The organism is Pseudomonas palmensis, from assembly GCF_017848315.1.
Classification (GTDB): domain Bacteria; phylum Pseudomonadota; class Gammaproteobacteria; order Pseudomonadales; family Pseudomonadaceae; genus Aquipseudomonas; species Aquipseudomonas palmensis.
The window spans coordinates 55,930-113,600 of the sequence record NZ_JAFKEC010000006.1 but is presented as its reverse complement, the minus strand read 5'-3'; the positions used below and the strand labels follow the sequence as shown (position 1 = coordinate 113,600).

Annotated in this window: 47 protein-coding genes (2 of these 47 only partly in view); 20 read left to right on the top strand and 27 right to left on the bottom strand. The window is 65.5% G+C overall.

Annotated features, from left to right (window positions below; genetic code table 11):
• The 3 genes from der to JZZ72_RS05930 all read left to right on the top strand — a co-directional run.
• On the top strand, window positions 1-800 hold the 3' portion of the coding sequence (gene der, locus JZZ72_RS05940) for a ribosome biogenesis GTPase Der (protein ID WP_043862517.1). The gene continues 664 nt to the left of window position 1, outside the view; only the last 800 of its 1,464 coding nucleotides appear in the window; the start codon falls outside the window, past its left edge; the stop codon is at window positions 798-800.
• 145 nt (window positions 801-945) lie between these two features.
• On the top strand, window positions 946-2,094 hold the full coding sequence (locus JZZ72_RS05935) for a pyridoxal phosphate-dependent aminotransferase (RefSeq protein ID WP_116052914.1): 1,149 nt from the start codon (window positions 946-948) through the stop codon (window positions 2,092-2,094).
• Entirely contained in the window at window positions 2,082-2,873 is a 792-nt protein-coding gene (locus JZZ72_RS05930) for an amidohydrolase (protein ID WP_043862515.1), read from the top strand. The genes JZZ72_RS05935 and JZZ72_RS05930 overlap by 13 nt, the downstream gene beginning before the upstream one ends.
• Window positions 2,874-2,907: 34 nt before the next feature.
• Here the strand turns inward: JZZ72_RS05930 and JZZ72_RS05925 are convergent, their stop codons facing one another.
• Both JZZ72_RS05925 and JZZ72_RS05920 read right to left on the bottom strand, forming a co-directional pair.
• Window positions 2,908-5,457 (bottom strand): PepSY domain-containing protein, encoded by a 2,550-nt coding sequence (locus JZZ72_RS05925; RefSeq protein WP_210014174.1) that lies wholly within the window; start codon window positions 5,455-5,457, stop codon window positions 2,908-2,910.
• A 106-nt stretch (window positions 5,458-5,563) separates the two neighbouring features.
• Window positions 5,564-7,855 (bottom strand): TonB-dependent receptor, encoded by a 2,292-nt coding sequence (locus tag JZZ72_RS05920; RefSeq protein ID WP_058541413.1) that lies wholly within the window; start codon window positions 7,853-7,855, stop codon window positions 5,564-5,566.
• A 217-nt stretch (window positions 7,856-8,072) separates the two neighbouring features.
• Between JZZ72_RS05920 and JZZ72_RS05915 the strand changes: the two genes are divergently transcribed.
• The 3 genes from JZZ72_RS05915 (at window position 8,073) to JZZ72_RS05905 (ending at window position 10,130) form a co-directional block, all read left to right on the top strand.
• Complete coding sequence (locus JZZ72_RS05915; protein ID WP_210014173.1) at window positions 8,073-8,753, top strand: Fe2+-dependent dioxygenase; 681 nt, start codon at window positions 8,073-8,075, stop codon at window positions 8,751-8,753.
• Between the two features lie 3 nt (window positions 8,754-8,756).
• Window positions 8,757-9,539 carry a tetratricopeptide repeat protein gene (locus JZZ72_RS05910; RefSeq protein WP_210014172.1) on the top strand — a complete coding sequence of 261 codons (783 nt, stop codon included), beginning with the start codon at window positions 8,757-8,759 and terminating at the stop codon, window positions 9,537-9,539.
• Between the two features lie 111 nt (window positions 9,540-9,650).
• Entirely contained in the window at window positions 9,651-10,130 is a 480-nt protein-coding gene (locus JZZ72_RS05905) for a hypothetical protein (RefSeq protein ID WP_043862510.1), read from the top strand.
• Window positions 10,131-10,196: 66 nt separating this feature from the next.
• On the opposite strand, the gene JZZ72_RS05900 is transcribed toward JZZ72_RS05905, so the two are convergent.
• Entirely contained in the window at window positions 10,197-11,360 is a 1,164-nt protein-coding gene (locus JZZ72_RS05900) for a type III PLP-dependent enzyme (protein WP_043862509.1), read from the bottom strand.
• 620 nt (window positions 11,361-11,980) lie between these two features.
• Between JZZ72_RS05900 and JZZ72_RS05895 the strand changes: the two genes are divergently transcribed.
• From JZZ72_RS05895 to JZZ72_RS05885, 3 genes are all read left to right on the top strand, one after another.
• The gene (locus JZZ72_RS05895) at window positions 11,981-12,469 is read left to right on the top strand and encodes an RNA polymerase sigma factor (RefSeq protein WP_210014171.1); all 489 of its coding nucleotides are present in this window, start codon (window positions 11,981-11,983) and stop codon (window positions 12,467-12,469) included.
• Window positions 12,470-12,486: 17 nt separating this feature from the next.
• Window positions 12,487-13,461, top strand: coding sequence for a FecR family protein (locus tag JZZ72_RS05890; RefSeq protein WP_043862507.1), 975 nt, complete (start codon window positions 12,487-12,489; stop codon window positions 13,459-13,461).
• Window positions 13,462-13,568: 107 nt separating this feature from the next.
• Entirely contained in the window at window positions 13,569-15,995 is a 2,427-nt protein-coding gene (locus JZZ72_RS05885; RefSeq protein ID WP_210014170.1) for a TonB-dependent siderophore receptor, read from the top strand.
• Window positions 15,996-16,088: 93 nt separating this feature from the next.
• Here the strand turns inward: JZZ72_RS05885 and JZZ72_RS05880 are convergent, their stop codons facing one another.
• Genes JZZ72_RS05880 through JZZ72_RS05865 form a run of 4 tightly spaced genes read right to left on the bottom strand, consistent with a single transcriptional unit; the run spans window position 16,089 to window position 19,526 of the window.
• Window positions 16,089-17,243, bottom strand: a complete 1,155-nt coding sequence (locus JZZ72_RS05880) for an osmoprotectant ABC transporter ATP-binding protein OsmV (RefSeq protein WP_043862505.1) — start codon at window positions 17,241-17,243, stop codon at window positions 16,089-16,091.
• Window positions 17,240-17,893 (bottom strand): ABC transporter permease, encoded by a 654-nt coding sequence (locus JZZ72_RS05875; protein ID WP_043862504.1) that lies wholly within the window; start codon window positions 17,891-17,893, stop codon window positions 17,240-17,242. Before JZZ72_RS05875 ends, JZZ72_RS05880 begins: the two co-directional genes overlap by 4 nt.
• Window positions 17,890-18,798, bottom strand: coding sequence for a glycine betaine ABC transporter substrate-binding protein (locus JZZ72_RS05870; protein ID WP_210014169.1), 909 nt, complete (start codon window positions 18,796-18,798; stop codon window positions 17,890-17,892). The genes JZZ72_RS05875 and JZZ72_RS05870 overlap by 4 nt, the downstream gene beginning before the upstream one ends.
• Before the next feature lie 14 nt (window positions 18,799-18,812).
• Window positions 18,813-19,526, bottom strand: a complete 714-nt coding sequence (locus JZZ72_RS05865; RefSeq protein WP_054916398.1) for an ABC transporter permease — start codon at window positions 19,524-19,526, stop codon at window positions 18,813-18,815.
• Between the two features lie 343 nt (window positions 19,527-19,869).
• Between JZZ72_RS05865 and JZZ72_RS05860 the strand changes: the two genes are divergently transcribed.
• Window positions 19,870-21,453: a peptide chain release factor 3 gene (locus JZZ72_RS05860; protein ID WP_043862501.1), complete on the top strand. Its 1,584-nt coding sequence runs from the start codon at window positions 19,870-19,872 to the stop codon at window positions 21,451-21,453.
• 54 nt (window positions 21,454-21,507) lie between these two features.
• Here JZZ72_RS05860 and JZZ72_RS05855 read toward each other — a convergent pair whose 3' ends face one another.
• From JZZ72_RS05855 to JZZ72_RS05790, 14 genes are all read right to left on the bottom strand, one after another.
• Window positions 21,508-26,271 (bottom strand): dermonecrotic toxin domain-containing protein, encoded by a 4,764-nt coding sequence (locus tag JZZ72_RS05855; RefSeq protein ID WP_210014168.1) that lies wholly within the window; start codon window positions 26,269-26,271, stop codon window positions 21,508-21,510.
• A gap of 117 nt (window positions 26,272-26,388) precedes the next feature.
• A complete protein-coding gene (locus JZZ72_RS05850) occupies window positions 26,389-27,468 on the bottom strand; it encodes a polyamine ABC transporter substrate-binding protein (RefSeq protein ID WP_054916396.1) in 1,080 nt (359 codons plus the stop codon).
• Window positions 27,469-27,522: 54 nt separating this feature from the next.
• The gene (locus JZZ72_RS05845) at window positions 27,523-27,864 is read right to left on the bottom strand and encodes a cupin domain-containing protein (protein ID WP_043862498.1); all 342 of its coding nucleotides are present in this window, start codon (window positions 27,862-27,864) and stop codon (window positions 27,523-27,525) included.
• Between the two features lie 25 nt (window positions 27,865-27,889).
• Window positions 27,890-29,296, bottom strand: a complete 1,407-nt coding sequence (locus tag JZZ72_RS05840) for an NAD(P)/FAD-dependent oxidoreductase (protein ID WP_210014167.1) — start codon at window positions 29,294-29,296, stop codon at window positions 27,890-27,892.
• 38 nt (window positions 29,297-29,334) lie between these two features.
• On the bottom strand, window positions 29,335-30,168 hold the full coding sequence (locus JZZ72_RS05835) for an AraC family transcriptional regulator (RefSeq protein ID WP_043862496.1): 834 nt from the start codon (window positions 30,166-30,168) through the stop codon (window positions 29,335-29,337).
• A gap of 130 nt (window positions 30,169-30,298) precedes the next feature.
• Entirely contained in the window at window positions 30,299-31,267 is a 969-nt protein-coding gene (locus tag JZZ72_RS05830; protein WP_210014166.1) for a peptide ABC transporter ATP-binding protein, read from the bottom strand.
• Window positions 31,267-32,235: an ABC transporter ATP-binding protein gene (locus JZZ72_RS05825; protein ID WP_043862494.1), complete on the bottom strand. Its 969-nt coding sequence runs from the start codon at window positions 32,233-32,235 to the stop codon at window positions 31,267-31,269. The genes JZZ72_RS05830 and JZZ72_RS05825 overlap by 1 nt, the downstream gene beginning before the upstream one ends.
• A gap of 10 nt (window positions 32,236-32,245) precedes the next feature.
• The gene (locus JZZ72_RS05820) at window positions 32,246-33,175 is read right to left on the bottom strand and encodes an ABC transporter permease subunit (RefSeq protein WP_054916392.1); all 930 of its coding nucleotides are present in this window, start codon (window positions 33,173-33,175) and stop codon (window positions 32,246-32,248) included.
• Window positions 33,176-33,186: 11 nt separating this feature from the next.
• Window positions 33,187-34,197: an ABC transporter permease subunit gene (locus JZZ72_RS05815; RefSeq protein WP_043862492.1), complete on the bottom strand. Its 1,011-nt coding sequence runs from the start codon at window positions 34,195-34,197 to the stop codon at window positions 33,187-33,189.
• Between the two features lie 72 nt (window positions 34,198-34,269).
• Window positions 34,270-35,865, bottom strand: a complete 1,596-nt coding sequence (locus JZZ72_RS05810; protein ID WP_210014165.1) for an ABC transporter substrate-binding protein — start codon at window positions 35,863-35,865, stop codon at window positions 34,270-34,272.
• 74 nt (window positions 35,866-35,939) lie between these two features.
• Window positions 35,940-37,337: an OprD family porin gene (locus JZZ72_RS05805; RefSeq protein ID WP_100633026.1), complete on the bottom strand. Its 1,398-nt coding sequence runs from the start codon at window positions 37,335-37,337 to the stop codon at window positions 35,940-35,942.
• Window positions 37,338-37,409: 72 nt separating this feature from the next.
• Window positions 37,410-39,005 (bottom strand): ABC transporter substrate-binding protein, encoded by a 1,596-nt coding sequence (locus JZZ72_RS05800; RefSeq protein WP_210014164.1) that lies wholly within the window; start codon window positions 39,003-39,005, stop codon window positions 37,410-37,412.
• 237 nt (window positions 39,006-39,242) lie between these two features.
• Complete coding sequence (locus JZZ72_RS05795) at window positions 39,243-40,868, bottom strand: ABC transporter substrate-binding protein (RefSeq protein WP_210014163.1); 1,626 nt, start codon at window positions 40,866-40,868, stop codon at window positions 39,243-39,245.
• 133 nt (window positions 40,869-41,001) lie between these two features.
• Window positions 41,002-41,715 (bottom strand): SIMPL domain-containing protein, encoded by a 714-nt coding sequence (locus JZZ72_RS05790; protein WP_043862487.1) that lies wholly within the window; start codon window positions 41,713-41,715, stop codon window positions 41,002-41,004.
• A gap of 199 nt (window positions 41,716-41,914) precedes the next feature.
• Here JZZ72_RS05790 and JZZ72_RS05785 point away from each other — a divergent pair, with 199 nt between their 5' ends.
• The 4 genes from JZZ72_RS05785 (at window position 41,915) to JZZ72_RS05770 (ending at window position 46,243) form a co-directional block, all read left to right on the top strand.
• Window positions 41,915-43,171, top strand: coding sequence for an ATP-binding protein (locus JZZ72_RS05785; RefSeq protein WP_054916388.1), 1,257 nt, complete (start codon window positions 41,915-41,917; stop codon window positions 43,169-43,171).
• The gene (locus JZZ72_RS05780; protein ID WP_043862485.1) at window positions 43,171-43,731 is read left to right on the top strand and encodes a response regulator transcription factor; all 561 of its coding nucleotides are present in this window, start codon (window positions 43,171-43,173) and stop codon (window positions 43,729-43,731) included. The genes JZZ72_RS05785 and JZZ72_RS05780 overlap by 1 nt, the downstream gene beginning before the upstream one ends.
• A gap of 146 nt (window positions 43,732-43,877) precedes the next feature.
• Window positions 43,878-44,819 carry an AEC family transporter gene (locus JZZ72_RS05775; RefSeq protein ID WP_210014162.1) on the top strand — a complete coding sequence of 314 codons (942 nt, stop codon included), beginning with the start codon at window positions 43,878-43,880 and terminating at the stop codon, window positions 44,817-44,819.
• Between the two features lie 50 nt (window positions 44,820-44,869).
• Window positions 44,870-46,243 (top strand): amino acid permease, encoded by a 1,374-nt coding sequence (locus JZZ72_RS05770; RefSeq protein ID WP_043862483.1) that lies wholly within the window; start codon window positions 44,870-44,872, stop codon window positions 46,241-46,243.
• Window positions 46,244-46,263: 20 nt separating this feature from the next.
• On the opposite strand, the gene JZZ72_RS05765 is transcribed toward JZZ72_RS05770, so the two are convergent.
• From JZZ72_RS05765 to gatC, 6 genes are all read right to left on the bottom strand, one after another.
• Window positions 46,264-46,641, bottom strand: a complete 378-nt coding sequence (locus JZZ72_RS05765) for a carboxymuconolactone decarboxylase family protein (RefSeq protein ID WP_043862482.1) — start codon at window positions 46,639-46,641, stop codon at window positions 46,264-46,266.
• Window positions 46,642-46,651: 10 nt separating this feature from the next.
• Complete coding sequence (locus JZZ72_RS05760; RefSeq protein WP_043862481.1) at window positions 46,652-47,695, bottom strand: calcium/sodium antiporter; 1,044 nt, start codon at window positions 47,693-47,695, stop codon at window positions 46,652-46,654.
• A 62-nt stretch (window positions 47,696-47,757) separates the two neighbouring features.
• Window positions 47,758-48,132 carry a septal ring lytic transglycosylase RlpA family protein gene (locus JZZ72_RS05755; RefSeq protein ID WP_043862480.1) on the bottom strand — a complete coding sequence of 125 codons (375 nt, stop codon included), beginning with the start codon at window positions 48,130-48,132 and terminating at the stop codon, window positions 47,758-47,760.
• A gap of 107 nt (window positions 48,133-48,239) precedes the next feature.
• On the bottom strand, window positions 48,240-49,685 hold the full coding sequence (gatB, locus tag JZZ72_RS05750) for an Asp-tRNA(Asn)/Glu-tRNA(Gln) amidotransferase subunit GatB (RefSeq protein ID WP_054916385.1): 1,446 nt from the start codon (window positions 49,683-49,685) through the stop codon (window positions 48,240-48,242).
• 11 nt (window positions 49,686-49,696) lie between these two features.
• Window positions 49,697-51,148, bottom strand: a complete 1,452-nt coding sequence (gatA, locus tag JZZ72_RS05745) for an Asp-tRNA(Asn)/Glu-tRNA(Gln) amidotransferase subunit GatA (RefSeq protein WP_043862478.1) — start codon at window positions 51,146-51,148, stop codon at window positions 49,697-49,699.
• 16 nt (window positions 51,149-51,164) lie between these two features.
• Window positions 51,165-51,452, bottom strand: coding sequence for an Asp-tRNA(Asn)/Glu-tRNA(Gln) amidotransferase subunit GatC (gene gatC / locus JZZ72_RS05740; protein WP_043862477.1), 288 nt, complete (start codon window positions 51,450-51,452; stop codon window positions 51,165-51,167).
• Window positions 51,453-51,657: 205 nt separating this feature from the next.
• Between gatC and mreB the strand changes: the two genes are divergently transcribed.
• The 6 genes from mreB to JZZ72_RS05710 form a co-directional block, all read left to right on the top strand.
• Window positions 51,658-52,695 carry a rod shape-determining protein MreB gene (gene mreB / locus JZZ72_RS05735; protein ID WP_008371426.1) on the top strand — a complete coding sequence of 346 codons (1,038 nt, stop codon included), beginning with the start codon at window positions 51,658-51,660 and terminating at the stop codon, window positions 52,693-52,695.
• A 205-nt stretch (window positions 52,696-52,900) separates the two neighbouring features.
• The gene (mreC, locus tag JZZ72_RS05730; RefSeq protein ID WP_373870457.1) at window positions 52,901-53,890 is read left to right on the top strand and encodes a rod shape-determining protein MreC; all 990 of its coding nucleotides are present in this window, start codon (window positions 52,901-52,903) and stop codon (window positions 53,888-53,890) included.
• Window positions 53,890-54,378, top strand: coding sequence for a rod shape-determining protein MreD (gene mreD / locus JZZ72_RS05725; RefSeq protein WP_043862475.1), 489 nt, complete (start codon window positions 53,890-53,892; stop codon window positions 54,376-54,378). Before mreC ends, mreD begins: the two co-directional genes overlap by 1 nt.
• Before the next feature lie 37 nt (window positions 54,379-54,415).
• A complete protein-coding gene (locus JZZ72_RS05720; RefSeq protein WP_043862474.1) occupies window positions 54,416-55,021 on the top strand; it encodes a Maf family protein in 606 nt (201 codons plus the stop codon).
• Window positions 55,022-55,109: 88 nt separating this feature from the next.
• On the top strand, window positions 55,110-56,567 hold the full coding sequence (gene rng, locus JZZ72_RS05715) for a ribonuclease G (protein ID WP_043862473.1): 1,458 nt from the start codon (window positions 55,110-55,112) through the stop codon (window positions 56,565-56,567).
• A 79-nt stretch (window positions 56,568-56,646) separates the two neighbouring features.
• On the top strand, window positions 56,647-57,671 hold the 5' end (the start) of the coding sequence (locus JZZ72_RS05710; protein ID WP_210014161.1) for a YhdP family protein. It continues 2,791 nt past the right edge of the window; 1,025 of the gene's 3,816 nt are visible here — the first part of the coding sequence; its start codon is at window positions 56,647-56,649; the stop codon falls past the right edge of the window.

Genomic DNA, 57,671 nt, shown 5'->3' with positions numbered 1-57,671 from the left:
ACCAGCCCGGCACCACCCGCGACAGCATCTACATTCCCTTCGAGCGCAATGACGAGAAGTACACGCTGATCGACACCGCCGGTGTGCGCAAGCGCGGCAAGATCCACGAGGAAGTCGAAAAGTTCTCGGTGGTCAAGACCCTGCAGGCGATCAAGGACGCCAACGTGGTGATCTTCGTCATGGATGCCCGCGAAGGCGTGGTGGACCACGACCTGAACCTGCTGGGCTTCGCCCTGGAAGCCGGTCGCGCCATCGTGATCGCGCTCAACAAGTGGGACGGCATGCAGCCGGGCGAGCGTGACTACGTGAAGACCGAGCTGGAACGCCGGCTGTTTTTCGTCGACTTCGCCGACATTCACTTCATTTCGGCACTGCACGGCACTGGCGTGGGCAACCTGTACCAGTCGGTGCAGAACTCGTTCAAGTCGGCGGTCACCCGCTGGCCGACCAGCCGCCTGACCCAGATCCTCGAAGACGCGGTCAGCGAGCACCAGCCGCCGATGGTCAACAGCCGTCGCATCAAGCTGCGCTATGCCCACCTGGGGGGTGCCAACCCGCCGATCATCGTGATCCACGGCAACCAGGTGGAGAAGGTGCCCAAGTCCTACTCGCGCTACCTGGAAAACACCTACCGCCGTGTGCTCAAGCTGGTCGGTACGCCGATTCGCATCGAGTACAAGGGTGGCGAGAACCCGTACGAAGGCAACAAGAACACCCTGACCGACCGCCAGGTCAACAAGAAGCGCCGCCTGATGTCGCACCACAAGAAGTCGGCCAAGAAGCGCAAGGACAAGCGCTGATGGTGCGGGAGCCGGCCTTGCCGGCGAAATGGGCAGCGCGGATCAACTGAACCGCGCTTACCCTTTCGCCAGCAACGCTGGCTCCTACAACCTGGCGGTCCAATCCGCTATGCTCGGAGCCTGACCGCGCAGGAAAGAGGGCTCCATGATCAGCAGCAAGTTGCCGAACGTCGGCACCACCATCTTTACCACCATGTCCCAGCTCGCCGTGCAAACCGGCGCCCTGAACCTGTCCCAGGGCTTTCCCGATTTCAACGGCCCGCAAGCGCTGCTGGACGCGGTAGGGCGGCACATCAGTGCCGGCCACAACCAGTATTCCCCCATGACCGGCCTGCCGGCCCTGCGTCAGCAGGTAGCGGCCAAGGTCGCTCGCCAGTATGGCGTGACGGTAGACGCCGACCACGAGGTGACCATCACCCCCGGCGCCACGGCCGCGATCTTCTGCGCCATCCACGCGGTGATCCGCCCCGGCGACGAAGTCATCGTCTTCGACCCCTGCTACGACAGCTACGAACCCGCCGTGGAACTGGCCGGTGGCCGTTGCGTGCACGTGCAACTGGGCGCCGACAGCTTTGCCATCGACTGGCAGAAACTCAGCGATGCGCTGAGCCCGCGTACCCGCATGATCGTCATCAACTCGCCGCACAACCCCAGCGGCGCGCTGATTACCCGTGCCGAGCTGGACCAGCTGGCGGCGCTGATCGCCGACCGTGACATCTATGTGCTCAGCGACGAGGTGTACGAGCACCTGGTGTACGACGGCGCGCGCCACGCCAGCGTGCTGGCCCACGAGGCCCTGTACGCGCGGGCCTTCGTGGTCAGTTCGTTCGGCAAGACCTACCACGTGACCGGCTGGAAGACCGGCTATGTGATCGCGCCGCCAGCCCTGAGTGCCGAGTTGCGCAAGGTGCATCAGTACGTCAACTTCTGCGGCGTGACGCCGCTGCAGTGGGCGCTGGCCGATTTCATGGCCGAGCACCCGGAACATGTCGAAGAGCTGCCGGCGTTCTACCAGGCCAAGCGCGACCTGTTCTGTGGCCTGCTGCAAGGCTCTCGCTTCCAGTTCAAGCCGGTGGCCGGTACGTATTTCCAGCTGGTGGACTATTCGGCGATTCGCCCGGACCTCGACGACGTGCAGATGTCGGTATGGCTGACCCGCGAACACGGCGTGGCGACCATTCCGGTGTCGGTGTTCTACCAGCAACCCATTCCCGAGCAGCGCCTGGTGCGCCTGTGTTTCGCCAAACGCGAGGAGACGCTGCGTCAGGCAGCGGAAAAACTATGCGCGATCTGAGTACATTGCCCAACCTGACCGTGGCGCTGGTGCAGACCAGCCTGGCCTGGCAGGACCGCATGGCCAACTACGAGCATTTCGAGGTGCTGCTGGAGCAGGCCCGCGGCGCGGACCTGATCATCCTGCCGGAGATGTTCACCACCGGTTTTTCGATGGACTCCGAAAGCCTGGCCGAGCCGGAAAACGGCCCCACCTACAAATGGCTCAAGAGCCAGGCCAGGAAGCTCGATGCCGTGGTGACCGGCAGCGTGATCATCCAGGCCGAGGACGGCAGCCACCGCAACCGCCTGCTGTGGGCGCGCCCGGACGGCGAGATCCTGTTCTACGACAAGCGCCACCTGTTCCGCATGGCCGGCGAGCACAAGCACTACACCCCCGGCGAGCGCCAGGTGCAGTTCGAGCTCAAGGGGTGGCGGGTGCGCCCGCTGATCTGCTACGACCTGCGCTTCCCGGTGTGGAGCCGCGATGCACAGGACACCGACCTGCTGCTGTACACCGCCAACTGGCCGGCGGCGCGGCGCCTGCACTGGAACCGCCTGCTGCCGGCACGGGGCATCGAGAACCTGTGCTACGTGGCGGCGGTGAACCGCGTGGGCACCGATGGCAAGGGCTTTGGTTACAGCGGCGACAGCCAGGTGCTGGACTTCCAGGGCGAGAGCCTGCTCAGTGCCGGCGAGGCCGACGGCGTGTTCACCGTGGTGCTGAGTGCGGCGGACCTTGCCGCATACCGCACGCGGTTCCCGGCCAACCTGGATGCCGATACCTTCGACCTGCACTGACCCCTTCGCCGGCCTTGCCAGCGAAGAGTGACGCTCAATACACATCCCGCCGGTACCGCCCCAGCTCGATCAACTGCTCAAGCTCTTCAGCCCCCAGCACCTCGGCCAGCACCGCATCCACACCCGCCGCCATGCCTTCAAGGCTGCCACAGATATAGATCGACGCTCCCTCCGCCAGCCATCGGCGCAGCTCATCAGCCTGTTCGCGCAGCCGATCCTGCACATACACCTTCTGCGCCTGGTCCCGCGAGAACGCCAGGTCCAGCCGCGCCAGTTCACCACTTGCCAGCCAGCCCTGCAGTTCCTCCTCGCACAGGAAGTCATGCGCCCGGTTACGCTCGCCAAACAGCAGCCAGTTGCGTTGCTCGCCGTCCACGATTCGCGCCCTCAGCAGGCTGCGCAACCCGGCCAGCCCGGTACCGTTGCCGATCAGGATCATCGGTGCCGGAGCCGTCGGCAGATGGAAACCGCTGTTGCGGCGCAACCGCACGCTCACGCTCGCGCCCAGCGCCAGGTGTTCGGTCAGCCAGCCCGAGCCCAGGCCCAGCGTGCCGTCCGGATGACGCTCCTGGCGCACGATCAGCTCCAGCACACCGTCACTGGCAATCGAGGCGATGGAGTATTCGCGCGCTGCCACCGGGATCAACGCATCCACCAGCGCCTGCGCGTGCAGGCCGATCAGGTGGCCGCGGCTGGCCGGCAACAACCGCCCGCCCAGTGCATGGTCCAGGCGCTCCTCCAGGCCGTCCACACGCACAGGCGTGTGAGGCTCAAGGCCAAGCCCGTCGAGCAACGCCTTGACCGTCGAACCGGCATTGCGCGGCAGTACATCGACCAGGTCCCCGGCATCCCAGCGCTCTGGCTGCGACGGTTGCAGGCCGAGCAAGTACACCGGTGCGCCCTGGCTGCCAGGGTTGAGCAGCTCGCGCCGGGTCAAGGTCCAGGCGCTGAACTGCGGCGGCTGCCAGGCAGACAGCGGCGCTGCGCCGGTCAATGCCGCCAACTGCTGCTGCCATTGCTGCAAGGCAGCAGGATCTGCACTGTCGACTTCCACGGCAGAGAAACTGGCGGTGGCACCGCGAGCCTCCAGCCAGTGCTGCAAGCTGCGCGCAAAACCGCAGAAATGCGGGTACTGGCGGTCTCCCAGTGCGAGCAGGGCGTAGTTCAGGTTACCCAGCGTCCACGGCTGGCCAAGCACCTTGCGCTCGAAGCCTCGGGCGCTGTCCGGCGCCTCGCCGTCGCCAAAGGTGCTGACCACGAACAGCGCGCGTTGCGCCTGCTGCAGATCGGTTTCGGTCAGCGTCGCCAGGGGCTGCACGCGCACCGCCAGGCCCGCCGCCTGCAGTTGCCCGGCGCTCTGCCAGGCCAGTTGTTCGGCGAAGCCGCTCTGGCTGGCAAACCCCACCAGCCATCCGTTGCCTGTGTCGCCGGCCGGGTTCAGGCCCTTGCGCGCCTCGCGTACCTGGCGCTTCTTGCGCCTGCGGTCCAGGTACAGCAGCCAGCCGGTGATGAAGAACAGCGGCATGCTCAGGCTGGCGAGGGTCACCAGGATGCGCCCGGTGAGCCCGAAGTAGCTGCCCACATGCAGGGCATACACGCTGGCCAGCAGCTGCGCCTTGAACGACTTGTCGGTGTAGCGATCGTGCTGGCGTACCACGCCGGTGGCCGGGTCCAGGCTCAGGGTGTTGAGCGCGCGCTCGTGCTCGGCGTTGTCGAGCAGGTAGAACAGGGTGGCGGGCTGGCCGCCGGCCGGTGGCAGGCGCAGGTTGTAGGTGCGCAGGCCCGGGCCGGCCGCTGCCTGCAGGCTGGTCCAGATGGCGTCGTAGTCCACCACCAGCGGCGCCGCATCCTTGCCGGGTGCGGGCGGGCGGCCACGGCCTTCGCCGCGCTTGCGCTGTTCGCCAGCGGCCGGTGCATCGCCCAGCAACCGGTTCAGCCCCTCGCGGTACCACTCGTAGGACCAGAACAACCCGGTCAGGGCAAACAGCAGGTAGAACAGCAGGCACCAGGTACCGGCCACCGCGTGCAGGTCCCAGTTGAAGGCACGACCTTTCTTCGCCCAGTCCAGGGTCAGCCAGGTTCGCCAGTTCAGCGCCTGACGCGGCCAGCGCAGGTACAGCCCCGACAGGCAGAAGAAGATCAGCATCAGGGTACAGGCGCCGGTGATCTGCCGGCCGGTGTCGCCCATGGCGAGGAAGCGGTGCAACTGCAGCATCAGGTCGAAGAACCCCTGGCCACTGACCGGGGGCTGCAGCTTGCCGGTGTAGGGGTCGGCATAGCGCAGGGTGCCGCGGCGCTCGCCCGTCGGTGGGGTGAAGAAGATGCGCGCAGCTTCGTCGCTGCGCACGTTCACCCACAGCATCGACACCTTGTCGCCCTGTTCGGCCTCGACGCGGCGCACCAGTTCGGCCGGCGGCAGCACGCCTTCGTCGCGCACCTGCACCTTGAGCACCTGTGGGTTGAACAGGCGCAGCAATTCGTCCTGGAACGACCAGGTTGCCCCGGTCACTCCCATCAGCGCCAGCACCAGCCCGGCGGTGATGCCGAAGAACCAGTGCAGTTGAAACAGGCTTTTCTTCACCACATCGACCACCTTGTGTTGCGGGTTGCGTGAATGCGCCGCGCATTATGCCTTGATACACAAAGGCCCCGATCACCGAAGTGAACGGGGCCGGGCCTGCCAGCTGCCGTCAGAAGTGGAAGCTGGTGGTCAGCAGCGCCGTGCGACCGGCCGCCTGGTTGGCGTAGTGCGCCGCGTAGGCCTTGTCGTAGTAGACCTCGTTGGTGAGGTTCTGCACGTTCAGCTGCAGGTCGACGTTCTTGGTCAGCTTGTAGCTGGCCATGGCGTCGTAGCGCCAGTACGAATCGACCATCACGCTGTTGGTCACGTTGCCGAACACGTCGTCGACGTAGAAGGCACCACCGCCGAGGGTGAGTTTTGGCGTGACGTTGTAGGTGGTCCACAGGGTCAGGCTGTTGTTCGGCGTGTTGGGCATCTGGTTGCCGTCGTTGTAGCCGTCCACCAGCACACCGCCGACCGACTGCGCGCCACCGTCGACCAGCTTGGCGTCCATGTAGGTGTAGCCGGCAAACACCTGCCAGTCATTGGTCAGCTTGCCGGTGGCGGTCAGCTCCAGGCCATCGACGCGGCTCTTGCCGGCGTTCTGGTAGGTGTTGGCATCGACCAGTACGCGGGCGTTTTCCTTCTCGGTGCGGAAGATCGCGGCGGTCAGGTTCAGACGCTGATCGAGCAGGTCCCACTTGGTGCCGATTTCGTAGTTGGTGGTCTCTTCGGCCTTCAGGTCGCTGGTGGTGGTCGGCGTCAGCAGCGGGTTGCCGTCGCTGCCTTCACCCAGCGAAGCGCCGGCCGGGGTGGCCGAGGTCGCATACGAGATGTACACGCTGCCGTTGTCGGTCGGCTTCCAGGTCAGGCCCAACTGGCCGGTCACGAACTCGCTGGTGTCTTCGGTCTTGAAGCTGGTCGCACCACCCGCCACCTTGGTCTTGGCCTTGGTGTCGAAGTGGTCGTAGCGCAGGCCCATGGTCAGCAGCCAGGCCGGGTTCAGCTCCAGGGTATCGGTCAGGTAGATGGCGCGGGTGCTGCTGGTGGTGTCGGCGCCGGCATCGGTACGGGTCACGTCGCCGCCCCAGGCCTCGTTCGGGTTGGGATTGGGGAACGAGGTGCACACACCCGGGATCTGGCCGGTGGCCGAAGAGCAGTTGCCGGAACGGAAGCCGGTGATGTCGTAGCCTTCCTTGGTGGAGGCCTCGCGGCTCAGCTCGATACCGGTGGAGAAGGTGTTCTTGAACCCGCCGATGTACACCTCGCCGAACAGGTCGGTCTGGTTGGTGGTGGTGCGGGTGTTGGCCACGCGGTTGTTCGGGCGGCGCCAGACTTCACCGTTGAGGATGTTGCCCTTGCTGTCGTCGGGCTGGCTGTAGATGAAGTCTTGCAGGGTGTTGCCGTGGCGCAGGGTGTTCTTGAGGGTCAGCGCATCGTTCAGGTCGTGCTCGACGGCGATGGTCGCGATATCGGCACGGGTCTTGTAGAAGTCGCGATCGACCAGGCCGTAGTAGTTGCTGCTGCGGCCGCCATCGTCAGGCTTGTCCGGGTTGGCCGAGGTGCGCCCGGCGGTGCTGCCCGAGCGCAGGCCGTAGGGGATGCCCGAATCCGGCAGGTCGTCGCTCTCCACGTGGTAGTAGTCCAGGCTCACGCGGGTCGGGGTACCCAGGCCGAATACCAGGGACGGGGCCACGCCCCAGCGGTCGTAGTTGACCTCGTCGCGACCGGCCACGTTGCTTTCGTGGCTCATCAGGTTCAGGCGAAACGCTGCGGTGTCGAGGAACTGGTAGTTGCCATCGAAGGTGTAGCGCTTGGTCTGGTCCGAGCCCCAGGTGAAGGCACCGTCGGTGCTGTTGCCCAGGTGGGCCTTCTTGGTCACCAGGTTGATGGTGCCACCGGCTGCACCGCGCCCGCCGATGGTCGAGTTGGGGCCCTTGGCCACTTCAACCGATTCGATGGCGAAGATCTCGCGGGTCTGCGAGCCCACGTCACGCACGCCGTCCAGGTACATCGAGCCTTGCGAGTCGAAGCCGCGAATGAACGGGCGATCGCCCGACGGGTTGCCGCCTTCGCCGGCGCCCATGGTGATGCCAGGCACGGTACGCAGGGCATCCTGCAGGGTCAGGGCGTTGGTGTCCTTGATGACCTGTTGCGGCACCACGGTCACGCTGCGCGGGATGTCCACCAGCGGCGCCGTGTACTTCTGCGATGAGGACTTCTCGACCTTGTAGTCGGTGCTGGCGGTATCGGCCTGGCCATTGATGCTGGTGGCATCCAGCGCGATCGAGCCGCTTGTGGCCGGGGCTGCGTCGGCCGCATAGGCCAGGTGGCCGGCGGACGTGGCGCTCAACGCGACCCCGATGGCAGAAGCAAGCAGGCGTGGTGAACTGACAGCGGTAGGCACGTAATGGCGCGACATCGGAAGGTCCCCAAGGTGTGAAGGCGCCGAAATATAATGTAAACAAATATGAGTAACAATTGAGATCAATTGCTATTCGTACTGAATTTACATTCTTTACACCTTTGTGTGGCGGTTTATGCCTGCTGAAACGTCCCGCCCCTCGCAAGGGGCTTGTACTGGTTCAATAAGAATCAATACCATTGACGCCCTTTAGCCGACCCCTGGTGCCTGCGCCATGCTTTTACACATTCCCGGCCTGTTCACCCGCGAAGAAGTGCAGCGTATTCGCCAGGCGCTGGAGCAGGCCGATTGGGCCGACGGCAAGATCACCGCGGGCTACCAGTCGGCCAAGGCCAAGCACAACCTGCAGCTGCCCGAGGCGCACCCGCGGGCCAAGGAAATCGGCAGCGCGATGATCGAGCGCCTGTGGAGCAACCCGCGCTTCATGTCGGCGGCGCTGCCGTTCAAGGTGTTCCCACCGTTGGTCAACTGCTACCGCGAAGGGGGCAGCTTCGGCTTTCACATCGACAACGCCATCCGCCAGCCGCGTGGCAGCCATGAGCGGGTTCGTACCGACCTGTCGTCGACACTGTTCTTCAGCGACCCCGACGAATACGACGGTGGCGAGCTGGAGATCCAGGACACCTATGGCCTGCAGCAGGTCAAGCTGGCGGCAGGCGACATGGTGCTGTACCCCGGCACCAGCCTGCACAAGGTCAACCCGGTAACCCGCGGGGCGCGCTATGCGGCGTTTTTCTGGACCCAGAGCATGGTGCGCGAGGACAGCCAGCGGGCCTTGCTGTTCGAGATGGACAACGCCATCCAGCAGCTCACGGTGGATGTGCCCGACCACCCGTCGCTGATTCAGCTCACCGGCACCTACCACAACCTGCTGCGCCGCTGGGCAGAGGTCTGAGCCGTGACCTTCAGCCTGCGTCGCGAAGAACAGGTCGATATCGACCAGTTGCATCAACTCATCGAACACAGTCCGGGCAAGGCGGCCCAGGCCCTGCTGGCGGCTGCCGCGCAGAACGTTGTCGAGGCCCAGCTGCTGCTGGGGCAGATCCTGCTCGACGGGCGTGGCATCGAGCAGGACCCGGCACTGGCGCGGACCTGGTTCGGCATTGCCGCCCGCCAGGGCAGTTCGATGGGGCACAACATGCTCGGGCGCTGCCTGGAGCATGGGTGGGGAGGGCAGGCCGACCTGGCGGCGGCGGCCGGTCACTACCGTGCGGCCGCTGCCGCAGGGCTGGACTGGGGGCAGTACAACCTGGCCAACCTGCTGGCCACGGGGCGGGGTGTGGGCCAGGACCATGCTGCGGCTCTGCACCTGTATCAGCAGGCCGCCCACGCCGGCCACGCCAAGTCGATGAACCTGCTGGGACGTTACCTGGAGCAGGGGCTGGCCTGCGCGGCCGACCGGCACGCCGCCATGCACTGGTATCGTCTTTCTGCCGAGGCCGGCGATTTTCGCGGGCAGTTCAGCCATGCGGCGATCCTCGCCGAGCAAGGCCACATGGAGCAGTCGCTGGTGTGGCTGCAAAAGGCCCTGGAGCAGGGTAACGGCAACTTCCTGCGTGCTGCAGTGGCCAGCCTGGAGCAGGCCCAGCAGCCGCAGATCCAGGCGATGGCGGGGGCCTATCGGCAGCGTCTGGAGCAGGTGTCGCGGCAGGCCACGGAAAGCCTTCACTCTCGGGTTTAGCCTGCCGCCTTTCTATGCTCGATCACTCCCATGCTTCTCAAGGAAGATCGACCATGAACAGCAACCACCGTATTGCCAGTCACCCGGGCCTTGCCTGCGCAGGGGGTCGCCATGAGTGACACCTGGAATTTCTCATTCATCGCCAGCCTCTACTCGGTGACGCCGGGCCACAAGGGCCGTATCGGTATCAGCCTGGTCGAAGGCGGCATCGACAACGATGGCTGGTTGCAGGTGATGACCGACACCCGGCTCATCAAGCCGGTCAATTTTCGTTTCGACTACGTCTCCCACACCGACCGGCGCATTACCTACAACATCTCCAGCTCTTCGGATACCGGGTTCTATCGGGGCGCGGCGGTGGGCAAGAACTTCAATCACTATGTGGGCCTGTTCCCGGGGGGTACCAGCGAGCCCTGGCTGGTCAAGCCCTTGGGGGAGTGGGGCGACCATGACGTGCTGCGACTGAAGCTCTATGACACCTACGAGTGCAGCATCGGCAACTACCGTCACTCCGACGGCATGGATTACCTGAATGTGATCAGCGGGGAGAACCTCGAGTTCGAGGCACATGTACTGCGCGTGCTGAGCTGACCTCGCGGGCCCATGAAAAAAGGCGACGGTTGCAACCGTCGCCTTTCGTGTGCAGCTGACCCGTGGTTACAGGTAGTACGCCTTCAGCGGCGGGAAGCCGTTGAACTCCACCGCGCTGTAGCTGGTGGTGTAGGCGCCGGTCGACAGCCAGTACAGGCGGTCACCGATGGCCAGGTTCAGCGGCAGGCCGTACTTGTAGTGTTCGTACATGATGTCGGCGCTGTCGCAGGTCGGGCCGGCGATCACCACCTCTTCCATCTCGCCTTTCTTTTCGGTCCAGATCGGGAACTTGATCGACTCGTCCATGGTTTCGATCAGGCCGGAGAACTTGCCCACGTCGGTGTAAACCCAGCGCTCCACGGCGGTACGCGACTTGCGCGCCACCAGCACCACTTCGCTGACCAGGATGCCGGCGTTGGCGATCAGCGAGCGGCCAGGCTCCAGGATGATTTCCGGCAGGTCGTCGCCGAAGTCTTCCTTGAGAAAGCGAATGATCTCTTCGGCGTAGGTTTCCAGGCTGTTGGTACGGGTGATGTAGTTGGCCGGAAAGCCGCCACCCATGTTGATCAGCTTGAGCACGATGCCGTCTTCTTCCTTCAGGCGCTCGAAGATCACCTTGACCTTGGCGATGGCCGCATCCCACACGCTGATGTCGCGCTGCTGCGAACCCACGTGGAAGGAGATGCCGTAAGGCACCAGGCCCAGGTCGCGGGCCAGGATCAGCAGGTCCATGGCCATGTCGGTCTGGCAGCCGAACTTGCGCGACAGCGGCCAGTCGGCGGTGGTGGAGCCTTCGGTGAGGATGCGTACATACACTTTCGAGCCCGGTGCGGCCTTGGCGATATTGCGCAGGTCGGCTTCGGAGTCGGTGGCGTACAGGCGCACGCCCTTCTCGTAGAAGTAGCGGATGTCCTTGGATTTCTTGATGGTGTTGCCGTAGCTGATGCGCTCCGGGCCGATGCCGCGGGCCATCACCTTGTCCAGCTCGTAGATCGAGGCGATGTCGAAGTTCGAGCCCTTGTCCTTGAGCAGGTCGATGATTTCGACCGCAGGGTTGGCCTTGACCGCGTAGTACACCTTGGCGAATTCGAAACCGGCGCGCAGGTCGTCATAGGCCTTGCTGATCATGGCCGTGTCGATGAGCACGAACGGGGTTTCTTGCTTGTCGGCGAACGCCTTCATTTTGTTGAAGGTATCGCGTGCGAAGTAGTCTTCGACCTGGATCGACATGCTGGGGGACTCCATGGGCAAACTGAATGAATAAGTGGCTGCAACTGAGCGCCCTCCGTATCCCCACTTTGGTTCGCCTACTTCCCAAGGCATGTCGCCGAAAGCAAAAAGGTCAACCGGGTCGCAGAAGCTGCGCAGCGGGTGACCTTGCTGTCTCGTCGTCAGTACTTGAGCCGGATGGATCGTTTCCAGCATGGACGCTCGGCGCGAACTTTAGGACCTGAAGGATTCAAGATCAACAAAAAATCTCGCGTTTTTTCGCTACGCTGACGCACGTTGCAGACACCCCTCGTTTTAACCGACCCGGATGACAGGCAGATGTTCCCGAAGTTTTGCGAAGCGTTAAAAATACCCGCACGTTCGCAGCTTTTGCAGGCCAACTCGGCTAAAACAACGATGGCGTCAACTTCGGCGACGATGGCCCCAAAAGGTTGGGCAAGCACGCGCAAACAGCTTGAACGGGCAGGGCACGGGCACCGTTCACAGCGGGGCGTGTGTGCATATTTTTAGCCGCTCGCATGGGCGCTGTTGCAGGGCAATCGCCCGGCGGTGATTGCCGGGTTTAATAAGAAACATTACTATTCGCAACCTCCCTCCCGCCTAGCGACGACCCCCGCACCGTGTCTCGACACAAAGGCTTCCTCGACCACTACCATGAGCTGATCGGCACCTGGACACGCAAGCTGCGCAGTCGTCAGCAGGCCGAGGACCTCGCGCACGATGCCTTTGTGCGGGTGCTGGAAAACCCCGCCCTGCCAGTCGAGCAGCCGCGCGCCTATCTGCACAAGACGGCACGCAACATTGCCGTGGACGGCTACCGGCGCGAAGACCGGCGCCAGGCCCTGGAGCAGGAAGGGCTGGACCTCTCGCCCACCCCGGGCGATGACCCCGAGGCCTATGTGCATGCACTGGAGCTGGCCGACAGCGTGGAACGCGCCCTGGCCGAGCTGCCGCTCAACTGCCGCAAGGTGTTCATCTGGCAGAAGCTCGAAGGCCTGACCCAGGCCGAGATCGCCGAGCGCATGGGCTTGACCAAGAACATGGTCGAAAAGTATATGATCCGCACGCTCCGGCATCTGCGTGAGCACCTGGATGTGTCAACGAGATGAGTCAGGCAAATGTTTTCATGAATCAGGGCACATGCCCCTGCGGCGATGACGCCGTGCGCGAGCAGGCCGCCGAATGGTTCGCCCGTGGCCGCGATGCGCCCCTGACGCCCCAGCAGCAGGCGCAACTGCATGCCTGGCTGGCGCAGCACCCCCAGCATAAACATGAGTACGACCTGCTCGGGCGCCTGTGGGGCGCGGCCGACCTGCTGCCGCGCGAGCGCCTGCAGGCCTTGTGTGCGCCCGACCCGGTGCGCCAGCTGCCGCGTCGACGCCTGTTGCGCCAGGCCCTGGCAGCCAGTGTGGTGGCGGTCGCGGCAGGGCTTGGCTGGTTCGGCTGGCAGCAGCACCAGCTCAATTACCAGGGCCAGATGCAGACCGGCCTGGGCGAGCGTCGCCAGCTCGACCTGCCCGATGGCTCGCGCCTGGAGCTCAACGGCCGCACGCGGGTGCAGGTGAGTTTCAGTGCCGGGCAGCGGGACATTCGCCTGGAGCAGGGCGAGGTGATGTTCAGCGTTGCCCATGATACGGCCCGCCCCTTCGTGGTCAGCACCGGCCATGGCAAGGTCACGGTCACCGGTACGCGCTTCGATGTGCGCCGCGACAGCGAGCAGACCCGCGTGGCGGTCGAGCAGGGTTCGGTGCGCGTGCAGGGCGACGGCCAGGGGCAGGCGCTGCTGAGCGCCGGCCTCGGTTCGCACATCGATGCCCATGGCGCGGTGGCAGCGCCCTATACGGTGGACGCCGCCGCGTTGACCGCCTGGCGCGGCGGCAAACTGGTGTTCAACGATGTGCCGCTGGGCGAGGTGGTGCGCGAGGTCTCGCGCTACCGCGAACACCCGCTGCGCGTGGCTCCCGGCAAAACGGCGGCGCTGCGCCTCAGCAGCAGCTTCAGCACCGATGACACCGACGCCCTGCTGCGCGCCTTGCCCAGCATCCTGCCGGTGGCCATCAAGGCCCATGCCGATGGCTCGCAAGAAATAATCGCAAAATAGATTCAGGTTTTTTTCCCGTTGTTCGTCTTCCTGCCCAACTGCAACTGCCAAGCATTTTCATTCGCAGGCGGTGGCCGATTTTCTGACCCTCAGGACTTCTCGACGACGTGAACAACAACAAGGTTTCCAAACGCTGGCTGCCGCTGGCACTGGCATTGGCCGTCAGCGGCGGCATCGCCAACAGCTACGCCGATTCGGCACCCACCAGCATCCAGATCCAGGCCCAGCCGCTGGCCGCGGCACTGGGCCAGCTGGGCCGGCAGACATCGCTGCAACTGTTCTTCAGCCCCGACCTGGTGGCCGGCAAACAGGCCCCGGCGGTGTCCGGCAACCTGGCCCCCGAACAGGCGCTGCAGGCCCTGCTGCAGGGCAGCGGGCTGACCTACGAGATTTCCCAGGGCACCGTGGTGCTGCACGCGGCGCAGCCAGTGAGCACGGCGCCCGGCACCCTGGAGCTGGCGCCTACCGACATCAGCATGGTCGGCGACTGGCTGGGCGACGCCCAGGAAAGCGTGGTGCAGAACCACCCCGGTGCGCGCACCGTGGTACGCCGTGAAGCCATGGTCGAGCAGGGCGCGCTGAGCGTGCGCGACGTGCTGCGCGGGGTGCCGGGTGTGCAGGTGCAGGACTCCAACGGCACCGGCGGCAGCGACATCGCGCTGAACGTCGGCGTGCGCGGGCTCACCTCGCGCCTGTCGCCGCGTTCCACGGTGCTGATCGACGGCATTCCCGCCGCATTCGCCCCGTATGGCCAGCCGCAGTTGTCGATGGCGCCGATTTCCTCGGGCAACCTGGACAGCATCGACGTGGTGCGCGGCGCAGGCTCGGTGCGCTATGGGCCGCAGAACGTCGGCGGGGTGATCAACTTCGTCACCCGAGCCATCCCCGAGAAGGCCACCGGCGAGCTGGGCACCACGATCCAGACCTCGCGTCATGGCGGCTGGAAGCACATCGAGTCGGCCTTCCTTGGCGGCACCGCCGACAATGGCCTGGGTGCGGCGTTGCTGTACTCCGGGGTCAAGGGCAATGGCTACCGCAGCAGCAACAACAGCAACGACATCGACGACGTGCTGTTCAAGACCCACTGGGCGCTGACCGACCGTGACGAGCTGTCGCTGAACTTCCATTACTACGATGGCAAGGCCGACATGCCCGGCGGCCTGACCCAGGCCCAGTTCGACAAGAACCCCTACCAGTCCGACCGCGACCACGACAACTTCACCGGTCGGCGCAAGGATGTCTCGCTCAAGTACCTGCGCCAGATCGACGACGTGACCCAGTTCGAGGTGCAGACCTACTACACCGACAGCTTCCGTGGCAGCAGCATTGCCGCGCGCGACCAGCAAACGCTGTCGTCGTACCCGCGCAGCTACCACACCTTTGCCGTCGAGCCGCGCCTGTCGCGGGTGTTCGTCACCGGCCCGGCCACCCAGGAGGTCAGCGTCGGTTATCGCTACCTCAAGGAAGCCATGCACGAGCAGGCCACGCGCCTGGCGCTGATCGACAACGTGCCCATTGTGACCCCGGAATCCGACGGCCACGTGTACCAGGACCGTACCGGCGGCACCGAGGCCAGCGCCTACTACATCGACAACAAGATCGACGTGGGCAACTGGACCATCACCCCGGGCGTGCGTTTCGAGCACATCAACACCGACTGGAACGATCGCCCGGTCATGGGCCTGGGCAACAAGCCGGTGGTGGCCAAGAGCCGCAGCGTGACCAGCAACGAACCGCTGCCGGCATTGAGCGTGATGTATCACCTGTCCGATGCGTGGAAGCTGTTCGCCAACTACGAGACCTCGTTCGGCAGCCTGCAGTACTTCCAGCTGGGCCAGGGCGGGCAGGGCGACCAGACCGCCAACGGTTTGCAGGCCGAGAAGGCCAAGACCTACGAGATCGGCACGCGCTATGACAACGGCAACTGGGGCGGCGAGCTGACCGCGTTCTACATCGACTTCGATGACGAGCTGCAGTACATCAGCAACGACGTGGGCTGGACCAACCTGGGCGCGACCAAGCACCAGGGCATCGAGGCCTCGATGCACTACGACCTGGCAGGGCTGGACCCGCGTCTGCAGGGCTTGAGTGCGAACGCCGGCTTCACCTACACCCGCGCCACCTATGAAGGGGCGATCCCGGGCTTCGAAGGGCGCGACCTGCCGTTCTACTCACGCCAGATCGCCAATGCCGGGCTGCGTTACCAGGTGGACCGCTGGACCTGGAATGTGGACGCCTATGCGCAATCCAAACAGCGTGCTCCGGGTACCGGCATGACCAGCAAAGGTGCCTTCACCGGCGACTACATCACCGAACCGACGGCTGATGGGCAGTATGGCGACATTCCGGGGTATGTGACCTGGAGTGCGCGGGGCGGGTATGACTTTGGTGCCCAGCTGTCGAACCTGAAGCTGGCGGCGGGGGTGAAGAACATCTTCGACAAGCAGTTCTTCACCCGTTCCAGCGACAACAATTCGGGGATCTACCTGGGCGAGCCGCGCACGTTCTATGTGCAGGCCAGTGTAGGGTTCTGACAACGCCTTCGCTACGCCGATCACTCAGGCCATGGCCTGCCGGACCGGCGTTGTCAGCCTTGTCTGTTCGGCAGTAGATCGCGGTGGAGCTATTCAGGCCACCGTTTCGGCCGGCGACACGATGCTGGTCTTCATGCCCCGCGAACGCCCCGAACTCAGGTACGCGGCAATCGATTCCTGGGTGACCTCGCCCAGGAACACGTTCTCGGCGTCCAGTACCGGCAACCACGAACGGTTGAACTCGTACATGCGCGACAGCAGGATGCGCAGGTGCTCGTCATGCGCGGCGGTGGCGTTGAACGTGCGCAGGAAGTCCGCGCAGGTGCCCTGCTGACGGTGCAGGTCGCGCCGGCGCACATAGCCCATCGCCTTGTTCTGGCCATCGGTGACCACCACGTAGCGACGGTCATGTTCGTCCATCAGCTCCAGCGCATCGGCCACCGACGTCTCGGGGCTCACCGATGGCGCGTTGTCCGCCGCATCCTCGGCACGCACCAGCAGCAGGCGCTTGAGGGTGCTGTCCTGGCCCACGAAGTTGCTCACGAAGTCATCTGCCGGGTGCGCCAGCAAGGTGTCGGGGTGGTCGATCTGGATCAGCTTGCCGGCGCGGAAGATGGCGATCTTGTCGCCCAGCTTGATCGCTTCGTCGATGTCGTGGCTGACCATGATCACGGTCTTGTTCAGCGCACGCTGCATCTCGAAGAACTCGTTCTGGATCATCTCGCGGTTGATCGGGTCGACCGCACCGAACGGCTCGTCCATCAGCAGCAGCGGCGCATCCGCCGCCAGCGCGCGGATCACGCCGATACGCTGCTGCTGGCCACCGGACAGTTCACGCGGGTAGCGGTGCAGGTACTGCTTGGGCTCGAGCTTGATCATGCTCATCAGCTCGCGGGCCCGCTCGTGGCACTTGTGCTTGTCCCAACCGAGCAGGCGCGGCACCACGGTGATGTTCTCCTCGATGGTCATGTTGGGGAACAGGCCGATCTGCTGGATCACATAGCCGATGGTGCGACGCAGCGTCACCGCGTCCAGGTCGGTGGTGTCTTCGCCATTGATCAGCACCTTGCCCGAGGTGGGCGCGATCAGGCGGTTGATCATCTTGAGGGTGGTGCTCTTGCCGCACCCGGACGGGCCGAGGAACACGCAGATCTCGCCTTCGTTGACCGTCAGGCTTACCGAGTCGACGGCCTTTACGTCCTTGCCGTTGCTGTGGAAGGTCTTGCACAGGTTCTGAAGTTCGATCATTTGAGCAGTCCTTTTGGAGTCAGCGAGCGTTGCAGGGCTTGCAGCAGCAGGTCGGCGAAGATGGCCAGCAGGCTCACCAGCACGGCGCCGACCAGCAGCATCGACATGTCGCTGCGGCTGATGGAGGTCAGGATAAGTACGCCAAGGCCACCGGCACCGATGGTCGCGGCAATGGTCATCACGCCGATGTTCATCACCACGGCGGTGCGTACACCGGCCAGAATCACCGGTACCGCAATCGGCAGCTCGACCATGCGCAGGCGCTGGCCGAAGGTCATGCCGATGCCGCGGGCGGCTTCGCGTATGCCGGGCTCGACGTTGGTCAGCGCCAGGTAGGTGTTGCGCAGGATCGGCAGCAGTGAATACAGAAACACTGCGGTGATCGCCGGCAGCGGGCCCAGGCCCTGGCCGAACTTGGAATAGAACGGCAGCAGCAGGCCGAACAGGGCGATCGACGGCACGGTCAGCAGCACCGTGGCGCTGGCCTGCAGAGGCCCGGCAAGCACCGGAAAGCGGGTCATCAGGATGCCCAGCGGTACGCCGATCAGAATGGCCAGGGTGACCGCGATGCCGACCAGGGTGATGTGCTCCCAGGTCAGTTGCAGCACCTGGGCCCAGTCCAGGTGGGCGAAGGTATCAAGCAGACTCATGGTTGCTCCTCGGCAGGTGGATGCTGGCGCAGGTAGGTGGCGGCGACTTTGCTCGGGCTCTGGTGCTCGACGTCCACCTTGGCATTGAGCTGGCGCATGGTCTCGTCATCCAGTTGCTCGGCCAGCGGCTTGAGCAGCCCGGCCAGTTGCGGATGGGCGTCGAGTACGGCCTGGCGCACCACCGGGGCGGCGGTGTAGTCGGGGAAGTAGTGCAGGTCGTCGTCCAGCAGTTTGAGGTTGAAGGCGCTCAGGCGCCCGTCGGTGGTGTACACCAGCCCGCTGAACACCTGGCCGTTGCGCAGCGCGGTGTACACCAGCCCGGCGTCCATCTGGCGGATGTCGCGGCGGGTGAACTGCAGGTCGTAGGTCTGGGTCAGGCCCACCAGGCCGTCGGGGCGGTTGGCGAACTCGGTGTCCAGCGCCAGTACATGGCTGCGGTCGGGCTCGTCGCGCAGCACCTGATTGAGCTGGCTGATGCTGTTGACCTGGGGGTACTGCTCGGCGATGTTGCGCGGCAGCGCCAGGGCATAGGTGTTGCTGAACTTCGAGGGTGCCAGCCACACCAGGCCCTTCTTCGCGTCCAGCTGCTTGACCCGGGCGTAGGTGGCCTCGGCGCTGTCCATGCGTTCGTCGATATGGTTGTAGGACACCAGCGACACGCCGGTGTATTCCCACACCATGTCCAGTTGGCCGCTTTCCTGCGCGCTGCGCGCCAGGGTGCTGCCCAGGCCGCCGGTGATGCGCACGTCGAAGCCGTGGCTGCGCAGGTACTGCGCGGTGATTTCGGCCAGCACGGTCTGTTCGGTGAACACCCGCGCGCCGAGGCGGATCAGGGGTTTGTCGGCGGCTTGGGCGAATCCTGCGAACAGCAGGGCCGCGCCCAGCAACAAGGCGATTCTTTTCATGGGGGGTCCTTCGCTTAGTTGGCCAGGCCGCGTTCGAGCCAGCGGCGACTGCATTGGCTGACCAGCGCATCGAGCAGCAGGGCGAGCAAGGCCGTGGTGGCGGCGCCCAGCAACAGTTGCGGCTGGTTGTTAAGGGCGATGCCGGGGAAGATCAGGCTGCCCAGGCTGTTGGCGCCGATCAGGAACGACAGCGGCGCGGTACCCACGTTGATTGCCAGTGCCACTCGAACGCCGCCGACGATGATCGGTACCGCATTGGGCAGCTCGACCCGCCACAGCGTCTGACGCGGGGTCATGCCGATGCCGGTGGCGGCTTCCTTGAGCGAGGCGGGGACGTTTTTCAGGCCTTCGTAGGTGTTGCGCACGATGGGCAGCAGGGAGGCGAGGAACAGCGCGAAGATTGCCGGGCCTGCGCCGATGCCCAGAAAGCTCAGGGCGATGGCCAGAACGGCCAGGGGGGGAACGGTGTTGCCAATGTTGAAGATCTGCATGAAGCGTTCGGCGCGGTCGACCCGGTGCGGTCGACTCAAGGCAATGCCGGCGGGGATACCCACGGCCAGCGCCGCCACCATCGAGCACGCCACCAGCATCAGGTGCGCTTGCAGGTAGAACCACAGATCGGCGCGGTAGTGCGCGATTGTATCGATGCCGATCCAGTGGATCAGCAGGGCCAGGATGACGAGCGCGGCGGCCCATCCCATCAGCCCCTTGCCATAGCGTTTAGCCACAGGCGGACTCCTTTTTTTTGTCGGCGGGCACACTCCCGTGGCGGCTGCCGGTCCAGGCAGCAGGCAGTGTGATCGCGATAAGCAGCGGGTCGCTCCGGTAGAGCGGAACACGCCATGAGCGCAGCCTCGTCAGGCGCATGTTGCCGATGAAACCCACCCTGACGAACGGTTGAAAACCGTATACGTAACATCTCGTAACAGGGCAGTGGACGTCTCCGCAGTCGCAAAGGTTCCCATCCGAAGCGGCATTTGGCCAGCGCAGATCGACCCAGTGGTTCAGTTAGGGGGTGAGTTTGGGCTATAATCGCCGCCCTTTTTTGAATCTCCAGTCAGGCGATTTCCCATGACCAACCAGGCCGCCGAAGTCGCGAAACGCCGCACCTTCGCCATTATTTCCCACCCCGATGCGGGTAAGACCACCATCACCGAGAAGCTGCTGCTGATGGGCAAGGCGATTGCCGTCGCCGGTACGGTGAAATCGCGAAAGTCCGACCGCCATGCCACCTCCGACTGGATGGAAATGGAAAAGCAGCGTGGCATCTCCATCACCACCTCGGTGATGCAGTTCCCGTATCGCGACCATATGGTCAACCTGCTCGATACCCCCGGCCACGAAGACTTCTCCGAAGACACCTACCGCACCCTGACCGCAGTGGACTCGGCGCTGATGGTGCTCGACGGCGGCAAGGGCGTAGAGCCACGTACCATCGCCCTGATGGACGTGTGCCGTCTGCGTGACACGCCCATCGTCAGCTTCATCAACAAACTCGACCGCGATATCCGCGACCCGATCGAGCTGCTCGACGAGATCGAGGCGGTTCTCAAGATCAAGGCCGCGCCGATCACCTGGCCGATCGGCTGCTACCGCGACTTCAAGGGCGTGTACCACCTGGCCGGTGACTACATCATCGTGTACACCCCGGGCCACGGCCACGAGCGTACCGAGGTGAAGATCATCGAGAAGCTCGACTCGGATGAAGCCCGCGCCCACCTGGGTGACGAGTACGAGCGCTTCATCGAGCAACTGGAACTGGTGCAGGGCGCCTGCCATGAGTTCGACCAGGACGAGTTCATCAACGGCCAGCTGACCCCGGTGTTCTTCGGTACCGCGCTGGGCAACTTCGGTGTCGACCATGTGCTCGACGCGGTGGTCGACTGGGCGCCACGTCCGCTGCCACGTGTGGCCCATGAGCGCACCGTGGAGCCGACCGAAGAGAAGTTCAGCGGCTTCGTGTTCAAGATCCAGGCGAACATGGACCCCAAGCACCGCGACCGCATCGCGTTCATGCGCATCTGCTCGGGCAAGTACGAGAAGGGCATGAAGATGCGCCACGTGCGCACCGGCAAGGACCTGCGCATCGGCGACGCCCTGACGTTCTTCTCGTCCGAGCGCGAGCAGCTCGAAGAGGCGTTCGCCGGCGACATCATCGGCCTGCACAACCACGGCACCATCCAGATCGGCGACACCTTCACCGAGGGCGAGAGCCTGGGCTTCACCGGTATCCCGCACTTCGCCCCTGAGCTGTTCCGCCGCGTGCGCCTGAAGGACCCGCTCAAGTCCAAGCAGCTGCGCCAGGGCCTGCAGCAACTGGCCGAAGAGGGCGCCACCCAGGTGTTCTTCCCCGAGCGCAGCAACGACATCATCCTCGGCGCCGTGGGTGTGCTGCAGTTCGACGTGGTCGCCAGCCGCCTGAAGGAAGAGTACAAGGTCGAGTGCGGCTACGAGCCGATCACCGTGTGGTCGGCGCGCTGGATCAGCTGCGACGACAAGAAGAAACTCGAGGAATTCAGCAACAAGGCCGTGGAAAACCTGGCCATCGACGGTGGCGGTCACCTGACCTACCTGGCGCCGACCCGGGTCAACCTGGCGCTGATGGAAGAACGCTGGCCGGACGTGAAATTCCGCGCCACCCGCGAACACCACTGAGTTTTCGCACACCCCACGCCCGCGCAGCCCCCTGGCTGCGCGGGCGTTTTCGTTTCAGCCCCCCGCCGCCGGTGGGCGATGGCTTGCCTGGCCCAGGCGGTAGACCAGCAGGGTCAGCGAGTCGGCGTTCTTGAGCATGATTCGCGAGCGCACCACCGCATCGTCCAGAAAGCGCTGGCGCGCGACCGCCAGGTCATGGGTGTCGGCGATCTTGAGGATCAGGCTCAGGCCCTTGTTGTCGTCACGGGTGATGTCGCGTCGGGTACCGTCGCGTGAGCGCACCACGAACAGGCGCCGGGCCGGTGAACGGTGAGAGAACGCCTCGTCGTGCTGGCGCCTGAGCCAATCCTGCTGCTCGCCGGGCATGAGCAGGTCGGCAAACGCCAGCGAGGCATCCAGGTAGCGCATGTCGCGTGTGTCATAGGCGATATGCGAGAACTCGTGCAGCAGGCAGTTGGCACGCGCAATGGCATCGGCTTCCTGCCAGGACAGCTCGGGCCTGAGCTGGAGCCTGCCCAGGTAGCTGACGTCGAAATAAGCGTCCAGCAGAAACAGTTGCCGGAGCGGGTCATGGGGCGAGGTGAAGGCAATGCCGGTGTAGTTGCCGATATTGCTGGCCAGGATGTAGCGCCTGGACGTGGCGACCGAGTAGTCCTGCGAGGTCATCAGTTCGAAGAGTTTTTCCACCGGTTCACGTACGCGCTGCAGCAGCGCTTCGTCGGGTTCGACGCCGAAGAAATCGCTGAGGATCGTGCGGGTCTGTGCCGGCATGCGTTGCACCGGGCTGGCCTGCTGCAGGTTGTCCAGGCAGATGCCCAGGTAGTCGAGCGCCGTGCGGTGTGCCTGGCGCAGCATGCGCGCACGGGCCGGCATGAGTCGCTGGATCTGGCGCATGCCCACGGCCCGGATGACGATATCGTTGCCGGCCATCACCTGACGCGAGGCCCACCCGCCCAGCCTGCCGATGATGCCACCACTTAGCACGGGTATGGCCTGCTGCGGGTCGATCTGCCAGCGGCCGTTGCCTTCGCTGCGCAGGCGTGGCCCTGGTTCGTCGATGTCCGGCGCACTCAGGTGCCAGCGCTGGTCCAGCTGGCGAACGCCGTACACCTTGCCCTCCAGGCAGGCGAACTGCGTCTGGCCATCGACATCGGTATAGATCTGCTCGCGGCTGGCCAGGCCATCGAGGGACTGCTGCGGTACTTCGTAGGCGGACAGCCGCTGGTGCGACGCCTGCCCCAGGCGCCGCCAGAATTCGCCTTCGTCGGCCGGCAGCGCGCCAGGGCCCTGTTCGCGCACGCCATGCCCGGCCAGCAGGCCCTGCACCAGGGTGCAGGTCAGTTCCGACAAGGCCTGCGCCCAGTCGCCCGAGGGGCGCTCGGCCAATTGCAGCAGCGACAGTTCGCCCTGCCACGCGGCCAGCAGCAGGCCGATGCGGCCGGGGATGAACAGGGTCAGCTGGCTCCAGAGCAGCCCGAGTACCTCTTTCAGGGTGGCCCAGCGGGCTTCGGCGGTACTCACCAGTTGGGTACGGGCCATGCCCTGCAGCAAAGCTGCATTGGTCTCGAACAGGTACTGCAGGGCGTTGCCATGCACCGGGCGCCAGGCCAGGGTCACCGGCTGCTGGGCATACAGGGGCAGCTCGAAATCGAATTCGGCGCTGTAGGGCAGGTGGGCCTCGGTGAACCCACCGTGGTCGTAGCGCGGGCGCATCGTGTCGGGCATGCAGGCCAGTATCCGGGCCTGCAGGGCCGGCACGCTGCGAAGCTGCTGCAGCAGGTCGGCCGAACTGCTGAAGGCCTGGAACAGACCGCCGGCCTGGTACGGCGTGTACATCACCACGGGGCCGGGCGCGGGGCTGGCGTACATGAACAGGTACACCCCGGGCACGGTATCGGGGGGCAGGCCGCTGTCGGCGATCAGTTCCAGGGGCACCAGTTGTGCGGCGGGGGCTGGCAGCTGGTCACGGGCGGTGGCGTCGGGCTGCTCGACGACGGCGCGGATGCACTCGACGTCGGCTGCGCCCAGTTGCCCCTGGAGCCGGGCGCGCCACGCCGCTTCCAGCAGTTGCCCCGGCAATTGCCGGCAGAACAGCCGCAGGCGCCTGGGGTAGCTCGCATGGTCGCGGTCCAGTTGCTCGGCCAGCAGCTGGCGATAGCCTTGACCCAGGTCCAGTTCGCGCACCAGCGCCCGCAGGTAGGCGGCATCGATGCGCGCAGGCACGGTCATGTCGCCCTCGAGCGTGATTGCGGTGATGGCGTGGTCCCAGTCGCGGTAATGGTTGAGCGCGTAGTCGACCAGCGTCTGGCGATGCTGGATGCTGGCGGCCGCTTCGCCTGTGGGGACCTCACCGGTGGGCGGCAACGCGGTGACCCAGCGCGTGGTGGTGATCAACAGCTGGTCGGCAGGGTAGCGGCCGGCCGCGAAGTCCTGGTCCAGGCGGGCCTGAACCCGTTGGCGGGCATAGTCGGTCACCGCCGGGATGTCGAACAGGTAGTCCTGTGGTGACGGGCTTTGCAGCAGGTTGCGCCCCAGAACCTGCAGGTAGCCGTACTGTTCGCTGGGGGCGGCCTGCGCCAGCCAGTCAGGCAGATGGCCACGCAGGCGCCGGGCACTGGCCAGGCGCTGCAGACGCTGCAGGTAGCGCAGCGTGCCAGGCGTGTCGAGCGTGCTGCGCAGCAGGTCGGGCAGGTGTGCGGCAGGCAGGCCGCACCGGGTGAGCCGGTCGAAGGCGCGCCGCGTTGCGGCCACGTCGTGTTCGGCCTGCCAGCTCTGCAGGTGGTGCGCAGGCGCGCCTGCCAGCGCCAGCCATTGAAAGCGTTGCGCGGCGGGGTAGCGCGCTGCGTCGGCCTGCTCCAGCGCAAGGCGCGAGGTGAATGCGGCAAAGCCCTGGTCGAGGGTCCACAGCAGCCACAGATCGGGCTGTGCCTCGAGCGGCTGGCGGGTCAGCAGCAGGGCCTCGCTGCTGGGCGCCTGGTCCAGGGCCAGTTGCCAGGCCCAGGCCGGCGCTGCCGGCGAGGGCGCCGGAAACAGGGCGGCGTGAATCAGCGCGCGTGCCGAGGCTGGCAGCAGGCTGTCGTGGTCGAGCAGGCGGTATTCGAGGGTCAGGGCCAGTTGCCACAGGTGCTTGAGGTACGTGCGTCGCTGCGCTTGATACTGCGTCAGGGCGCTCGTCAGTTGGCTGGCGGTGGCATCGGCGACCTGTGCGACAGCCTGTCGGGCCAGCGCCAGGTCGAGCGCAGGCAAGGCCACAGGCTGTTCGGCCACCACCGGGCCGCTGACCAGCCAGCGTTCATCCAGCGAGGTACCGATACCGCCGAGCCGCTGCCACACCAGCTCGGCCAGGCTCAGCCAGGTGCGCCCGGCGCCGGGCTGACCCAGGCGTACCTGGGTCACTGGCGGGCCCTTGTCCAGCACTGCGGCAAGGGCCTGGTCGAGCCCTGCCGCAGTCACCGCCTCCAGGCCTGGTACCTCTTCGAACAGTGCCTGCGCGTGGCCGGTCAGTGCGCTCACCAGCCGGTTCAGTTCCTCCAGGTCAGCGCCGGCTGCCTGTGCCGACGTTTGCAGCCGGGCCAGGGTGGCCGGGCTGTCGTGGGCGTGGGGCGAGGTGCCCAGACGCGCGAGTTCGCCGGCCAGTCGACTGTCGAGGTCCAGCGCCTGGCGGCATGCCTGATAACCGTCCTGGCCGCTGTCATGGCGCAGTTGTGTTTCGATGTCCTGTTGCTGGGCGCTCAGCACCTGGCCAACCCAGCTGTCCAGTGCAGGGGCGGTCAGCGGTTGCAGGTGCAGGGCGCTGATGCGCAAGGCGCCCAGCTGGCTCTGCCGCGATGGGCTGACCACCGGGCGCCAGCTGTCGCGTAACCGGGGGTCGGTCAGCGACGATAACAACGCCCGCTTGCTGGCATGGCGCTCCAGCCCGCGTGCAGCACACCAGGTGAACACCGGGCCGGCACGGGTGCCGAGCGCGAGCACGCCCTCGAGCAGTTGGCTGTGGCCTTGCGCGGTGGTGACGTTGAGGCTGAACGCCTGCAGGGGCGAGAGGGCCTCGGTGTCCAGCCATTGCAGCAGCGCTGCGTGGTCGGTTTCGGCAAGGGCGCTGGCCCAGGCCTGGCGCGTGATCGCCTCGCGCACGCGCGCGCCCATCAGGCGGGCCAGTTGCCGGGCCGGCGTGTCGCTGCCGGCCTTGGCGGTATGCCAGTACCGGTGCAGTTGCCGTTGGCAGTCGCGTGCCGCCGCCAGGCGCTGCGGCGCCGCTGCAGCGGTAGCGGTGGTGGTGGCCAGGGCCTGCTCCCATAACGAGTCTGCTGGCGGCTGGCCCAGTACCTGCTGCTGCAGCTCGCCCAGCGCCTGGCCCTGGCGAGCGGCGATGACCAGCATCAGGTACTCGAACACCTCGTCCTCCAGCCGTTCGACCTGAACATCCACGATGCCGCCCTGGCCTGCCAGCAGGCGATCCCTGGGGGCGATGTAGTGCAGCAGTACGTGCGGGTGGCCGCTGCTCAGCAGTTCAACGAGGTGGTGCTTGAGCTGGGTACGGTCTTCGAAGCGCAGCAGCCCCAGCAACGGGTGGTAGAAAAAAACACGGGGGTGCGTGCTGCGGCTCAGCAGCAGGCTGGCGGTCAGTTCGCTGGCGTGGGCGCTGGCGGTGATCGCGCTCAGGCGGTCGATTCGCGGCGCGTCGGGCCCTGGCGCCTGCAGCCAGCCTTGCAGCCAGCGATGCTCCTCGTCATCGAGGCTGTCTCGGGCCTGTGCCAGGTGATCGGCAAAGCGCTGGCGCAGCGCAATGCGGTGAAAGTACGGCAGGGTCTTCAAGGGCATGGTGTGTGCTCGGCAGTGGATGGACGCCGGGCAACGGGCGGGCTGCGCTGTTGCCCCGGCAAGGGCTTCAGGCTGCCGGGGCACACAGGCCGAGGGTGGTATCTATTGCAGGGTGGCTCAGTTGCCGGCCTTGATGCTGGTCCAGATGCGGGTGCGCAGGCGGTCGATCTTGGCCGGCATGGCCTGCAGGGCGAACAGCTTGCCGAGCATGGCATCGGTCGGGTAGATCATGCTGTTGGCCTTGAGCGCCGGGTCCACCAGGCGGTCGGCTGCCTGGTTGCCGTTGGCGTACTGCACATGGTTGCTGATGTCGGCCATCACCTCGGGTTGCAACAGGTAGTTCATGTAGGCATAGCCGGCCTTTTCGTCCGGGGCATCGGCGGGCATGGCGACCATGTCGAACCACATCGGCGCGCCTTCCCTGGGGATCTCATAGCCCACCTTCACCCCGTTTCTGGCCTCTTCTGCACGGTTTCTGGCCTGCAGCACGTCGCCGGAGAAGCCCACCACCACGCAGATATCGCCGTTGGCCAGGTCGCCGGTGTACTTGGAGGAGTGGAAGTAGCTGATGTACGGGCGCACCTTCATCAGCAGGGCCTTGGCCTTCTCGTAGTCGGCCGGGTCCTGGCTGTGGTGCGGCAGGCCCAGGTAGTTGAGCGCGATCGGCAGCAGTTCGGGGCCGTTGTCGAGGATCGCCACGCCGCAGCTCTTGAGCTTGCTGATGTTCTCTGGCTTGAAGATCAGGTCCCAGGAGTCCACCGGGGCATTCTCGCCCAGCGCCGCCTTGACCTTGTCGATGTTGTAGCCGATGCCGGTGCTGCCCCACAGGTAGGGGAAGCCGTAGCGGTTGCCCGGGTCGTTGACTTCCAGCGCCTTGAGCAGCACCGGGTTGAGGTTCTTCCAGTTGGGCAACTGGCGCTTGTCCAGCGCCTTGAGCGCCTTGCCCTGGATCTGCCGGGCCATGAAGTGGTTGGAGGGGAACACCACGTCGTAGCCCGAATTGCCGGTCATCAGCTTGCCGTCGAGGGTCTCGTTGCTGTCGAACACGTCATAGGTGGGCACGATGCCGCTGGCGGCCTGGAAGTTCTTCAGGGTGTCGGGGGCGATGTAGCTGGACCAGTTGTAGATTTTTACCGAGTCGGCCGCCTGGGCGATGGAGGCGGCCAGCAACAGCGGGGCGAAGAGCAATGGGCGCATGTCCGGATTCCTTGCTTGGTCTGTTTTTGTCGAAGGAGGCAGGCGATCAAAGGATCAGAAAATCAATACGTAGGTCTTGCGCACGGTCTCGTGGATATCCCAGATACCGGTGCTGTTGGCCGGCAACATCAGTGCGTCGCCGGCTTCTATGGTCAGCGGCTCGCCGCCATCGGGGGTGAAGGTGCAGCGGCCCTTGATGAAGTGGCAGAACTCCTGCTGCTCGATCTGGCGCCGCCAGCGGCCCGGGGTACATTCCCAGATGCCGGTTTCGACGCCGTCGTTGCGCTCCACGCAGGTCACCGAGGTGACCGCCACCGGCTCGCCCAGGGGCACGGCCACCGGGTTTGACTGTTCGAGAGCGACGCTATGGGTGTGCTTGAACTGGGTAATGCGCATGCCGGTGGTCCTGTGCAGGGGGAAGTCAGTGCATCAGGCTTTCCATGAAGTCCGCCACACCGCTGGCCAGGCGCCGGCGCCAGGGGGCGCTGGCCGGGTTGGCAAGGGTCTGGTCTTCGTGGACGAAGCTCTTGATGATCGCGTTGTAGCCGAGCCAGCGGCATGGCTCGGGCTCCCAGCGCGCCAGGCTGTTCAGGCGCGCCGCGGGGTGTACCCAGGGCTGGGCGGTGAGTGCGTTGCGTTGGCCCAGGATCAGCGCCGCCACGGTGCGCCCGCCCAGGTTGCTGGCGCCCACGCCTTCGCCGCCATAGCCACCGGCCAGGGCGATTCCCTGCTCTGCATCGCACAGCATGTGCGGGCGAAAGCGCCGCGCCATGCCCAGGTTGCCGCCCCAGGCGTGGGTGATGTCGACGTTCTTGAGCTGCGGAAACAGCTCGCCGAACAGGTAGCGGCGCAGGCCGATTTCGCTGTCGCTGAGGGTGAAGTCTTCGCGCAGGCGCCCTGCGAAGCGATAGCCGCCGCGGGCGCCGAACACCAGGCGGTTGTCGGCGCTGCGCTGGCCGTAGGTGACCTGGCGGCTGTTTTCGCTGAAGGCCTGACCGGCGTTCAGCCCGATCTGCTCCCACACCTGCTCAGGCAGCGGCTCGGTGGCCACCAGCAGGCTCTGTACCGGCAACTGATAGCGACCCAGCGGCGGCAGCCCGACGGCATAGCCTTCCACCGCCGGCACCACCCACTGGCAGCGCACCTGTGCCTGGGCGGTGCGTACCTGCCCCTTGTGCCAGTCGATGACCGGGCTGTTCTCGTAGAGCTTCACCCCCAGACGCTCGACGGCCCGGGCCAGGCCGCGCACCAGTTTGGCCGGGTGCACGGTGGCCACGTTCGGCGTGTAGATCGCCCCATAGGGCTTGGCGATGCGCAGCTGCGCGGCCAGCTCGACCGGGCTCAGCCAGCGATACTCGGCCTCGTTCAGGCCCTGCCGGTAGAGCTTTTGCAGGTAGCTGCGCAGGCTCGCTTCCTGCTCGGGGTAGCGCGCCGCACAATAAAGGGCGCCGCCCTTGCGGTAGTCGCAGTGGATGCCTTCGCGCTCGAGTACCGTTTCCACTTCGTCGGGGATGCCGTGCAGCAGGTCATAGGCGTCGCGGCGCTGTTCGAGGGAGCAATCGGCCAGCAGGCGGTCTTCGCCCAGCAGGTTGCCCATCAGCCAGCCGCCGTTACGCCCCGAGGCGCCGAAGCCTGCGATGTTGGCCTCGACGATGGCGATGTTCAGGTGCGGTGCCTGGCGCTTGAGGTAGTAGGCGCTCCACAGGCCCGTGTAGCCGGCGCCGATGATGCATACATCCACGTCCAGGTCCTGGCGCAACGCCGGGCGCGCGATCAGCGGCTCGTCAAGCTGGTCCATCCAAAGGCTGATACTGCGCCATGCCTGCATTGTGTTCGGCTCCACATCCGTAACGGTGTGGGCCGATGCTAGGGCTGGGCGGGCGGATTGTCTTGCGTGCGTGTCCGCAGAGAAATCTGTTGCACGTAGGCCTTGGGCGACAGGCCGGTGTGCTGGCGAAAGCACTTGTAGAACGCCGACAGTGAATTGAAGCCGGCGGCGAAGGCCAGGTCATCGACCTTGGGCGCCGGGCCTGCGCGCTCCAGTTCAGCCAGCAGATGCTGCAGGCGGGCCTGGTTGACGTAGCGGTAGAAGCTCTGGCCCAGCACCTGGTTGAGCAGGTAGGAGATCTGGTTGCGGCTGTAGCCGCACTCGCGGGCGACCTGTTGCAGGTCCAGTTGCGGGTCCAGATAGGGCTGGCGACGGGTGAAGTAGTGTTGCAAGTCCTGGGCCATGAAGCTCAGCTGGCGCGGTGACAGGCCCAGGCGGCTGGTGGCCGGGCGCAGGCTGGGGTGGCCGGTGTGGCGTGAAGGCTCGCGCACCAGCGAGGCGTATTCGTTGACCTGCCAGATCAGGCCGTCGCGCACGGTGATGGCCTCGCTGGCACGAAACGCGGTGATGCCGTCGCCGCCGCGCAGCGTTACCTGGTACTGGATGAAGGCGGTGCAGCCGTCGGTGCGGATGCGGTCGCTGTGCACGATGTCCTCGCCGTCCTGGCGCGGCATGCTGGCGGCCACGTATTCGCGCAGCTCGGCCAGGTGCAGTACGCGGTTCTGGAAGAAGTCGTTGTACTGGATGTCGGGGTGATAGAGCGCCATCACGCCGTCGAGGTCGCGGTGTTTCCAGCACAGGTGGTAGCGCAGCACGGTGGCGGCGGTTTCGGCGGTGTGTTCGGGGCCGTCGGGGATCGGGTGTGCGGCCATGGGGCTGGCTCATTGGAGGTAGGAAAGCAGAATACCTGCAGGGCCCTATCGCGGGTCAAGCCCGCTCCCACAAGGACAGCAGTGATCCGTGTGGGAGCGGGCTTGACCCGCGATTGCTGGCGCAGCGGTTCTAGAGAAACTGCTCCGCATAGTGGCACGCCACGTGCCGTGTACCCACTGGCCGGAACGCCGGCTCTTCACTGGCACAGCGCTCGGTGGCATACGGGCAACGCTTGTGGAACGCGCACCCCGGCGGTGGGTTCAGCGGGTTGGGCAGCTCGCCCACGATCCTGATCTTTGGCTTGAGCGGGTCGGGGTGAATGGTCGGGGTCGCCGACAGCAGGGCCTGGGTATAAGGGTGCAAAGGCCTGGCATAGATATCCTCCTTGGGCCCCATTTCCGCCGGGCGCCCCAGGTACATCACCAGTACCTGGTCGGCCACATGCCGCACCACCGCCAGGTTGTGCGAGATGAACACGTAGGCGGTGTTGAACTCCTTCTGCAGGTCCATGAACAGGTTCAGCACCTGCGCCTGGATCGACACGTCCAGCGCCGAGGTCGGCTCGTCCGCCACCAGCACCTTGGGTTGCAGCATCATGGCCCGCGCCAGGGCGATGCGCTGGCGCTGGCCACCGGAGAACATGTGCGGGTAGCGCTGGTAGTGCTCGGGCCGCAGGCCCACCTGCTGCATCATCGCCTGCACCTTTTCGCGGCGTTCGGCCCTGGACAGCCGGGTGTTGATCAGCAGCGGCTCGGCCAGTTGGTCACCGACCTTCTGGCGCGGGTTGAGCGAGGCATAGGGGCTCTGGAACACCATCTGCACATCGCGGCGCAGTTGCCGGCGCTGCTGCTTGCTGGCACCGGCCACCTCCTGCCCGGCGATCTGCAACGAGCCCGACGACGGTTCCTCGATCAGGGTCAGGGCGCGGGCCAGGGTCGACTTGCCGCAGCCGGATTCGCCGACCACGGCCAGGGTCTTGCCGGCCTCCAGTTCGAACGACACCCCATTGAGGGCGCGTACCAGGGCATGGCCCTTGAACAGGCCCAGGGACACTTCGTAATGACGGGTGAGGTCACGGGCGGTCAGTACGACGCTCATCACGCCACCTCCTGGTTGAGCGGGTAGAAGCAGCGGGCCAGGCTGTGGGCCTTGGGGTCCAGGCTCGGACGCTGCTGGCGGCAGTGGTCCTGCACGTAGGGGCAGCGCGGCGACAGCAGGCAGCCGTGGGGCCGGTCGTAGCGTCCGGGCACGATGCCGGGCAGGGTCGCCAGGCGCTCGGCGCCTTCGCTGTGCTCGGGGATCGCTGCCAGCAGGGCTTCGCTGTAGGGGTGCGCAGGCACCTCGAACAGCTCGGGCACCTGGCCGACTTCCACTGCCTGGCCGGCATACATCACGCACACGCGGCGGGCGGTTTCGGCCACCACGGCAAGGTCGTGGGTAATCAGGATCAGCGCCATGTCCTGCTCTTTCTGCAGGTTGAGCAGCAGCTCCATGATCTGCGCCTGAATGGTCACGTCCAGGGCCGTGGTGGGCTCGTCGGCGATCAGCAGCTTGGGTTCGCCGGCAATCGCCATGGCGATTGCCACGCGCTGGCTCATGCCGCCGGAGAGTTGGTGGGGGTAGGCATCCAGGCGGCTTTCCGGGGCCGGGATCTCGACCTTCTTCAGCAGCTCCAGCGCACGCTGGCGCGCCGCCTTGCCGCGCAGCCCCAGGTGCTGGCGCAGCACCTCCTCGATCTGGAAACCCACGGTGTAGCTGGGGTTGAGTGCGGTCATGGGGTCCTGGAAGACCATCGCCATGTCCTTGCCGACCACCTTGCGCCGCTGCCGGCCGCTCAGGGTGAGCATGTCGCTGCCGTTGAAAGTCAAAGCGTCGGCGGTGATGCGCCCGGGGGCGTCGATCAGGCCCATCAGCGCCATCATGGTCACCGACTTGCCCGAGCCGGACTCGCCCACAATCGCCAGCACCTCGCCCTTTTCCACGCTCAGGTCGAGGCCGTCGACCACCGGTACTGCCGAGGCGTCGCCGAAGCGCACGCTCAGGTTCTTGATGTGTAGAAGTGACATGGGCTTCTCCTCAGGCGGCATTCTTGAGTTTCGGGTCCAGCGCATCGCGCAGCCCGTCGCCCATCAGGTTGATTGCCAGCACGCTGAGCAGGATGGTCAGGCCCGGCAGGCTGACCACCCACCAGGCGCGTTCGATGTAGTCGCGGGCCGAGGCCAGCATGGTGCCCCACTCCGGGGTCGGCGGTTGCACGCCCAGGCCCAGGAAGCCCAGCGCGGCGGCATCGAGAATCGCCGAACTGAAACTCAGGGTGGCCTGCACGATCAGCGGCGCCATGCAGTTGGGCAGCACGGTCACGAACATCAGGCGCGGCAGGCGTGCCCCGGCCAGGCGTGCGGCGGTGACGTAGTCGCGGTTCAGCTCGCCCATCACCGCGGCGCGGGTGAGGCGCACGTAGGCCGGCAGCGAGACGATGGCGATGGCGATCACGGTGTTGATCAGGCCAGGGCCCAGGATCGCCACGATGGCCACCGCCAGCAGCAGCGAGGGCAGCGCCAGCATCACGTCCATCAGGCGCATGATGGACGGGCCAAGCAGGCGCGGGAAAAACCCGGCCAGCAGGCCCAGCAGCACGCCCGGGATCAGCGAGATCATTACCGATGACAGGCCGATCAGCAGCGACAGGCGCGAACCCTGGATCAGCCGCGAGAGCAGGTCGCGGCCCAGCTCGTCGGTACCCAGCAGAAACTGCCATTGGCCGCCTTCGAGCCATACCGGCGGGGTCAGCAGAAAGTCGCGGTACTGCTCGCTGGGGTTGTGCGGCGCCACCCACGGGGCGAACAGCGCGCAGAACACGATCAGGCACATGAACAGCAGGCCGGCCACCGCGCCCTTGTTGCGCGAGAAGGCGTGCCAGAATTCCTTGTAGGGGGAGGGGTAGAGCAGGCTCTGGTCGAGCGGCGCGGCGTCGACGGCAGCGGTTTTTGCAAGCGGATTGGTCATGAGCGAAGGCCTCAGCGCTGATGTCGGATGCGTGGGTTGGCCAGGCCGTAGAGGATGTCCACGACGAAGTTGACCAGGATCACCAGGCAGGCAATCAACAGGATGCCGTTCTGTACCACGGGGTAGTCACGGGCGCCGATGGCTTCGATCAGCCATTTGCCGATGCCCGGCCAGGAAAAGATGGTTTCGGTAAGCACCGCGCCACCGAGCAACGTGCCGACCTGCAGGCCGACCACCGTAAGCACCGGGATCAGCGCGTTGCGCAGGCCGTGCACGAACACCACCCGTGCCGGCGACAGGCCCTTGGCCCGTGCGGTGCGGATGTAGTCCTCGCGCAGCACTTCGAGCATCGAGGAGCGGGTCATGCGTGCGATCACCGCCAGCGGGATGGTGCCGAGCACGATGGCCGGCAGGATCAGGTGCATCAACGCGTCCTTGAACGCGCCTTCCTCGTCGCTGAGCAGGGTGTCGATGAGCATGAAGCCGGTGGTCGGCTCGATGTCGTAGAGCAGGTCGATGCGCCCGGACACCGGCGTCCAGCCCAACCCGACCGAGAAGAACATGATCAGGATCAGGCCCCACCAGAAGATCGGCATCGAGTAGCCGGCCAGGGAGATGCCCATGACCCCGTGATCGAACAGCGAGCCGCGCTTGAGCGCGGCGATCACCCCGGCCAGCAGCCCGACGATGCCGGCGAACAGCAGCGCGGCCATGGCCAGTTCGAGGGTGGCGGGGAACAGCGCGAGAAACTCGTGCCACACGCTTTCGCGGGTACGCAGCGACTCGCCCAGGTCGCCCTGGGCCAGCTTGCCGACGTAGTCCAGGTACTGCTGCGCCAGCGGCTTGTTCAGGCCGAGCCGTTCCATGGCCTGGGCGTGCATCTCGGGGTCGACCCTGCGTTCGCCCATCATCACCTCCACCGGGTCACCGGGGATCAGGCGTATGAGCGCGAACGTGAGCAGGGTGATGCCGAAGAACGACGGGATCAACAGGCCCAGACGCCGTGCAATAAAACTAAACATCGTGTGGTGTACCTCATCAGCCTAAGGCATGCCTGCGAGCGCTCGGGGGCGGGCGCTGCAAGCGTTATCGTTCTACTTCACCCGCGTGGTGGCGAAGTTGTTGTTGGTCATCGGGTTGATGACGTAGCCCTCGACGTTCTCGCGCAGGGCGGTGAACACCTTCGGGTGGGCCATGTTGATCCACGGTTTGGCCTCATCGTACACCGCCAGTGCCTGGACATAGAGTGCGGCGCGTTGATCGGGGTCGGCGGTTTCGCGGGCGTGGTCGATCAGCACCTGGAATCGCGGGTTGCACCAGCGTGCGTAGTTTTCCCCATTCTTCGCTGCGGCGCAGCTGAGCAGCGGGGTCAGGAAGTTGTCCGGGTCGCCGTTGTCGCCCGCCCAGCCGGCCGACACCATGTCGGCTTCGCCGGCCTTGGCGCGGCGCAGCATCTCGGCCCATTCCATCACGCGGATGTCGACCTTCAGGCCGACCTGGGCGAGGTCGGCCTGAAGCATCTCGGCGCTCAGGCGCGGGTTGGGGTTGGTGGGCCCGCCGCCGTTGCGGGTGAACAGGGTGAGCACGGTGCCTTCGGGTACGCCGGCCTCCTTGAGCAGCGCGCGGGCCTGGTCCAGGTCGCGGGGCGGGTTGCGGTTCTGGCTGTTGTAGCCCATCAGGGTCGGCGGGTAGGGGGTCACCGCCAGCAGGGCGTTGCCCTTGCCGAACAGTTGCTCGACATGGTGTTCGCGGTCGAAGGCCAGGTTGATGGCGCGTCGTACGCGCACGTCGCTCAGGTACCTGTGCTCGGTGTTGAGCGAGATGTAGCCGGTGGTCAGGGCCTCCATTTCGGCCACCTTCAGGCGCGCGTCGGCCTTGATGCCGGGTATGTCGTCGGGCTTGGGGTACAGCGCCACCTGGCATTCGTTGGCGCGCAGCTTCTGCAGGCGCACGTTGTTGTCGGGGGTGATGGCGAAGATCAGCGCATCGCTCGGCGGCTTGCCGCGAAAGTAGTCCGGGTTGGGCCTGTAGCGCACCTGCGCGTCCTTGTTGTAGCGCTGGAAGATGAACGGGCCGGTGCCGACCGGCTTGCTGTTGAGTTCGGCGGTGGTGCCGGCCTTGAGCAACTGGTCAGCGTATTCGGCGGAATAGATCGAGGTGAAGGCCATGGCCAGGTCGCGCAGAAACGGCGCCTCGGGGCGGGTCAGGTGAAACGCCACGGTGTGCGGGTCGAGCTTTTCCACCGACTTGAGCAGGTGCTGGAAACCCATGCTCTCGAAATAGGGGAAGCCGATGCTGGTCTTGTCGTGCCAGGGGTGGGCGGGGTCGAGCTGGCGCTGGAAGCTCCACAGCACGTCGTCGGCGTTCAGGTCGCGGGTGGGGGTGAAGTAGTCGGTGGTGTGGAACCTGACCCCGCTGCGCAGGTGAAAGGTGTAGGTCAGGCCGTCGGGGCTGACCTCCCAGCGTTCGGCCAGGGCCGGCTGCACCTCGGTGGTGCCGGGCTTGAAGTCCACCAGGCGGTTGAACAGGGTTTCTGCGGCGGCATCGGCGGTGACGGCCGTGGTGTACTGCACGATGTCGAAGCCCTCGGGGCTGGCCTCGGTGCACACCACCAGGGGCTTGGCCATCAGCGGGGCTGCGGCGCTCAACAGGATGGCTGCAAGGGCAGCCTGTAGGGTTGACTGTTTCATGACACTTCCCTGCATTCGATTAAACCAGCGTAGCCATCGCGGCCGATTCGGCGAATCGGCCGCGACCTGCCGCCCTAGAGGATGTTGAACGGAATGGTTGTGACCACGCGCACCTCGTTCAGGCTCCCGTCACCCTGCAATTTGCTGGCGCGGTGGGTGGTGTAGGTGGCGCGCACGGTGGTGTCCTTGAACGCGCCGCCTTGTACGGCATAGCTGGTGCCGATGCCCCATTCGTCGTGGTGCTCGCCGTCGAGGTTCTTCACGTCGTAGCCACCGCCCTTGTAATGGGTGCCGTCGATGCCCCAGCCGCGGGCGTTGTACAGGTTGAACTTGAGGCCGGGCACGCCGAAGGGGGCCATGTTCAGCACGTAGCCGATCTGCAGTGATTTCTCGTTGGGGCCGTTGAAATCCGACAGCAGCGAGTTGGCCAGGAAGATCGCGTTGGTGTCGTGCAGGTAGTCGAAGTACTCGTTGCCGTTGACCTGCTGGTAGGCGACCGACACGGTGTGCGCCTGGTGGGTCAGGGCCAGCGACAGGCTGAAGGTGTCGTTGTCGATGGCGCCCAGCTTGCTCTGGCCGGCGTCGCGGGTCTTGTAGTAGTTGAGCCCGGTGTTCAGGCCCAGCACCGCGTTGTCGCCCAGCAGGTGGTTGGCGCCGAAGTAGTACTGGTTCCACAGGTCCTCGACCTTGGATACGTAGAGGCTGGTGCTCAGGCTCTGCAGCGGCTGGTAGTTGACCCCGGCCATGCTGACCCGGTCGGTGAACTGGCGGGAATCGCCATACTCGGAGCGAAACTTGCTCTGGCCCTGCTCGGTACGCATCGACACGCGGTCGAAGGTGCCCAGGTCGAAGCTCAGGTTGTCGAACTCGGCGCTGTGCAGGCTCACGCCCTGGAAGCTGGAGGGCAGTGCGCGGTTGCCGATGTAGGCGATCACCGGGGTGTCGATGGACTGTCGGCCGGCGGTGAGGGTGGTGTTGGACACCCGGGCCTTGAGGTTGGCCAGGCCGACCTTGCTCCACTGGTCGAGCACCTCGCCGTCGCCGTGGGTGAGGGTGCGGTTGTTCGGCCCGGCCACGCTGGCGCGACCGCGCTGCAGGGCCACCGCGTTGTACAGCGCCACTTCGGTGCTCAGGCCCACGGTGCCCTCGGTGAAGCCGGAGGTGTAGTTGAGGAGGGTGCCCTGGACCCAGTTGTCGCGGCTGCTGGTGGGGTGGCGGCTGCCGTCGCGCTTGCTGTAGGACCACAGTGGCCCGCGGGTGGCGTGCTCGTGGGCGTACCAGTTGCGGGTCGAGCCGGACAGGCGCTGGCCGTCGAGAAAGCCGCTGGCCTGGGCCTGGTCGGAGGTGGTGCGCAGGGTAAGCGCAACGAAATCCTGGCTGACGGGCTCGGCCTGGGCCAGCGCGCTCAGGCCGCCAAGGGCCAGGGCAAGTGCTGCGTGTCGGGTAGGTCTCAAGGTGATGCTCCTTTGCATGTTTTTATTAGCCGCCGGGCCTCGTGAGCCCGGCGGGTGCGGCGGTGAACCTTGGGAGGGGGCGGGCAGAGGTCAGTCGACGCTGACGCCCGAAAAACTGTTGCGCCCGAACGGGCTGACCTTGAAGTCCTGTACCCGGACGCTCAGCGGTTGGTGCACGGTGGAGTGGGCGACCGGGGTGATCGGCACCTGCTGCTTCATGCGCTGCTGGGCCTGCTGGTACAGCGCGGTGCGCGCGGCGGGGTCGGTGATGCGCTTGGCCTGCTGCACCAGGGCGTCGTATTCGGGGTCGCACCACATCGATACGTTGTTGCTGCCGATGGCACCGCAGCTGTAGAGGGTGCCCATCCAGTTGTCGGGGTCGCCGTTGTCACCGGTCCAGCCCAGCAGCATCACGTCGTGCTCGCCGTTCTTGGTGCGCTTGATGTACTCGCCCCATTCGTAGCTGACGATCTTCACGTCCAGCCCGACCTTGCCCCAGTCGGCCTGGAGCATCTCGGCCATCAGCTTGGCGTTGGGGTTGTAAGGGCGCTGCACCGGCATGGCCCACAGGGTGATGGGCGTGCCGGGCTTGACCCCGGCGGCCGCCAGCAGGGCGCGGGCCTTGTCGGGGTCGTAGCCGGCATCGCGGATGCTCGGGTCGTAGGACCACTGGGTGGGCGGCATGAAGTTCACGGCCAGTTGGCCGGCATCCTGGTACACCGCCTTGACGATGGCCGCCTTGTTCACCGCCATGTCCATGGCCTGGCGCACCTGCAGTTGGTCGAACGGCGGGTGCTGCACGTTGTAGGCGATGTAGCCCAGGTTGAAGCCGGGCTGGTCGAGCATGTTGATCTTCGGGTCGGCGGCCAGGGCCTTGAGGTCGGCGGGGCGCGGGTTGACGGTGACCTGGCATTCCCCCTTGCGCAGCTTCTGCACCCGCACCGAGGCGTCGGTGTTGATCGAGAAGATCAGCTGGTCGAGCCTGACCTGTTGCGGGTCCCAGTAGTCGGGGTTGGCCCGGTAGCGGATCTGCGCATCCTTCTGGTAGCGCTGGAACACGAAGGGGCCGGTGCCGATCGGCTTCTGGTCGAAGTCGCTGAGGCGCCCGCTGGCCATCAGCTGGGTGGCGTATTCGGCCGAGACGATCGAGGCAAAGCCCATGGCCAGGTTCTGGATGAAGGCGGCGTCGACGCTGTTGAGGGTGAAGACCACCGTATAGGGGTCGCGCTTTTCGACCCGGGCGATGTTCTTGTCCAGGTCCATGCTGACGAAGTAGGGGAACTCGGCCGGGTAGGCCACGCGAAACGGATGCTGCGGGTCGAGCATGCGCTGGAAGGTGAGCAGCACGTCGTCGGCGTTGAAGTCGCGGGTGGGGGTGAAGTCCTTGTTGGCGTGGAACTTCACGCCCTGGCGCAGGCGGAAGGTATAGGTCAGGCCGTCATCGGAAACGTCCCAGCCGGTCGCCAGCGAGGGGATGACGCGGGTGGCGCCGCGTTCGAATTCCACCAGGCCGTTGTACAGCGGCTCGGCGGCGTCGTTTTCGATGGAGGTGGTGTACTGGGCGATATCGAAGCCGCCCGGGCTGCCCTCGGAGCAGAACACCAGGTTGCCCTTGGCCAGGGCTGTCGGGCCATAGGCCAGTGACCCCAGGCCCAGCAGTGCGGCGAAAACCGGAGAAATACGCATGCGGTCCCATTCCTTTGTTGTTGTACGAGGCGTGGGGGGCGCGGCGACAGCAGGGTGCCAGCACCACCACGCGCTCCACGGTAGGGACGCGGGCGGCGGGCGTGCAGGTAAGGAAGTGGGTGTGAGGCGTGGGAAAAATCTTGGTGTGGTGTCGTAATTTTCAAGCAGGTATCAGTGCCCCGCGTGCACCGATGAGCTCGGCGCCCGCAGGGACAGGCTAAACATCGCGTTGCGTGTCTATTGGCTGACGCTTACGCCGTAGAAGGCATTCAGGCCGAAGGGGCTGATCTTGAAGTCCTGCACGGTCTTGCGCATCGGCTGGTACACCGTGGAATGGGCGATCGGGGTGATCGGCACCTGCGCCTTGATGATGTGCTGCGCCTGCTTGTACAGCTCGGTGCGTCGGGCCTGGTCGGGGGTGGCCTTGGCCTGCTTGATCAGCGCGTCGTAGGCGGGGTCGCACCATTTGGAGAAGTTGTTGCCGTTCACCGCGTCGCAGCCGTAGAGGGTGCCCAGCCAGTTGTCCGGGTCGCCGTTGTCGCCGCTCCAGCCGATCAGCATGGCGCCGTTCTCACCGGCCTTGGCGCGCTTCATGTATTCGCCCCACTCGTAGCTGACGATGCTGGCCTTGATGCCGATCTTCGCCCAGTCGGCCTGGATCATCTCGGCCATGAGCCGGGCGTTGGGGTTGTAGGGGCGTTGCACCGGCATGGCCCACAGGGTGATCTCGGTGCCCTCCCTGACCCCGGCCTCGTGCACCAGCGCCTTGGCTTTGGCCGGGTCGTAGGGCACGTCCTTGATGGTGTCGTCGTAGCTCCACTGGGTGGGCGGCATGGCATTGACCGCCAGCTGCCCCGCGCCCTGGTACACCGCGTCGATGATCTGCTGCTTGTTCACAGCCATGTCCAGGGCCTGGCGCACCTTGAGCTGGGCCATGGGGTTGGGCGCGGTGGTGCCCTTGATCGGGTCGGTCACGTTGTAGGCGATGTAGCCCAGGTTGAAGCCAGCCTGGTGCGGCAGGTTCAGGTTGGGGTCCGCTCCCAGCGACTTGAGGTCGGCCGGGCGTGGGAACAGGGTGATCTGGCATTCGTTCTTCTTGAGCTTCTGCATGCGCACCGACGGGTCGGTGGTGATGGCGAAGATCAGGTTGTCGATCTTCACGTCCTGCGGTTGCCAGTAGGTCTTGTTGCCCTTGAAGCGGATCTGCGCGTCTTTCTGGTACTTGGCGAACACGAAGGGGCCGGTGCCGATCGGCTTCTGGTTGATGTCGGCAGGCTTGCCCTGCTTGAGCAGTTGCTCGGCGTATTCGGCGGACTGGATCGAGGCGAAGCTCATGGCCATGTTCTGGATGAACGCGGCGTCCACGCTGGCCAGGGTGAACCTGACCGTGTGTTCGTCGAGTTTTTCGAGCTTGACGATGTTCTTGTCCATGCCCATGTCGGTGAAGTAGGGGAACTCGGTGGGGTAGGCCTTGCGAAACGGCAGGTTCCTGTCGAGCATGCGGTTGAAGGTGAACAGCACGTCATCGGCGTTGAAGGGGCGGCTGGGCTTGAAGTAGTCGGTGCTGTGGAACTGCACGCCTTCGCGCAGGTGGAAGGTGTAGCTCAGGCCGTCGTCGCTGATGTCCCAGCGTGTGGCAAGCCCGGGGATCACCGCCGTACCGCCGCGTTCGAACTGGCTGAGGCGGTTGAAGACGGTCTCGGCCGAGGCGTCGAAGTCGGTGCTGGTGGTGTACTGGCCCGGGTCGAAGCCCGCCGGGCTGCCCTCGGAGCAGAACACCAGGTTGCTGGCCGCATGGGCCAGCGGTGCGCCGGCCAGCAGGCCTGCGCCGAGCAGGTAGGGAAGGACCGCGTGTTTGAGCATTGTTGGCCTCATCGATGTCATTGGTGCGCCGGGCGGCCAGTGGGGCCGCTCGGCGGGCAGGGAGGCTGGCCTGTTGACCAGCGCGCCCCTCAAACCATAGCTGACAGCGATGCAGGCGTTGCCCGCGGGTGAATCAGGGCATCAGCACTTCGATGGTGCCGTCGGCGCTGAGGCTGACCTGGCTGGTACCGGCTTCGATTTCCGGGCTTGGCGCGGCTTCGGCGTCCATGCTGGCCTTCATCATCATGGCGCCGCGGGCGTAGGGGTGCGGGTAGCCGCTGCTGTTGAGGTTCAGGTTGACCACCTTGTAGCCCTTGCCGCCGAGGGCTTCGGTGGTCAGCTGGGCGCGGGCCTTGAAGGCGTCGATGGCATCCTTGAGCAGGGCGTCTTCGCTGCTCTTGCGGGTGGCCGGGGCGATGGCGAAATCCATCCCGCCCATCTTCAGGTCCTGCAGCAGCTCGCCGGTGAGCTTGGACAGCGCCGGGAAGTTCGCGCTTTCCAGGCGCAGCTCGGCACGTTCGCGCCAGCCGGTGATCTTCTGGTTCTTGTTGTCGTAGATCGGGTAGCTGTTGCGGCTGTCCTGGCTGAGCTTGACGTCCTTGACCGCACGGGCCTTTTCCAGCGCCTTGTTCATGCTGGTGGTGATCTCGTTGGCCAGCTTGGCCGGGTCGGTGTTCTGCGCCTCGGTATACAGGGTCACGACCATCAGGTCGCGGGCGACTTCCTTGCTGGCTTCGGCGCGCAGTGAAACCTGGTTGTAGCGAGGCTCGTCGGCCAGTGCCGCAAAGCTGGCAAACAGGCCGGTCGCGAGGACGAGGGTGGTACTGGCGCGAGACACAGTGTGCATGGGCAACTCCTTGAAATTGAGGCGTGGCGGCGGTCGATCCCGACCACGCAGACCCCATCAGACTCGCACAAACCGACGAGGTTCAAAAAGCCATCATCGATGCCGGTGTGCCTGTGGCGCTTTGCCGCATTGCTGCAGCGCGGGGTGCAGCTTGGGTATACTCGCCACGATTCACCTGGAGCACTCATCAGGAGAGCTCATGCTCGCCCCCGTACTCATGCTGTCTGCCACACGTCAGAACCTCTGGCGCCTGACCTTCATCCGCACCCTGGTGCTGGCCGCCCAGGCCGGTTCGGTGGCGGTCGCCTACTGGACCGAACTGCTGCCACTGCCGTGGCTGGCGCTGAGCATCACCCTGGGGTTCTCCATGGTGCTGTGCGTGCTCACGGCCATCCGGCTGCGCACCTCGCTGCCGGTCACCGAGCTGGAGTATGCGGTTCAGCTGGCCTGCGACCTGCTGATCCACAGTGCGCTGCTGTATTTTTCCGGGGGCTCGACCAACCCCTTCGTGTCCTATTACCTGGTGCCCCTGGCGATTGCCGCGGTGACGCTGCCATGGCTGTATTCGCTGATTCTGTCGGGCATTGCGCTGGTGGCCTACACCCTGCTGCTGGTGCAGTACTTCCCGCTCGAAACCTTTCCCATGGCCCGCGAGAAGATGCAGATCTACGGCATGTGGCTGAGTTTTGCCCTGGCCGCCGGGGTGATCACCTTCTTTGCCGCCAAGATGGCCGAAGAGCTGCGTCGCCAGCAGCAGTTCCAGGCCCAGCGCCGCGAGGAAGGCCTGCGCGACCAGCAACTGCTGGCCGTGGCCACCCAGGCCGCCGGTGCCGCCCATGAGCTGGGTACGCCGCTGGCGACCATGAGCGTGCTGATCAACGAGATGCGCCAGGACCACACCGACCCGCTGCTGCAGGAAGACCTGGAGACGCTGCAGGAGCAGGTCAAGCAGTGCAAGCACACCTTGCAGAACCTGGTGCGCGCCGCCGAGGCCAACCGGCGCATGGCGGTGCAAGAGCAGGAGGCGAGCTTCTGGCTGGACGAGGCGCTCAACCGCTGGCACCTGATGCGCCCCGAGGCCAGCTATCGCTTCCAGCGCCTGGGGCAGGGTACGGTGCCGCGCCTGGCGCCGCCGCCGGACCTGACCCAGGCCCTGCTGAACCTGTTGAACAATGCAGCCGATGCCTGCCCCAATGACCTGGAGGTGTACCTGGACTGGGACGCCGAGGACATCGTGATCAGCATTCGCGACCATGGCCCCGGCGTGCCGGTGGCGATCGCCGAGCAGATCGGCAAACCCTTCTTTACCACCAAGGGCAAGGGCTTCGGCCTGGGCCTGTTCTTGAGCAAGGCCAGCGTGACCCGTGCTGGCGGCTCGGTAAAACTCTATAGTCATGAGGAAGGCGGTACGCTCACCGAGCTGCGCCTGCCGCGTGACGCGCGAGGAGACGTGTGATGAGTGATGAAATTCAGGCTGAAGGCGAAGAGCTGCCGCACCTGCTGCTGGTGGATGACGACGCCACGTTTACCCGGGTGATGGCCCGGGCCATGAGCCGGCGCGGGTTTCGCGTGAGCACGGCGGGTTCTGCCGAAGAGGGCCTGCAGATTGCCCAGCAGGACGTGCCGGACTACGCCACGCTGGACCTGAAGATGGAGGGCGACTCCGGGCTGGTGCTGCTGCCCAAGCTGCTGGAACTGGACCCGGAGATGCGCGTGGTGATCCTCACCGGCTATTCGAGCATTGCCACCGCGGTGGAGGCGATCAAGCGCGGCGCCTGCAATTACCTGTGCAAGCCGGCCGATGCCGACGACGTGCTGGCGGCGCTGGCGTCCGAGCACGCCGACCTGGACACGCTGGTACCGGAAAACCCGATGTCGGTGGACCGCCTGCAGTGGGAGCACATCCAGCGTGTGCTGACCGAGCATGAGGGCAATATCTCGGCCACGGCGCGGGCGCTGGGCATGCACCGGCGTACCCTGCAGCGCAAATTGCAGAAGCGCCCGGTTCGGCGCTGAACCTCAGGGCCTCTTCGCCGGCAAGGCCGGCTCCTAGGTGGTCGGTGTGAACCTGATGGCGCCGGCACTGGCGGCGAAGAGGCTGCATGGCAGCCCCAAGGTTGACGTATGATTAGCTCCCTAACGACGCCGACGGGACCACCTGCATGCTCGCCCTTTTTCTCCAGACCCTGAACATCACCGCGCCGGTGTTCGCGATGATGTTCATGGGCGTGCTGCTGCGCCGTATCAACGCCATCAACGACAGCTTCATCCAGACCGCCTCGGCCCTGGTGTTCAACGTGAGCATGCCGGCGCTGCTGTTTCTGGGCATCTACCACGCCGATCTCGAGGCGGCGGTCCAACCCTCGCTGCTGCTCTACTTCACTGTCGCCACCCTGGGCAGCTTCGGCCTGGCCTGGCTGATCGCGATCTGGCGCTGCCCCCGTGAAGATCGCGGCATCTACGCCCAGGGCGGCTTTCGCGGCAACAATGCGGTCATCGGCCTGGCGCTGGCCGGGAGCATGTACGGCGATCATGGCATCTCCATCGGCGCGGTGCTGGCCGGGCTGGTGATCCTGCTCTACAACTCGCTGTCGGCCGTGGTGCTGGCGGTGTACAGCCCGACCATCAAGTCCGACCCCTGGAGCATCCTCAAGAGCATCCTGCGCAACCCGCTGATCATCAGTGTGCTGGTGGCCGGCGTGCTGGCGTATGCCAAGGTGGGTCTGCCCAACTGGCTGCTGACCTCCGGTGACTACCTGGCGCAGATGACCCTGCCGCTGGCGCTGATCTGCATCGGCGGCACGCTGTCGATGGCCTCGTTGCACGCCAGCGGGCGCATGGCGCTGAGTGCCAGCCTGGTAAAGATGGTGTGGCTGCCGCTGCTGGCCACCTTCGGTGCCTGGCTGTGCGGCTTTCGCGGCGCGGAGCTGGGGGTGCTGTTCCTGTACATCGCCAGCCCCACCGCCGCGTCCAGCTACGTGATGGCGCGCGCGGCCGACGGCAATCACCAGCTGGCCGCCTCGATCATCGTGATTACCACGCTGATGGCCGCAGTTACGACGAATATCGGCATATTTATCTTGCAGTGGGGCGGCTGGATCTAGATCCTGTCGCCCACACTCAAAATAACGGCCTCCCTGCCTGAGGACACTTCATGCAAGACCAGATCACGCCCGAGCGTTTGCATCGCGGCCTGAAGAACCGTCACATCCAGTTGATCGCGCTGGGCGGCGCCATCGGCACCGGGTTGTTCCTGGGCATCGCCCAGACCATCCAGATGGCAGGCCCTGCCGTGCTGCTGGGCTACGCCATCGCCGGCCTGATGGCCTTTTTCATCATGCGCCAGCTGGGTGAGATGGTGGTCGAGGAACCGGTGGCGGGCAGCTTCAGCCACTTTGCGCACCGCTACTGGAACGAGTTCGCCGGCTTCGTCTCGGGCTGGAACTACTGGGTGGTCTATGTGCTGGTGGGCATGGCCGAGCTGACGGCGGTGGGTATCTACGTGCAGTACTGGTGGCCGGACTTCCCCACCTGGGCCACTGCGGCGATCTTCTTCGTGGCGATCAACCTGATCAACCTCACCCAGGTCAAGGTGTACGGCGAGCTGGAATTCTGGTTCGCGCTGGTCAAGGTGATCGCCATCGTCAGCATGATCGGCTTCGGCGCCTGGCTGCTGGCCAGCGGCAGCGGCGGGCCGGATGCCAGCGTGGCCAACCTGTGGCAGTACGGCGGGTTCTTCCCCAATGGCATCACCGGGCTGGTGATGGCGATGGCGGTGATCATGTTCTCCTTCGGCGGGCTGGAGCTGGTCGGCATCACCGCGGCCGAGGCGGACAACCCGCGCTACAGCATTCCACGCGCGACCAACCAGGTGGTGTACCGCATCCTGATCTTCTACATCGGCGCACTGGCAGTGCTGCTGTCGCTGTACCCCTGGCAGAAGGTGGTGCAGGGCGGCAGCCCGTTCGTGATGATCTTCCACAATCTGGACAGCAACCTGGTGGCCACCATTCTCAATGTGGTGGTGCTGACTGCCGCGCTGTCGGTGTACAACAGCTGCGTTTACTGCAACAGCCGCATGCTGTTCGGCCTGGCCAGCCAGGGTGATGCGCCGCGGGCACTGCTCAAGATCAACCGTCGTGGCGTGCCGCTGGCGGCGCTGGGCGTATCGGCGGTGGCCACCGGCCTGTGCGTGCTGATCAACTACCTGATGCCGGGCGAAGCCTTCGGCCTGCTCATGGCGCTGGCGGTGTCGGCACTGGTGATCAACTGGGCGAGCATCAGCATCACCCACCTGAAGTTTCGCAAGGCCAAGATCGCTGCCGGCGAGTCGACCTTCTACAAGAGCTGGGGGCACCCGGTCACCAACTACCTGTGCCTGGCGTTCATCGTGCTGATTCTGGTGGTGATGTACCTGACCCCGCCGATCCGCATCTCGGTACTGCTGATTCCGGCCTGGATCGCCACCCTGGGCGTGGCGTTCTGGCTCAAGAAGAAGGGGCAGAAGGCCGCCGCCGTCGCCGGCTGACGGCCCTGCGGGGTGATCGGTCAGCCCTGCTGGTAGCTGTCGATCACTTCCTGGGCGGCGCGAAACGCATCGATCGCCGCCGGTACGCCGGCGTACACGGCGCAATGCAGCAACGCCTCGCGAATCTCTTCCACCGTACAGCCGTTGTTCAGGGCGCCACGCACGTGGCCCTTGAGCTCCTGCGGGCACTTGAGCGCGGTCAGCGCCGCCAGGGTGATCAGGCTGCGGGTTTTCAGCGGCAGGCCTTCGCGGCTCCACACGCTGCCCCAGGCGTGCTCGTTGACGAACGCCTGCAGCGGCTCGGTGAACTCGGTGGCATTGCCCAGTGCACGGTCCACGAATGCATCGCCCATGACCTGGCGGCGAACCTGTTCGCCGGTTTTGTTGCTCTCGCCCATGTTGTTTTCCTTAGTGTTGGCGGCGCCAGGCGCGCACGGTGGTGTACATCAGCACCACCGCCAGCGTCGGCAGGACATAAAGCAGCATCAGCTGCTCCAGACGGTTGGCCAGCGGCATGCCGGTGGTGAAGGCCACCACGTGCAGACCATAGGCCAGGTAAAGACACAGGAACACCAGACCTTCGGCGCGGGTGACGCGGTAGCCGGAATAGAACACCGGCAGGGTCAGCACGGCCACGCCGAGCATCACCGGCAGGTCGAAGGCCAGCGCGTTGGGCGAGATCGACAGCGGCACCGGGGCCACCAGCGCGGTCAGCCCGAGCACCGCCAGCAGGTTGAACAGGTTGCTGCCGATCACGTTGCCCACGGCGATTTCACGCTCGCCGCGCAAGGCGGCGATCAGCGAGGTGGCCAGCTCCGGCAGCGAGGTGCATACCGCCACCACGGTCAGGCCGATCACCCGCTCCGACAGGCCCAGGTCGACGGCCACTTCCACTGCTGCCTCCAGCAACAGGTGCCCGGCCAGGCTCAGCAGGCCCAGGCCGGTGAGCATCAGTGCCAGGGTGCCGAACCAGAAGCCGACGCCACGCTGCGGCCGCGGGCCGGGGGCGGGGTAGGTGCGTGCGTGGTGGCGTGACTGGTGCCACAGGATGGCCAGGTAGGCAACCAGCCCGAGCAGCAGCAGGGCGCCTTCGAGGCGGCCGATGCGTTCGTCCAGGGCCAGCAGGTACACCAGCAGGCTGGCGCCGATCATCAGCGGGATGTCCAGGCGTACCAGTTGCCGCGAAACGCGCAGGGGGATGATCAGAGCGGCCAGGCCCAGGGTGACCAGCACGTTGAAGATGTTGCTGCCGATCACGCTGCCCACCGCCACGTCGGGTGCGCCGGTGTAGGCCGCCTGCAGGCTCACGGTCAGTTGCGGGGCGCTGCTGCCGAAGGCCACCAGGCTCAGGCCGATGATCAGCGGACGCACCTGCAGGCTGGCGGCCAGGCGCAGGGCGGCGCGCACCAGCAGTTCGGCGCCGGTGATCAGCAGCAGCAGGCCCAGGGCCAGTTGCAGCAGGCTGAAGGTGGGTAAAGCGGCCAGGTCGAAAATGGTCGTGCTCCGAAGCAGGGTCAGTTGCTGAGACTTTGTACCCGTACCCGCGCGGTTCCGCTACGGAGCATGCCCAGTTGGTCGGCGGCGGCGCGTGACAGGTCGATGAGTCGACCCCGGGTATGCGGGCCGCGGTCGTTGATGCGTACCACGACGCGGCGGTCGTTGGCGAGGTTGGTGACCTGCACGCGGGTGCCGAAGGGCAGGCTGCGATGGGCGGCGGTCAGGCCGTGCTGGTCGAAGGGTTCGCCACTGGCGGTGCGTTTGCCGTGATGGCGGGAACCGTAATAGGAGGCAGTGCCGGTCTGGTCGTAACCGCGGGGGTCGAGGGTGTGGCTGGCACAGCCGGCGAGCAGGGTGAAAAGCGCGAGCAGTGCGCTGAGGGGACGCCACATGTATCCGGTTACTCCGTGGTGTGGCCTTCGCCGGCAACGCCGGCTCCTGCAGGGATTGGTGCGTCCTTGTAGGAGCCGGCGTTGCCGGCGAATGCAGGCGACGCGGTTCAGCCTTCGAGCTTGCTCTTGAGCAATTGGTTCACCTGTTGCGGGTTGGCCTTGCCCTTGGACGCCTTCATCGCCTGGCCGACGAAGAAGCCGAACATCTTGCCGCGCTTGGCCTCGTCCGCCGCGCGGTACTGCTCGACCTGCTCGGCGTTGGCCGCCAGCACTTCGTCCAGCACCTTCTCGATCGCGCCGGTGTCGGTCACCTGTTTCAGGCCTTCTGCCTCGATGATCTGGTCGGCATCGCCTTCACCGGCGGCCATCTTCTCGAACACCACCTTGGCGATCTTGCCGCTGATGGTGTTGTCCAGAATGCGCTGCAGCATGCCGCCCAGTTGCGCGGCGCTGACCGGCGCCTGGTCGATCTCCAGGCCCAGCTTGTTCAGCAGGCTGCCCAGCTCGACCATGACCCAGTTGGCCGCCAGCTTGGCATCGCCGCACACACCGACCACCTGCTCGAAGTAGTCGGCCTGCTCGCGGCTGGAGGCCAGCACGTTGGCGTCGTAGGCCGACAGGCCGAACTGGCTCTGGAAGCGCTCGCGCTTCTGCGGCGGCAGTTCGGGCAGGGTGGCGCGGATGGCGTCGAGGAACGCCGGCTCGATGACCACCGGCAGCAGGTCCGGGTCGGGGAAGTAACGGTAGTCGTTGGCCTCCTCCTTGCTGCGCATGGAGCGGGTCTCGTCCTTGTTCGGGTCGTACAGGCGGGTTTCCTGGATCACCCGGCCGCCATCCTCGATCAGTTCGATCTGGCGCTGCACCTCGGTGTTGATCGCCTTCTCGATGAAGCGGAACGAGTTGACGTTCTTGATCTCGCAGCGGGTGCCGAACTCGACCTGGCCCTTGGGCCGGATCGACACGTTGCAGTCGCAGCGCAGCGAGCCCTCGGCCATGTTGCCGTCGCAGATGCCCAGGTAGCGCACCAGTGCGTGGATCGCCTTGACGTAGGCCACGGCTTCCTTGGCGCTGCGCATTTCCGGCTCGGAGACGATTTCCAGCAGTGGCGTGCCGGCGCGGTTCAGGTCGATGCCGGTGGCGCCGCTGAAGTCTTCGTGCAGGCTCTTGCCGGCGTCTTCCTCCAAGTGTGCGCGGGTGATGCCGATGCGCTTGACGGTGCCGTCTTCAAGGGCGATGTCCAGGTAGCCCTTGCCGACGATCGGCAGCTCCATCTGGCTGATCTGGTAGCCCTTGGGCAGGTCGGGGTAGAAGTAGTTCTTGCGCGCGAACACGTTGTGCTCGCCGATTTCGGCGTCGATCGCCAGGCCGAACATGCAGGCCATGCGCACGGCTTCTTCGTTGAGCACCGGCAGTACGCCGGGCATGCCCAGGTCGATCAGGCTGGCCTGGGTGTTCGGCTCGGAGCCGAACGTGGTGGCGCTGCCGGAGAAAATCTTCGACTGGGTGGCGAGCTGGGTATGAATTTCCAGCCCGATCACAACTTCCCATTGCATGTGTCTGTCCCTCAGAAGCCGGTAGGTGCGCGGGTGTGCCAATCAGTCACTTGCTGATAGCGGTGCGCGACGTTGAGCAGGCGGCCTTCCTGGAAATACGGGGCCAGCAGTTGCACGCCGACCGGCAGGCCGTCGACAAAACCGGCCGGCATCGACAGGCCTGGCAGGCCGGCGAGGTTGGCGGTGATGGTGTAGACGTCTTCCAGGTAGGCGGCGACCGGGTCGCTGTTCTTGGCGCCAAGCTTCCAGGCCGGGTTGGGCGTGGTCGGGCCGAGAATCACGTCGACCTCTTCGAAGGCGGCCATGAAGTCGTTCTTGATCAGGCGGCGGATCTTCTGCGCCTGCAGGTAGTAGGCATCGTAGTAGCCGGCCGACAGCGCGTAGGCGCCGACCATGATGCGCCGCTGCACCTCGGGGCCGAAGCCTTCACCGCGCGAACGCTTGTACAGGTCGGTGAGGTCCTTGGGGTCTTCGCAGCGGTATCCGAAGCGCACGCCGTCGAAACGCGAGAGGTTGGACGAGGCTTCGGCCGGGGCGATGACGTAGTACGCAGGGATCGCGTGCTGCATGTTCGGCAGGCTGATCTGCTTGACCACCGCGCCGAGCTTTTCCAGCTCCTTGACGCTGGCCTGGATCAGGTCGGCGATGCGCGGGTCCAGGCCGGCACCGAAGTACTCCTTCGGCAGGCCGATGCGCAGGCCCTGCAGCGAGGCGTTGAGCGGGGCGCTGTAGTCGGGCACCGGTTCGTCGATGCTGGTGGAGTCCTTGGCGTCAAAACCGGCCATGGCCTGCAGCAGCAGCGCGCAGTCTTCGGCGGTACGCGCCAGCGGGCCACCCTGGTCGAGGCTGGAGGCGTAGGCAATCATGCCCCAGCGCGACACGCGACCGTAGGTCGGCTTGAGGCCGGTGAGGTTGGTCAGCGCCGCCGGCTGGCGGATCGAACCGCCGGTGTCGGTGCCGGTGGTGGCCGGCAGCAGGCGCGCGGCCACGGCGGCGGCCGAACCGCCGGACGAACCGCCCGGCACGTGTTCGAGGTTCCACGGGTTCTTCACCGCGCCGTAGTGGCTGGATTCGTTGGCCGAACCCATGGCGAACTCGTCCATGTTGGTCTTGCCCAGGGTGACCATGCCGGCCTCGGCCAGCTTGCTGACCACGGTGGCGTCATACGGCGAGACGAAGTTGTCGAGCATCTTCGAGCCGCAGCTGGTGCGCACGCCCTGGGTGCAGAACAGGTCCTTGTGGGCGATGGGGGCGCCCAGCAGGGCGCCGGTTTCACCGCCAGCACGGCGGGCGTCGGCGGCACGCGCCTGGTCCAGGGCCAGGTCTTCGGTGACGCTGATGAAACTGTTGATTTGCGGGTCGAGCTGCTGGATGCGCGCCAGCAGCGTGCGGGTCAGCTCTTCGGCAGAAAAGGCTTTGTCGGCGAGTCCGCGGGCGATCTCGGCCAGGGTCAGTTGATGCATGGCAGGCTCTATTCCCTTACTCGATGACTTTAGGAACCAGGTACAGGCCGCTTTCGGTCGCCGGGGCGATGGCCTGGTAGCTGTCTCTCTGGTTACTTTCTGTTACCACGTCGGCACGCAGGCGCTGACGGGCTTCAAGGGGGTGGGCCAGTGGCTCGATGCCAGTGGTGTCGACCGCTTGCATCTGGTCGACCAAACCCAGAATACTGTTCAAGGCATCGGTAGTGCGCGGAAGATCGGCTTCATTGAGGCCCAGGCGGGCCAGGTGAGCGATCTTTTCCACGTCGCAGCGTTCAAGCGCCATGGGGATCTCCAGGGGAAAACAAAAAACGGAATTGGTCCGCGAATGAGGAACATGCTGGCAGATTTACGGTCATAAGGCCGCGATTGTGTGCTGGCTTGCTCGGAAAAACTGCCAATTTAACATATTGGCGCCTTGCCCAAAATCCCCGCCGTTGTTAGAGTTTGCCGCACTTTTTTACCCACGCGTTGCCTAGGGTCACTTTCCCATGTTCAAGAAACTGCGTGGCATGTTTTCCAGCGATCTTTCCATCGACCTGGGCACTGCCAACACCCTTATTTACGTGCGTGAGCGCGGTATCGTCCTGAATGAGCCTTCGGTTGTGGCCATTCGTACTCACGGCAACCAGAAAAGTGTCGTCGCTGTCGGCACCGAGGCCAAGCGCATGCTCGGCCGTACGCCCGGCAACATCGCTGCCATTCGTCCGATGAAGGACGGCGTGATCGCCGATTTCAGCGTCTGCGAAAAGATGCTGCAGTACTTCATCAACAAGGTTCACGAAAACAGTTTTCTGCAGCCCAGCCCTCGCGTGCTGATCTGCGTTCCGTGCAAGTCGACCCAGGTAGAGCGCCGCGCCATTCGCGAGTCGGCCCTCGGTGCCGGTGCCCGTGAAGTGTTCCTGATCGAAGAGCCGATGGCCGCCGCCATCGGTGCCGGCCTGCCGGTCGAGGAAGCCCGTGGTTCGATGGTCGTCGATATTGGTGGTGGTACCACCGAAATCGCACTGATCTCCCTCAATGGTGTGGTGTACGCCGAATCCGTGCGTGTGGGTGGCGACCGTTTCGACGAGGCCATCGTCACCTACGTGCGCCGCAACTACGGCAGCCTGATCGGCGAGTCCACCGCCGAGCGTATCAAGCAGGAAATCGGTACTGCCTACCCGGGCGGCGAAGTGCGTGAAGTCGACGTACGCGGCCGCAACCTGGCCGAAGGCGTGCCACGTGCCTTCACCCTGAACTCCAACGAAGTGCTCGAAGCCCTTCAGGAATCGCTGGCGACCATCGTGCAGGCGGTCAAGAGCGCCCTGGAGCAATCGCCACCGGAGCTGGCTTCGGACATCGCCGAGCGCGGCCTGGTGCTGACCGGTGGTGGTGCGCTGCTGCGCGACCTGGACAAGCTGCTGGCCCAGGAAACCGGCCTGCCGGTGATCGTCGCCGAAGACCCGCTGACCTGTGTCGCCCGTGGCGGCGGTCGCGCGCTGGAGATGATGGACAAACACACCATGGACCTGCTCTCCAGCGAGTGATTTGCTGACCGCCCACCCCGTCCCCCGGTTTACAGGTAGCGCCCACAGTGCTACCTGTATGTGCTGGTGGCGCGTGTGGGCGTCGTTTCCATCCATCCTGCAAGCAGGCCGGTGCGTTGCCGTATGAATGACCCCCTGAATCTTCGAGGAGCGGCCTATTAAACCGCTTTTCGCCAAAGGCCCTTCGCTGGGCGTGCACCTGCTTGTGCTGGTTGTGCTGTCTATCGCCCTGATGGTGGTGGACGCCCGCTTTACCTTGCTCAAGCCGCTGCGCAGCCAGATGGCGCTGGTGCTGATGCCTTCCTATACCATCAGCGACTTCCCGCAACGCATGTGGCAGGGCGTGGCCAGCCAGTTCGGCAGCCGCACCGAGCTGATCGCCGAGAACGAGAAACTCAAGACCGAAGCCTTGCTGCTGCAAGGTCGCCTGCAGAAGCTGGCGGCCCTGACCGAGCAGAACGTGCGCCTGCGCGAGTTGCTCAACTCCTCGGCACTGGTCAACGAGAAGGTCGAGGTGGCCGAGCTGATCGGCGTCGACCCCAACCCCTTTACCCACCGCATCCTGATCAACAAGGGCGAACGCGACGGCGTGGTGCTGGGCCAGCCGGTGCTCGACGCCCGTGGCCTGATGGGCCAGGTGGTCGAGCTGATGCCGTACACCTCGCGGGTGCTGCTGCTCACCGACACCACCCACAGCATTCCGGTGCAGGTCAACCGCAACGGCCTGCGCGCGATTGCCAGTGGCACCGGCAATCCCGAACGCCTGGAACTGCGCCACGTGGCCGACACCGCCGACATCAAGGAAGGCGACCTGCTGGTCAGTTCCGGCCTGGGCCAGCGCTTCCCGGCTGGCTACCCGGTGGCCACGGTGCGCGAGGTGATCCACGACTCCGGGCAGCCGTTCGCCATCGTGCGGGCGGTGCCGACCGCGGCGCTCAACCGCAGCCGCTACATGCTGCTGGTGTTTTCCGACAGCCGTACCCCCGAACAGCGCGCCGCCGATGCTGCGCAGGCTCAGGAAGCGGCTGATCGCCAGGCGCAGAGCCCGATCGATGGCAGCATGCCGGCTGCCGCGCCGGGCGCACCTGCCGCACCCGCTGCGCCGGGCACGCCTGCGCCAACCCCTGCACCTGCTCCTGCCGCCGCGCCCGCTGCCCCTGCAGCCGCACCGGCCACTTCTCGGGAGAGACACTGATGAGCAGTACCCGTAGCCGCAACGGTTGGGTGGTCTGGTTGACCTTCCTGATCGGCCTGCTGCTGAGCGTGTGGCCCACGCTGCCGTTCATGGAGATTTTCCGTCCGCTGTGGCTGGCCCTGCTGCTGGCCTTCTGGACGCTGCACCTGCCGCACAAGGTCGGCATGACCACCGCATTCGTGCTGGGGCTTGCCGAGGACGTGCTGTACGGCACGCTGCTGGGGCAGAACGCCCTGGTGCTGGTGCTTATCACCTTCCTGGTGCTGTCGCTGCAGCAGCGCCTGCGCATGTTCCCCATGTGGCAGCAGAGCCTGGTGATTCTGGTGATCTTCGGCCTGGCCCAGCTGGTTCAGCTGTGGCTCAGCGCCCTGACCGGCAACCGCCAGCCGACCCTGGCGCTGGTGTGGCCGGCGGTGATCAGTGCGCTGCTGTGGCCCTGGATCAGCTTCGCCTTGCGCGGCCTGCGCCGACGCCTGAGTATCAACTGATTCACGTTGCCCACCGACGCTGACACGGAGACGTCACATGACCCCGCTGTACCTGGCCTCTGGTTCGCCACGCCGACGTGAGCTGCTCTCCCAGATCGGCGTGCCGTTCACCCCGGTGGCCGCCAGCATCGATGAAACCCCTCTGGATGCCGAACCGGCTGACGCCTATGTCGAGCGCCTGGCGCGCGAGAAGGCGGCTGCCGGCCTGGCGGTGTTGCGCGCCAGCGGCGTGGAAGGGCACCTGGCGGTACTGGGCGCCGACACTGCGGTGGTGCTCGACGGGCAGATCCTCGGCAAGCCGCAGGGGCAGGCCGACGCCCTGGCCATGCTGGCCGCATTGTCCGGACGCGAGCACGACGTGCTGACGGCAGTGGCGGTGACCGATGGCGAGCGCTGCCTGAGCGTGAACGTTGCCAGCCGCGTCAGCCTGCGCCCCATCAGCCCCGAACAGGCCCTGGCCTACTGGGCCAGCGGCGAGCCGCAGGACAAGGCCGGCAGCTATGCGATTCAGGGCCTGGCGGCAATTTTCGTCAAGGCGCTGCAGGGCAGCTACTCGGCGGTGGTCGGCTTGCCGTTGAGCGAAACCGCCGAGCTGCTGGAGCAATTTGCCATTCCCTGCTGGCAAGGCCTGCCGCCCCGTTGAGCGAGGAACTGCCCGTACCCCTTTAATTGCTCGCCAGCGACCGCCGGGCAATCCATCATTAGCTGAAGACCTTTGACGAGAGCCTGCCATGAGTGAAGAGATTCTGATCAATATCACGCCGATGGAATCACGCGTGGCGGTGGTGGAGAACGGTGTTCTTCAGGAGGTGCACGTCGAGCGCACCCAGCGGCGGGGCATCGTCGGCAACATCTACAAAGGCAAGGTGGTGCGGGTGCTGCCCGGCATGCAGGCGGCGTTCGTCGACATCGGCCTGGAGCGCGCGGCGTTCATCCACGCCTCGGAAATCTCCCAGCGCGAAGGCGCCAGTGTCGAGACCATCAGTGCCCTGGTGCACGAAGGCCAGAGCCTGGTGGTGCAGGTGACCAAGGACCCGATCGGCTCCAAGGGCGCACGCCTGACTACCCAGCTGTCGATCCCGTCGCGCTATCTGGTGTACATGCCGCGTACCAGCCATGTGGGCATCTCGCTGAAGATCGAGGACGAAGGCGAACGCGAGCGGCTCAAGCAGGTGGTCACCGACTGCATCGCCCAGGAAAACATCCAGGACGCCGGCGGGTTCATCCTGCGCACCGCGGCCGAGGGCGCCGGCGCCGACGAGATCGTCATGGACATCCGCTACCTGCGTCGCTTGTGGGACCAGATCGGCGCCCAGATCAAGACCGTTGGCGCACCCACCGAAATCTACGAAGACCTGGGCCTGGCCCTGCGTACCCTGCGCGACCTGGTCAACCCCAAGATCGAGAAGATCCGCATCGATTCGCGGGAAACCTTCCAGAAGACCACGCAGTTCGTCGCCGAGCTGATGCCGGAAATCGCCGACCGCCTGGAGCACTACCCGGGGGAGCGGCCGATCTTCGACCTGTATGGCGTCGAGGACGAGATCCAGCGTGCCCTGGAGCGCAAGGTGCCGCTCAAGTCCGGTGGCTACCTGGTGGTCGACCCGGCCGAGGCGATGACCACCATCGACGTCAACACCGGGGCCTTCGTCGGCCACCGCAACCTCGAAGAGACCATCTTCAAGACCAACCTGGAGGCTGCCACGGCGATTGCCCGCCAGCTGCGCCTGCGCAACATCGGCGGCATCATCATCATCGACTTCATCGACATGGAAGACGAAGAACACCAGCGCCAGGTGCTGCGTACCCTGGAAAAACAGCTGGAACGTGATCACGCCAAGACCAACATCATCGGCATCACCGAGCTGGGGCTGGTGCAGATGACCCGCAAGCGCACCCGCGAAAGCCTTGAACAGGTGCTGTGCGAACCATGCGCCAGTTGCCAGGGCCGCGGCAAGCTGAAGACCCCTGAGACCATCTGTTACGAAATTTTCCGCGAGATCCTGCGCGAGGCCCGCGCCTACCAGGCCGAAGGCTACCGGGTGCTGGCCAACCAGAAGGTGGTGGACCGCCTGCTCGACGAGGAATCGGGCAACGTGGCGGAGCTGGAGGCATTCATCGGGCGAACCATCCGCTTCCAGGTGGAGTCCATGTATTCCCAGGAACAATACGATGTGGTGCTGCTCTGACTCGCGTTGAAACCTACCCTGCGCTGGAAAACTGCGCGTACCGGGCCATAGTTAACGGACCACACGGGGAGCCCTTGCCATGGAGCGTCTGATCCGCGTTCTGGGCATCTTGACCCGTTGGGGGCTTGGCCTGTGCGCCTTGCTTGCCGTGCTGGTGGCGTTGTACGTCAGCCTCGGCCGCGAGCTGGTGCCACTGGTTGCCGAGTACCGCGCCGAGGTGGAGCAGAAGGCCGAGGCCGCACTGGGCATGCCGGTGCATATCGGTGCCCTGGAAGGCCGCTGGAGCGGCCTTGCGCCGGTGTTGCGCGTACGCGACGTGCAGCTGGGCGAAGGCGCCGGCGCCTTGCGCCTGGACGAGGTCAAGGTGGTGCCCGACCTGTGGGCCAGCCTGATGCAGCGTCAGGTCCGCCTGGCCCAGGTCGAACTGGGCGGCCTGCAACTGAACCTGCACGAAGATGAAAACGGTCACTGGAGCCTCAAGGGTCTGCCGGTGCAGGACGATCAGCCACTGGATGTACAGCAGTTGCTCGAACGCAGCCAGGTGGTGGCGAAGGTGTCGGTGCTCGACAGCCAGGTGACCCTGGAGCCGTTCGCGCATGAGCCGATGACCCTGACCTATGTGAGCCTCGGGCTGCAGACCGGCAGCGTGCGCCAGCGCCTGGATGCGCGCCTGACCCTGCCCGACGGCCAGCCGATGAGCCTGAGCCTGCGCAGCCGCGTGCGCGCCGACCAGTGGCGCGACGGTGCGGTGGATGCCTACCTCAGCCTGCCACAGAGCGACTGGGCCAAATGGGTGCCGGCGCGGCTGCTGGGCCCGTACACGGCCAGCGAACTGCGTGCCGGTGGCGAGGCCTGGGTAGGGTGGGGCAAAGGCCAGTTGCAGACCGCGACGCTGCGCCTCAACGCGCCCCAGCTCAAGGGTGCGCATGCCGGTCGCAAGGCGGTAAAGGTCGAGAACCTTGCGCTCAACGCCTGGTTCAGGCGCAGCGACAAGGGCTTTGACGTGGTGCTCGATTCCCTGGCCATGAGCCTGGGCGACACCCGCTGGGAATCCCACGTTCAACTCAGGCAGAGCGCCGCCACCGAGCCGGCCGATGAAGTGTG

Coding starts and splice junctions, on each gene's coding strand:
- JZZ72_RS05935 (WP_116052914.1), top strand. CDS start 946: ATGATCAGCAGCAAGTTGCCGAACGTCGGCACCACCATCTTTACCACC.
- JZZ72_RS05930 (WP_043862515.1), top strand. CDS start 2,082: ATGCGCGATCTGAGTACATTGCCCAACCTGACCGTGGCGCTGGTGCAG.
- JZZ72_RS05920 (WP_058541413.1), bottom strand. CDS start 7,855: ATGTCGCGCCATTACGTGCCTACCGCTGTCAGTTCACCACGCCTGCTT.
- JZZ72_RS05915 (WP_210014173.1), top strand. CDS start 8,073: ATGCTTTTACACATTCCCGGCCTGTTCACCCGCGAAGAAGTGCAGCGT.
- JZZ72_RS05905 (WP_043862510.1), top strand. CDS start 9,651: ATGAGTGACACCTGGAATTTCTCATTCATCGCCAGCCTCTACTCGGTG.
- JZZ72_RS05900 (WP_043862509.1), bottom strand. CDS start 11,360: ATGTCGATCCAGGTCGAAGACTACTTCGCACGCGATACCTTCAACAAA.
- JZZ72_RS05890 (WP_043862507.1), top strand. CDS start 12,487: ATGAATCAGGGCACATGCCCCTGCGGCGATGACGCCGTGCGCGAGCAG.
- JZZ72_RS05880 (WP_043862505.1), bottom strand. CDS start 17,243: ATGATCGAACTTCAGAACCTGTGCAAGACCTTCCACAGCAACGGCAAG.
- JZZ72_RS05875 (WP_043862504.1), bottom strand. CDS start 17,893: ATGAGTCTGCTTGATACCTTCGCCCACCTGGACTGGGCCCAGGTGCTG.
- JZZ72_RS05870 (WP_210014169.1), bottom strand. CDS start 18,798: ATGAAAAGAATCGCCTTGTTGCTGGGCGCGGCCCTGCTGTTCGCAGGA.
- JZZ72_RS05860 (WP_043862501.1), top strand. CDS start 19,870: ATGACCAACCAGGCCGCCGAAGTCGCGAAACGCCGCACCTTCGCCATT.
- JZZ72_RS05855 (WP_210014168.1), bottom strand. CDS start 26,271: ATGCCCTTGAAGACCCTGCCGTACTTTCACCGCATTGCGCTGCGCCAG.
- JZZ72_RS05850 (WP_054916396.1), bottom strand. CDS start 27,468: ATGCGCCCATTGCTCTTCGCCCCGCTGTTGCTGGCCGCCTCCATCGCC.
- JZZ72_RS05845 (WP_043862498.1), bottom strand. CDS start 27,864: ATGCGCATTACCCAGTTCAAGCACACCCATAGCGTCGCTCTCGAACAG.
- JZZ72_RS05840 (WP_210014167.1), bottom strand. CDS start 29,296: ATGCAGGCATGGCGCAGTATCAGCCTTTGGATGGACCAGCTTGACGAG.
- JZZ72_RS05835 (WP_043862496.1), bottom strand. CDS start 30,168: ATGGCCGCACACCCGATCCCCGACGGCCCCGAACACACCGCCGAAACC.
- JZZ72_RS05830 (WP_210014166.1), bottom strand. CDS start 31,267: ATGAGCGTCGTACTGACCGCCCGTGACCTCACCCGTCATTACGAAGTG.
- JZZ72_RS05825 (WP_043862494.1), bottom strand. CDS start 32,235: ATGTCACTTCTACACATCAAGAACCTGAGCGTGCGCTTCGGCGACGCC.
- JZZ72_RS05820 (WP_054916392.1), bottom strand. CDS start 33,175: ATGACCAATCCGCTTGCAAAAACCGCTGCCGTCGACGCCGCGCCGCTC.
- JZZ72_RS05815 (WP_043862492.1), bottom strand. CDS start 34,197: ATGTTTAGTTTTATTGCACGGCGTCTGGGCCTGTTGATCCCGTCGTTC.
- JZZ72_RS05810 (WP_210014165.1), bottom strand. CDS start 35,865: ATGAAACAGTCAACCCTACAGGCTGCCCTTGCAGCCATCCTGTTGAGC.
- JZZ72_RS05805 (WP_100633026.1), bottom strand. CDS start 37,337: ATGCAAAGGAGCATCACCTTGAGACCTACCCGACACGCAGCACTTGCC.
- JZZ72_RS05800 (WP_210014164.1), bottom strand. CDS start 39,005: ATGCGTATTTCTCCGGTTTTCGCCGCACTGCTGGGCCTGGGGTCACTG.
- JZZ72_RS05795 (WP_210014163.1), bottom strand. CDS start 40,868: ATGCTCAAACACGCGGTCCTTCCCTACCTGCTCGGCGCAGGCCTGCTG.
- JZZ72_RS05790 (WP_043862487.1), bottom strand. CDS start 41,715: ATGCACACTGTGTCTCGCGCCAGTACCACCCTCGTCCTCGCGACCGGC.
- JZZ72_RS05785 (WP_054916388.1), top strand. CDS start 41,915: ATGCTCGCCCCCGTACTCATGCTGTCTGCCACACGTCAGAACCTCTGG.
- JZZ72_RS05780 (WP_043862485.1), top strand. CDS start 43,171: ATGAGTGATGAAATTCAGGCTGAAGGCGAAGAGCTGCCGCACCTGCTG.
- JZZ72_RS05775 (WP_210014162.1), top strand. CDS start 43,878: ATGCTCGCCCTTTTTCTCCAGACCCTGAACATCACCGCGCCGGTGTTC.
- JZZ72_RS05770 (WP_043862483.1), top strand. CDS start 44,870: ATGCAAGACCAGATCACGCCCGAGCGTTTGCATCGCGGCCTGAAGAAC.
- JZZ72_RS05765 (WP_043862482.1), bottom strand. CDS start 46,641: ATGGGCGAGAGCAACAAAACCGGCGAACAGGTTCGCCGCCAGGTCATG.
- JZZ72_RS05755 (WP_043862480.1), bottom strand. CDS start 48,132: ATGTGGCGTCCCCTCAGCGCACTGCTCGCGCTTTTCACCCTGCTCGCC.
- gatB (WP_054916385.1), bottom strand. CDS start 49,685: ATGCAATGGGAAGTTGTGATCGGGCTGGAAATTCATACCCAGCTCGCC.
- gatA (WP_043862478.1), bottom strand. CDS start 51,148: ATGCATCAACTGACCCTGGCCGAGATCGCCCGCGGACTCGCCGACAAA.
- gatC (WP_043862477.1), bottom strand. CDS start 51,452: ATGGCGCTTGAACGCTGCGACGTGGAAAAGATCGCTCACCTGGCCCGC.
- mreB (WP_008371426.1), top strand. CDS start 51,658: ATGTTCAAGAAACTGCGTGGCATGTTTTCCAGCGATCTTTCCATCGAC.
- mreD (WP_043862475.1), top strand. CDS start 53,890: ATGAGCAGTACCCGTAGCCGCAACGGTTGGGTGGTCTGGTTGACCTTC.
- JZZ72_RS05720 (WP_043862474.1), top strand. CDS start 54,416: ATGACCCCGCTGTACCTGGCCTCTGGTTCGCCACGCCGACGTGAGCTG.
- rng (WP_043862473.1), top strand. CDS start 55,110: ATGAGTGAAGAGATTCTGATCAATATCACGCCGATGGAATCACGCGTG.